Source organism: Bowdeniella nasicola (assembly GCF_001907295.1).
Taxonomy (GTDB): domain Bacteria; phylum Actinomycetota; class Actinomycetes; order Actinomycetales; family Actinomycetaceae; genus Bowdeniella; species Bowdeniella nasicola.
Genome location: NZ_MQVR01000010.1, coordinates 1 through 49,697 on the forward strand (window position 1 = coordinate 1; position 49,697 = coordinate 49,697).

The window sequence follows — 49,697 nt, forward strand, 5'->3', positions numbered from 1 at the left end:
AAGACCCTCGGCTGGAAGACCCCCGCCGAAGTCTTCGGCGAAGCACTACAATCCCTGAAACAGGCCGGTGTTGCAACCACCGGTTGAACCTGCCGCCGAACAGCGAGATGAGGTCGAAAAACTTTTCCGACACGAGCGCCTTCAGCGGGGCCGTGTAATAGGTGCGGCCGCCAGCGGCGAGCGAGGCGAGGTGGGTCGACAGGGCGATCATCGATTTGCCGGAGCCGGTCGGGGTCGCGGCGATAGTGTGCGCGCCGGAGAGGATCGCGAGCGCGGCCTCCTCCTGATGCTCATACAGGGGGCGTCCAGTCTCGGCCGCCCAGGAGGAAAACGCCTCGAACAGGGCATCGGTATCGTCCAGCTTCCCTTCGTCGTCGAGATCATCAAGGAGGACGTTCAGGGCAGGGCGTAGCGCGGACATGACTCCATCATCCCAAATCGACGTAGGCTTGCCCTATGAAGATCGCGCGCTATACCCACAATGACGAGATCACCTACGGTGTGCTCGACGGCGATGACCTCGTGGCCCTGCGGACCGACCCGCTGTTCGGCGGGTTTGAGACGACCGGGCGGCGCGTCCCGCTCGATGAGGTGCGCCTCCTCTCGCCGATCATCCCGCGTTCGAAGGTCGTCGGGATCGGGAAGAACTATGCGGATCATGCCGCCGAGATGAACTCGGAAGTACCCGCGGAGCCGATCATGTTCTTCGTCCCGAACACCGCGGTCATCGGCCCCGATGACCCGATCGTGCTGCCGCCGTGGGATGACGTCGTCCACCACGAAGCCGAACTCGCGGTCGTGATCTCGCGGCCGTGCAAGGACGTGCCGATCGAGCGCGCAAAGGAAGTCATCTTCGGTTATACCGTCGGCAATGACGTCTCGGCCCGCACCGCCCAGCGCGGCGATACGACGTGGGCGCGAGGCAAGGGTTTTGACACGTCGTGTCCGCTCGGACCGTTCCTCGTCATTCCGGAATCAGATGCGGAATTCGACCCGACGAACGCGGCCGTACGCTGCTATGTCGATGGCGAGTTGCGTCAGGACGGCAACACGAAGGACATGATCTTTTCGATCCCCGAGCTCATCAGCTATGTGACGTCCGTGTGTTCGCTGCTGCCCGGCGACGTCATTTTGACCGGCACCCCGGCCGGCGTTGGCCCGATCGAGCACGGCCAGCGCGTCGAATGCGAGATCGAGGGGATCGGCGAACTTACGAACCTCGTGATTCGCCGGTAATCGCCGCCGCGAGACGCCGCACGAGTTCCATGACGTTGTCGGGACTCATCGCGAGGTTCACGCGCAAGTGGCCCGGGCTGCCACAGTTCGCGCCATCGATCGCAGCGACTTTAGCCTGCTGTAGCGCGAACTCGCCCGGAGCCGTAATCCCATAGGGGCGCAGGTCGATCCAGGCGAGGAACGTGCCCTCGGTGGGGTAGTGGCCGGCGTTCGGCAGGGCCTTGGAAAGCTCGCGGGCGAACAGGTCGCGGTTGGCGCGCAGCACGTCGAGGACTTCCGCGAGCCAGTCATCGCTGTCGCGGTAGGCGACGACGGTGCATTTCACGCCGAGCGGGCTCGCGAGCTCCTCATAGTGCTCGGCCCAGGCCGCCAGCGCCGCCCGATCCGCCTCGCTCGTGACGATGCCCTGGGCACACTTCAGGCCCGGGATGTTAAAGCCCTTCGACGTCGAGGTCCCCGTGATCGTGTGGGACGCCGCGATCGGTGAGATCGACGCATAGGGGATGTGTCGGCGGTCCTCATCGAGAACGACCGGGCCGTGGACTTCGTCGGCGAAAACTCGCGCACCGGTCGCGATGACAATGCGCTCGATATCTTCCAGTTCCTTACGCGTCAGGACTCGACCGACGGGATTCCACGGGTTGCACACGATGAGCAGGCCGCCGCGCGGCTTCAGCGCCGCCTCGATGCCCGCCAGATCGAGGGAGTAGCGGCCGTCGGGACCAACGCGAGAGGGGACCTGGATGATCGCGCGTTTGAGCAGCGCCGGGTGGGACAAGAACGGCATATAGGTCGGCGTCGGAATGACGACGGGAAGGCCCGGCTGAAGCACGTGCTCGAGTACAGATTCGAGAACCGCCACCACATCGGGGTAGACGAAGACCGTCTCGGGTGGGACCTCCCAGCCGTAGCGGCGCCCTAACCACTCGGCGCTCGCGTCCTGCATCGCGGCTTTGTCCGCCGGGATGAGATAACCGAAGGCGCCGTCGGTGGCAGCGCGCTGAATCGTCGCGGCAATGGCGGGGGAGATCCCGAAATCCATCTCGGCGACCCAGGTGCCGATCGCGTCGGGATACGTGGACCATTTCAGGGAGCCACGCTCGCGCAGCCGGTCGGCGGAGAATTCGGAAAAGTCTGGGAAATACCGCGACGTCATGTGGACTACCGTACTGGTATGCGTACATGGGGAGAAGTGCTCGAGCGCACGACGTTGCCGGCGGCCGAACTCGCCGACCGTCTCCCTGGCTCCCGGCGCGCCGTCGTCACCGCGCCGCCGGGCTCGGGCAAGACGACGCTTGTACCGGTCATGGCCGCGCTCGAGACCACCAGACGCGTCCTCGTCGCCGAGCCGCGCCGCATTGCGGTACGCGCCGCTGCGCGCCACCTCGCGAGCCTCCTCGGCGAGAGTGTCGGGCAGCGGGTCGGCTACTCGATCCGCGGCGAATCGAAACGCTCCAGTGGCACCCAGATCGAGTTCGTCACGACGGGGCTGCTTATCCAGCGGATGATCCACGACCCCGACCTCGCCGGCGTCGGCGCTGTCATCCTCGATGAGGTGCACGAACGCAGCCTCGATACCGACCTCGCGCTTGCCTTCGCCCTCGACATCGCCGACCTGCGCGATGACCTCACCCTGTGGGCGATGTCCGCGACGACTGACGCGGCGGCGCTCGCGGCACTCATGGGAGAGGGGACCCCCGTCCACAGCGCCAGCGGGCGCATGTTCGAGGTCGACACGTCCTTCGTTGCGCCGCCGGCACGTGTGGCCGCCCTCGATGCGCGCGGCATGAGCCGCGACTTCCTGCGCTTCCTTGCCGCCCACACCGCCGAGATGATCAGTGGAGTCGAGGCCGGGACGCTCCTCGTCTTCGTGCCTTCCGTGCGCGACGTCGACGAGAGCGTCGCCGCGCTGCGAGGTCTCACCGATGCACCCGTCCTGCCGCTGCACGGCTCGCTGCCCGCCGACTCCCAGGACCGCGCGATCGGGCCGCACTCCGGCCCCCGTATCGTCGTGACGACGTCCGTCGCGGAAACCGGCCTTACCGTCGCCGATGTCGTTGGCGTCATCGACGCGGGCCTGTCCCGCCAGCCGCGCTACGATGCCGCCCGCGACGCCTCCGCCCTCGTGACCGTGCGCGCCTCAAAGGCCGCGATGACCCAGCGTGCCGGGCGCGCCGGGCGCACCCAGGCAGGCTTTGCCCACCGCCTCCTTGCGCCCCAGGAATGCGCGGCGCTCCGCGCTGCCGATCCGCCCGAATCCGCCACCGCAGACCTCACCGATGCGGCCCTGGCGCTCGCGGCTTGGGGCGACCCGGACGCGTCGAACTCGCGTTTCCTCGACCCGCTGCCGCCAGCCGCGCTCACCCCTGCCCGTGCTCGTCTCGTCGAACTCGGTGCGGCCGATGCCGACGGCAAACTCACGGCCGTGGGAGAGCGCCTCGCCGATCTCCCACTCGACCCGCGCACGGGCGCAGCGCTGCTTGCGCTCGCCCCGGCTATCGGCGTCGAGCGCGCGGCCCGGATCGCTGCCGCACTCGAATCTGGGCGGCGGGCACCGGGCTCCGATGCTCGGTTATTGCCCAACCCTGGCGCCGATAAGCGAACCATCGGCCGTCTCACCCGAGCGCTTCGCGCCAGCGCTACGTCCCGCCCGAACCGAAAGATCGACAACGACGCCGCGCTCGCGCTCATGATCGCGCGCGCTCACCCCGGCTTTATCGCGCGGGCCCGATCGGCGAACTCTCTGCGCTATCTCACGGCCAGCGGACTCGGGGCCGAGCTCCCGACGGACTCTCCGCTGATTGGCTCGCCGTGGCTCGCGATCGCCGAAGTCCAGCGCCTCGGCCAGACCTTTCTCGTACGCTCCGCGGCTCCGCTGCCGGAGGACCTCCTCGACTACGCGGGTGCCCACCTCATCTCCTCCTCGACGCAGCACGAGATCCACGGGACCACGGTCCGTGCCACCCGCAGCCGCCGGCTCGGCGTGATCGACCTGCACACTCAGCCGATCGCGGTAGACCCGGAGGCCGCCCGCCCCCTTGCGCGCGAGCTCATCGCCGAGCATGGGATCGGCATCGTCGACGCGCCGAGCCCGGCCGTCTCCTCACTGCTCGACCGGCTTGCGTTCCTCCATGCGCGCCGCGGCGAGCCATGGCCGGACTTCTCAGCCCAGGCGATCGCCACGAACCCGGACCTCCTCGCGATGTGCCTGGACCGCCTCGTGCACGGCAAGCGCGCACGCAGCGAGGACCTGCGTGCTGACATCATGGCGGCCCTGCCGTGGCCAGAGGCTGCGCGCCTCGATGAGCTCGTCCCCGAGCGTCTGGAGATCCCGTCCGGGCGGAGCGTCGCCCTGTCCTATACCGACGACTCGGTACGGATCGCGGCGAAGCTGCAAGAGTTTTTCGGCGCGGCCTCTTCCCCGACGGTGCTCGATCAGCCCGTCGTGATCGAGTTGCTCGCGCCCGGCGGCCAGACCCTCGCGACGACGGCTGACCTCGCCTCGTTTTGGGCGGGCCCCTACGCCCAGGTCCGAGCCGAGATGCGGGGCCGGTATCCGAAGCATCCGTGGCCCGAAGACCCGATCGCCGCAACCCCCACGCGGCTGACCAACCGAGCGCTGCGCGAGCGCGGCTAGACTGGAGACATCATGGAGACCACAGCTGTAACACCCGCAAGTAGCGCGCCCGTTCGCGTGCGATTTTGTCCCTCTCCGACCGGCACGCCGCATGTCGGCATGGTGCGCACCGCCCTGTTCAACTGGGCCTACGCCCGCCACACGGGCGGCACCTTCGTCTTCCGCATCGAAGACACCGACGCCAAGCGCGATTCGGAAGAGTCCTTCGACCAGATCATCGACTCCCTGCACTGGCTCGGACTGACCTGGGACGAGGGTGTTGGCGTCGGTGGCCCACACGAGCCCTACCGCCAGAGCCAGCGCATGGACATCTACCGCGACGTCGTGGCCAAGCTCCTGAAGGCCGGCTACGCCTACGAGTGCTACTCCACCCCCGAAGAGGTCGAGGAGCGCCACAAGGCGGCGGGCCGCAACCCGAAGCTCGGCTACGACAACTACGACCGCGACCTGACCGATGAGCAGATCGCCGAGTTCAAGGCCGCCGGCCGCGAGCCCGTCATCCGGATCAAGATGCCCGACGAGGACATCACCTTCACCGACCTCGTCCGCGGCGACGTGACCTTCAAGGTCGGCTCCATCCCGGACTATGTCATCGTGCGCGCCAACGGCGAACCCCTCTACACGCTCGTCAACCCCGTCGACGACGCGCTCATGGAGATCACGCACGTCCTGCGCGGGGAGGACCTCCTGTCCTCCACGCCCCGCCAGATCGCCCTGTACCGTGCCCTGATCGAGATCGGCGTCGCGAAGTACCTGCCCGAGTTCGGCCACCTGCCCTACGTCATGGGGGAGGGCAACAAGAAGCTGTCCAAGCGCGACCCGGAGTCCAACCTCCTGCTGCACCGCGAAGCCGGCATGATCCCCGAGGGCCTCGTGAATTACCTGGCGCTGCTCGGCTGGTCGATCTCGCCCGACAACGACATCTTCTCCGCAGACGAGATGGTCACCGCGTTCGATATCCACGACGTGAACCCGAACCCGGCCCGCTTCGATGTGAAGAAGTGCACGGCCATCAACGCCGATCACATCCGTATGCTCGACGAGGACGATTTCGCGCGCCGTTGCGTGCCCTACCTGAAGGCCGCGGGCCTTGTCGAGGCCGAGTCCTACGACGAGCTCACCGAGCGCGAGCGCGAGATCCTCACCGCGGCCGCGCCGCTGGTGCAGACGCGCGTCCAGCTCCTCGGCGAAGTCCCGGCCATGATGGGCTTCCTCTTCGTGGACGGTAAGGACCTCACCTACGACGAGAAGGCCGTCGCTAAGCTCCGTGACGACGCCAGCGATGTCCTTACCGCCGGTATCGCGGCGATCGAATCCGGCGAGTTCACGCTCGAAGGCCTCGAGTCCGCGCTGCGCGAAGCGATCGTCGAGGGGATGGAGATTAAGCCCCGGTTCGCGTTCGGCCCGCTGCGGGTCGCCGTCACCGGCCGCCAGGTCTCCCCGCCGCTGTTTGAGTCGATGGAAATCCTCGGCAAGGACGAGACCCTTGCGCGCCTCGCTGCGCTCAAGGACAAGCTCGCCCAGTAGCCGTGAGGTCTCTCACCCCCTGATGATTTGGGGAACGAGACGCGCTCGGGTAAATTAATCCTTCGGTTGGCTTTCGGTGACACTTCGCCGTAATCCGAAAGCCAATCACCCTTGGGGTATGGTGTAATCGGCAGCACGACTGATTCTGGTTCAGTTAGTCTAGGTTCGAGTCCTGGTACCCCAGCGACAACACTCAATTGTCCTTGCCCCCATCGTCTAGTGGCCTAGGACGCCGCCCTCTCACGGCGGTAACGCGGGTTCGAATCCCGCTGGGGGTACCAATAACTGAAGACTTAGGCCCCCATCGTCTAGTGGCCTAGGACGCCGCCCTCTCACGGCGGTAACGCGGGTTCGAATCCCGCTGGGGGTACAGGAGAAAAAACCCGCCATCACGGCGGGTTTTTTCGTTGCCTATCCGAGCGGCGTGAACTCCTCTAGGGAGAACACTGACTCGAGCGGGACGTCAAAGAACTTCGCGATCCGCAGCGCTAGCACGAGCGAGGGCGAATACTCGCCGCGTTCCAGGTAGCCCACCGTTTGGTAGTGGACACCGAGCGCCTCCGCGAGCTCCCGGCGCGAGACTTCCCGATCCGCGCGCAGCACCGCGATGCGGTTGTGGACCTGTTCTTCGCTCACGAGATCCCCACCTGCGAACGGATCTTTGCCTGCATCCCCGACAGCGTGGAGATCGTTTCGTTTCGGAAGGAGCGACGGATCACGATGACGGCGAGACCAAACCCGATCACGAGCCAGGCGAGCAGAATTCCTGTGGCCAAGACCGGCATGTACTCGCCAATGGGCTCGAATGCCGCCTCGCCTCCCAGCAGGGTGGCCCGTGCGAGATGTCCCGCCCAGTAAAAGGGGAGCACCTGGTGGATGAGCTGGACCCAGCGCGGCAGGACTTCCAGTGGGAAGAATGTTCCCGACGTGATCATCACCGCCACGAACACGAGCGTGCCGAGGAGGTTGGTGTAGGTCCCACGGATGAGTGATCCCAACACGAAGCCGAGCGGGGCGCAGGCAAGGATGACCAGCAGGGCAATGGCAAGGCCCAGCAGGAGGCGGGAGGTCGGAATATCAAAGTCGAAGAGGAAGATCCGAGCGGCGATAAAGATGAGGATCTGCGTGCCGAGCATGACGACCGTCGTGGTGAGGGTCTTGCCGACGGACCAGATGAGGGGGCCGTTGGGGAGGATACGCACCCGAAGCAGCGTGCCGGCCATGCGTTCGGCATACATCTCGCTCATGACAGACATGGCGATGAGAGCGCCGATGACCGCGATGATGCTCGCGATCATGTACGTACCTCCCGTCGCGGGACTCACGGCTTCATCGCCCAGTTGACGCGCCGCGAGGACGAATACGGCGGGCACGAAGATGAATCCGAGCAGCCCGGTTCCTACGAGATGGGGACGTAGATCGGCCTTGACCTGCGAGCCAATGGCGTGTGCTAGATCGGTGATACTCATGCGGCGTCGTCATCCTTTCCAATGATCGACAGGTAGGCATCTTCGAGGGTCGGCCGCGTGATCGTCAGATGGGAAATCTCGCTCAACGGGAGCGTGGCGACGAAGGCTTCGACCTCGTTGGTCGCGTGCACGTGTTGCTTGCCTTCGGCGCGCCAGGTCACCTGGACCGGAGCCACGAGTTCTTCGCGGAGCTGCCAGGGGGCTCCGTCGGCGATGATGCGACCATTGTTCATGATGAAGATCCGGCTCGCGAGCTTTTCTGCCTCGCTGAGGTCGTGCGTCGTGAGAAACACTGTGACGCCCTCATCGATCACCGAATCGAGGAGGTCGTGGATCTGTGCCTTGCCGGCCGGGTCCAGGCCGGTTGTAGGTTCGTCGAGAATCAGTAGCGGGGGATAGGCGAGCAGGGCCGCGGCGAGGTCGACGCGGCGACGCTGACCGCCCGAAAGCGTGCGCAGGACGGCGGTTGCCTTGTCTGCGACGCCGACGGCTTCGAGGGTCTCGGTGATATCGCGCACCCGGCGGCCGGCTGAGCGGTGCGCGGCGGCGATCCACGTCAGATGCTCGACGACCCGCCACTTGGGGTGGTCCGCCCAGTGTTGCTGGACGAGACCGATGCGCGTGAGGAAGGCGGAGTTGCCGCTGCTGGGGGTTTCGCCAAAGACTTCCAGCCGGCCACTGGACGGGGACAGTGTCCCGACGAGGTTTTCTACCAGTGTGGTCTTTCCGACGCCGTTGGGGCCGAGAAGGGCGACGACCTCTCCCGGTTCGATCGTGAGCGACACATCGTGCAGCACATGGTTCTTTCCATAGGAGAAGTTCACCTCCCGGGCTTCGATCATGAGTGGTGTGGTCACATGTACTCCTACGTCGAACATTGGCAATCGAATGTAGTACTTATACTACATTATGTTTTGGTGGCGCTATATATCTTTGGTGCAGGGCACAATGGCAATATGAGAATTGCCCTCGTCTCCGACTGCTATCCACCGCGTCTTGGCGGGATCGAGACCCAGGTGCGCTCCCTTGCATGGGCGCTGGCGGCAGCCGGGCACGACGTCACGGTCATCACCGCGACGCCCGATGGCTCCGAGCGGGGCGAACACACCGAGGTGTCCGAGGGCGTGACGGTCCTGCGCCTGACCACGCGAATGCCCGGCGATCTGCCCGTCAACCCGTGGGTTTCAGGCCGCCTACGGGAACTTCTTCCGATCTTCGATGCCGTGCACATCCATACCGGGATCGTCTCGCCGTTCGCGCGCATGGCGACGACCGCGTGCCTCGCGACCGACACGCGAGCGGTGATCACGTGGCACTGCCACCTCATCGACGCGACGCCGTGGTACCGCTTCGTCAATCCGCTTCAGGCGTGGCAGGAGCGCGGCATGATCCTCACCGCGGTCTCGAGCCCGGCTGCCGACGCGATCGAGGCAGCCGCGCGCGGACGCGTCACCGTCGACGTCTTGCCCAACCTGATCGAGCGGGAGCCATGGGGTAGCATCCGGCGAATCGCTCGGCCGGGCGAGGCCGCTGGCGTGCTGCGTGTCGTCACCGCGACGCGGCTCGCGGGCCGCAAACGTGTCCTACCACTCGCGAAGCTCGTGGCCGATGCTCGGAGGGGCGCGCCCGTGCGGCTCGATGTCTACGGCGATGGGCCGCAGCGCGCAGAACTCGCGCGTCTCATCCGTCATGGCGCACCGGTGCGCATATTGGGACGCGTCGGCCCGCAGGAACTGGCTGGGGCCTATCGCGACGCGGACCTCTTTATCTCGCCGGTCATCAAAGAAGCATTCGGGATCGCCGCGCTCGAAGCGCGCGCTGCGGGTCTTCCCGTGATCTATCGCCGCGGGTCAGGCATCGCAGAATTCATCACCCATGGCCGCGACGGCCTGGAAGTGACGAGCGACGAAGAGATGAGCGCTGCCCTCGTGTCGTTGCACCGGGATCGCGAGCGGCTGCGCGCACTGCGCGACTACTGCCTTACGCATCCGATCGCGCACACGTGGGACGCGGGGCTGGCGCAGTTTGTCCGCGCCTATGAGCGGCTAGGGGAGCGTACTTAGGCTTCCGTGCGCTGCATGACCTGCGACAGCCGGTTAGCGGCCGCGACGACGGCCTGCGCATGCAGGCGGGCCGGCTGACGGCCCATGCGTTCGATCGGGCCCGAGACCGAGACGGCGGCAATCACGCGGCCAGACGGTCCGCGCACAGGCGCCGACACGGACGCTACGCCGGGTTCGCGCTCGCCAACGGACTGCGAAAAGCCACGGCGACGCACCGCCGAGAGCACCGTCGCGGTAAAAGAAGCGCCGTGCAGGCCGCGATGCAGCCGGTCGGGCTCTTCCCACGCGAGCAGGATCTGCGCCGCGGAACCGGCGAGCATGGACAACGTGGCGCCGACCGGGATGGAGTCACGCAGACCCATGGGGCGCTCGGCGGCGGCGACACAGATGCGGTGGTCGCCCTGGCGGCGGTAGAGCTGCGCGGATTCACCCGTGTGGTCACGCAAGACCTTCAGGATCGGAGAGGCGGCCGCGAGCAGTCGGTCCTCGCCGGCCGAGGATGCGAGCTCACCAAGGCGCGGGCCGAGAACGAAGCGGCCCTGCATGTCGCGGGCGACGAAGCGGTGAAACTCTAAGGCGACCGCAAGCCGATGCGCCGTCGGGCGGGCTAGCTTGGTCGCGGCAACAAGCTGCGCCAGTGTTGCGGGGCCGGACTCTAAGGCCCCCAATACGAGCGCGGCTTTGTCGAGAACACCAACACCACTCGAGTTGTCCATAGCCCAATACTCTCATCTCAGAGCTTGAGACGCAACTGCGTTTGGGTTCGGTTCCAGGGAGATTTACCACCATGCTAGGCACATTGGCGGAGAAAGTGTGGCGGGATCATGTGGTGCGTCGCGGTGAAGCAGGCGCGCCCGATTTGCTCTACATCGATCTCCACCTCCTCCACGAGGTGACATCGCCGCAGGCGTTTGACGGGCTCCGTCTCGCCGGGCGGCCGGTTCGGCGACCGGATTTAACGATTGCGACCGAAGATCACAACACGCCTACGGAAGATATCTTCGCGCCCATCGCGGACCCCATCTCGCGTCTGCAGATCGAGACGCTGCGGAACAACTGTGAGGAATTTGGCGTCCGGCTTCACCCGCTCGGGGACGCTGAACAGGGCATTGTGCACGTCGTCGGCCCGCAGCTCGGGCTCACCCAGCCGGGCATGACCGTCGTCTGCGGCGACTCCCACACCTCCACCCATGGCGCGTTCGGGGCGCTCGCCTTTGGCATCGGAACCTCCGAGGTCGAACACGTGCTCGCGACCCAGACCCTGCCGCTCGCCCCGTTTAAGACGATGGCGATCACGATCGATGGTGAACTGCCCGAGGGGACGACTGCCAAGGACATCATTCTCGCGATCATCGCGAAGATCGGGACCGGCGGCGGGCAGGGGTACGTGCTCGAGTACCGCGGCAGCGCCATCGAAAAGCTCTCGATGGAAGCGCGGATGACGATCTGCAATATGTCGATCGAGGCCGGCGCCCGTGCCGGCATGATCGCGCCCGATGAGACGACGTTCGCCTACCTCAAGGGCCGCCCGCACGCGCCACAGGGCGCCGACTGGGATGCCGCCGTCGAATATTGGAAGACCCTGCGCACCGACGAGGGCGCCATCTTCGATGCCGAGGTGACGCTCGAAGCCGCCGACCTCGAGCCCTTCGTGACCTGGGGGACGAACCCCGGGCAGGGTGCCCCGTTGTCTGCCTCGGTGCCCGACCCCGTCGAGGCCGGCGGCGACGCGGAGCGCGAAGCGATCGAGCAGGCCCTTGCCTATATGGACCTGAAACCCGGCACCAAGCTGCGCGACATCCCCGTCGATGCCGTCTTCATCGGCTCGTGTACCAACGGCCGGATCGAAGATCTGCGCGCCGCCGCCGACATCATGCGCGGCCGCAAGGCCCACCCGAACGTGCGCGTCCTCGTGGTCCCAGGCTCGGCCCGAGTACGACTGCAGGCCGAGCAGGAAGGCCTCGATCAGGTCTTTACCGACTTCGGTGCCGAGTTCCGGTTCGCGGGCTGCTCTATGTGCCTTGGCATGAACCCAGACCAGCTGTCGCCAGGGGAGCGCTGCGCCTCGACCTCGAACCGCAATTTTGAAGGACGGCAAGGCAAAGGCGGACGCACCCACCTTGTCTCGCCGCTCGTCGCGGCCGCCACGGCCGTGCGCGGCACCCTGTCCTCGCCCGCCGATTTGAGGGAGTAGCCATGGAAAAGTTCACGAGCCATACCGGCATCGGCGTCCCGCTGCGGCGCTCCAACGTCGACACCGACCAGATCATCCCCGCCGTCTACTTAAAGCGCGTGAAGAAAACCGGTTTCGAAGACGCGCTGTTCGCGGCGTGGCGCAACGAGCCGGACTTCGTTTTGAACAACGATGCCTATCACGCCGGCTCGGTCCTCGTTGCCGGCCCCGACTTCGGTACCGGTTCCTCGCGCGAGCACGCCGTGTGGGCGCTGTGTGACTACGGCTTCGCCGTCGTCCTGTCACCGAAGTTCGCCGACATCTTCCGCGGCAACGCCGGCAAGCAGGGACTCGTTGCGGGAATTATCACCGACGAGGATTACCAGACCCTCCTCAAGCTCTTAGAGACCGAGCCCGGCACCGAGGTGACCGTCGATCTGGTGGCCCGAACCGTCACGTGCGGGAGCTTCGTTTGCCCGTTTACTATCGACGATTACACCCGCTGGCGGCTGCTGGAAGGGCTCGACGATATCGCGCTGACGCTACGTCACGAGAGCGAAATCACGGCGTTTGAACACCAGCGTTCGTCCTTCAAACCTCACACCCTGCTGGAGGCGAAGACACCTCCTGTTCACCAGGCATAATAGGGTCGGTCCGCCGTAAGGTGGATGAAGAAGGCAGCTTATCTACTGGGCCCTATACTGCCGGGCAGTGAGGACGAAATGAAATCGGTGCTTCGGGTCACCGGCGGCCGACCGCTCGTTGGTGAAATTACCGTTCGAGGAGCCAAAAACTTCGTATCCAAAGCGATGGTGGCATCGCTGCTCGGAACGAGTACGTCGGTCTTGCGGAACGTTCCCCAGATCAACGACGTCGAAATCGTCTCCGGTCTGCTGTCCCTGCACGGGGTCTCCGTCGAGTCGGACCCGGTCGCGGGCACCCTCACGATGGATCCGTCCAACGTCGATTTGGCGCGACTCGCCGACATCGACGCCCACGCCGGCTCCTCGCGTATCCCGATCCTGCTGTGTGGCCCGCTGCTGCACCGCCTCGGGGAGGCCTTCATCCCGGACCTCGGCGGCTGCCGGATCGGTGACCGGCCTATCAACTACCACCTCGACATTCTGCGCGAGTTTGGCGCCCACGTCGAAAAGCACTCCGAGACGGGCATCCACATCACGGCGCCCAACGGCCTGGAGGGCACCAAATACGAACTGCGCTACCCGTCCGTCGGCGCGACCGAACAGCTGCTGCTGACGGCCGTGCGCGCCGAGGGCAAGACGGAACTGCGCAACGCAGCGATCGAGCCCGAGATCATGGACCTCATCGCCGTGCTGCAAAAGATGGGCGCGCTCATCTCGGTCGACACCGACCGCGTCATCCGCATCGAGGGCGTCTCCGAACTCTCTGGCTTCAACCACACTGCGCTGTCCGACCGCATCGAATCGGCCTCGTGGGGCGCGGCGGCCCTCGCCACCGGCGGTGAGGTCACGGTCAAGGGCGCGACCCAGCCCGAGATGATGACGTTCCTCAACATCTTCCGCAAGGTCGGCGGCGACTTCGAGATCTCCGACGACGGCATCCGCTTCATGCATCCGGGCGGCAAGCTCAACTCGATCGTGCTCGAGACCGACGTGCACCCCGGCTTCATGACCGACTGGCAGCAGCCGCTCGTCGTCGCCCTCACGCAGGCCTATGGCCTGTCGATCGTGCACGAGACGGTCTACGAAAACCGGTTCGGCTTCACCGACGCGCTACGCAAGATGGGTGCGCACATTCAGGTCTATCGCGAGTGTCTCGGCGGCACGCCCTGCCGCTTCGGTCAGCGCAACTTTAACCACTCGGCCGTCATCTCGGGCCCGACGCCGCTGAAGGCCGCGGACATCACCGTGCCCGACCTGCGCGGCGGTTTCTCCCACCTCATTGCGGCCCTCGCCGCGGAGGGCACGTCGAACGTGTCCGGCATCAAGCTCATTAACCGAGGTTACGAAGACTTCCTTGGCAAGCTCGCCGCGCTCGGCGCGGATGTGGAGATGGTCTAAGCATGAAGATGTCCTTCGGACGCACCTACCCGCCCATGTACCGGTTTATCGAGGGCATCGCACGGCCCCTCATGGCGCTGTACACCGAACCGCGGTGGTCTGGCGAGGACAACCTGCCCCGCGAGGGCGGGTTTATCGCCGTCTCCAACCACGTCACCAACATGGACGCGCTGACCTTCGCGCACTTCCTCGTCGCCCAGCAGATCCCGGTGAAGTTCCTCGCGAAGTCGGAACTGTTCCGCATCCCCGTCGTCGGACGGATGATCGGCGCTGCGCACCAGATCGAGGTCAAGCGCGGCACCCGCGACGTGTCGTCCGCCCTCGACCAGGCACGACGCGCCCTGCGCGCCGGCGAATGCGTCGGCATCTTCCCCGAGGGCACCCTGACGCGCGACCCTGACATGTGGCCCATGAAGGCCAAGACCGGCACCGCGCGCCTCGCGCTGGAGACCGGTGTGCCCGTCATCCCCGTCGCCCAGTGGGGCACCCAGGAACTGCTCGAACGCTACGGCGCAAAGCCGAAGCTCGGGATCAACCACCCCGTCTACGTCTCCGCGCTGCCCGCAGTCGACCTCGATGACCTGCGCGGCCAGCCGATGACCGGCGAAATCGCCCGCGAGGCGATGCGCCGCATCATGGCCGATCTGACCGCCGGCGTCGCCGAGCTCCGCGGCGAAGAGCCGCCCGAGCACATCTGGGATATGGCCATCGACGGCGACCCGCGCCCGAAGAAGTAACCCGAACGAACCACACCATGCAACTCTCTTCCGATTTCACTCCTACGCCGCGCATCGCAATTTTGGGGACCGGCGCCTGGGGTACCGCGTTCGCTCAGGTCCTTGCCGACGCCGGCCATCCGTCGGTGATGTGGGGCCGATCCGAGGCCACGGTCGCGGATATCAACACGAACCACCACAACTCCTCGCGCCTGCCCGGCTTCCCGCTATCGGAATCGATCAGCGCGACGACCGACATCACCGAGGCGGTCTCGGGCGCCGACGTCGTCGTGGTCGCCGTGCCCGCGCAGTCGGCGCGCTCGGTGCTGGAGCAGATCGAGTCTTGGCCTAAGGAAGTCACGCTCGTCTCCCTCATGAAGGGCGTCGAGCTTTCCAGCGACCTACGGATGAGCGAGGTCCTCGTCGATGCGACGGGCGTCGACAGCTCCCAGATCGTCGTCGTCTCGGGGCCGAACCTCGCGAAGGAGATCGCGGCGAAACAGCCGACCGCGACCGTCATGGCCTGCGAGGACGCGGAACGCGCCAAGCGCGTCGCGGCCCTCACGATCACCGACTATTTCCGTCCCTACCTCAACACCGACGTCATCGGCGTCGAGCTCGCGGGCGCGGTGAAGAACGTCATCGCAATCGCCGTCGGGATGGCCGTCGGCGCCGGATTCGGCGACAACACGAAGGCCACGCTCATCACGCGCGGCCTTGCCGAGATCACGCGGCTCGCGCTCAAGCTCGGCGCGGATCCGAAGACGATGGCGGGCCTAGCCGGGATGGGGGATCTCGTCGCGACGTGTGCGTCCCCGCTGTCGCGCAATCACACGTTCGGTGCGCACCTCGCGCGCGGGATGAGCCTCGAGGAGGCCATCACCGCGGCGGGCGGCACCGTCGAGGGCGTCAAGACGAGCCGGTCCGTGCAGCACCTCGCCCGGTCTGTCGGAGTCGAGATGCCGCTGACCGACGCCGTCGTCGACGCCTGTTTCGATGGGGTGGACCTGCAGGCGATGATGAAGTCGCTGCTGTCGCGCCCCCATAAGGACGAGCGGCGTTAGCCCTTCTTCACCAGCCACATGACGTTGGCGGCATCGCAACGGTTGCCCGCGGCGGACTTCACTTCATCGCCCGAGTACCCGATGCCTTCGAGGTCGACGACCTGGCCGAAGCGGTAGCTGTTGGAGCCGATGGTGACGGTGTCCTTGCCGTCGTAGCTGGAGCCCGTGGGGGCGAGGATCGGCAGCGGACGGCCGCCGCCCGGCACCGGGACGAAGGAGATACAGCCGCCCTGGCCGACGACGATCTTGCCGTGCAGGCCCTTGGAGTCCTGCGGGCCGGCCTCGCTCGTGAGCAAGATCTTGCCGTGGATCTCTTCAGCCTTGACCTCGCTTGAGCCGCCCTGCTGCGAGGCTTCGCTCGTCGTTGACTCGGTTGACGGTTCCGCGCTGGTCGCCTCCGGACTCTCGCTTTCGCTCGCGCTGGCCGTGGCAGACGGTGCGGCGCTGCTCGGCGCGGGGGAGTCGGTGTTGACGGAAGCGGAACAGGCAGAAAGGGCTAGCAGGCTTATGCCGACGGCCGCAATAATCGAACGACGCATGATGATCCTTCAGCTACGACACAATTCTCTTGCCATCCAGCCTAACGCCGTGGCCGAGGCCTCCAAAGCGCCAGCCGGGCGCTAGTCTGGATGAGATGGAATCCACCGGACGCACACCCCGAATCGCGCTGCTCATCGGCGGGATGAGCGGGGAACACTCGATCTCCTGCCTCACGGCCGCGGGAGTACTACGCAATATCGACACCGATCGCTTCGACGTGCTCGTCCTCGGCATTACTCGAGGTGGCACCTGGGTCCTCGTCCCACCCGACCCCGAAGCTCTGGACGGCGGCACCGCCAAGGTCCCGACGGATGCGCCAGCGGTGACGCTCGTGCGCACCACGGATGGCGAGGTGCGCCTGATCGGGATCGAGGACGGCACCGACCATGGCGTCATCGATGTCGTCTTCCCGCTGCTGCACGGCCCCTTCGGTGAGGACGGCACCGTGCAGGGACAGTTCGAGATGCTCGGCGTGCGCTACGTCGGCTCCGGCGTTTTCGCCTCGGCGGCCGGCATGGACAAGCACTTCACGAAGGTCATCCTCGAACAGGCCGGCCTGCCCGTCGGCCCGTACGTGCCCGTAACAAACGATGAATGGCGAACCGAACGCGCAGCCGTCCTTACCCGGTGTGAGGCACTCGCGCTGCCGCTGTTCGTCAAACCTGCCCGCGCTGGATCCTCGCTCGGCATCACCAAGGTCGAGGATTTCGCGGACCTGCCCGCCGCCATCGAAACGGCCCACGAGCACGACCCGAAGGTCATCATCGAGGCGGGCGTGACCGCCCGCGAGATCGAGGTCGCGGTCCTCGGCGGCCGCGATGGCACGCCGCGCGTCGCCCCGGTCGGGGAAGTCGTCATGGACCTCGCCGACGGCGAGTTCTACGACTGGGAGACCAAGTACTTCTCCCACAACGCCGTCACGATGAAAGCGCCGGCGGTCCTGCCCGAGGGCGTCGCGGAGCGCATCGCGGATGCCGCAGCCCGCACGTTCCAAGTGCTCGAATGCGAAGGCCTTGCACGCGTCGATTTCTTCTACACCGAGGATGGCGAGATCCTCATCAACGAGATCAACACGATGCCGGGCATGACGCCCTACTCGATGTACCCGTTCATGTGGCAGCAGACGGGATTGAGCTACCGGGACCTCGTGACCGAACTGATTGAACTCGCGCTGAGCCGCAAGATCGGGCTGCGCTAGCTTCCGGAGCGGTCGCCCACGACGTCGGTCGAACCGACGCAGTGCTTTGTCGCTTCGACGACCTTGAGAGCGCTTGCCATCGCTAACAGGACGGCCGTGGGCTGTTCGAGCCCCGTCTCCGCGGGGACGATTACCTCGACGGCAGGGGAGCGGCCGTAGCTCAAAAACGTCCAGGCCGAATCGGGCGCGTGCGGCGGGATGAGTTCGGAGCCGGCCTCCGGGTTGATCCAGTCGATCGCGTCCTTCTCGCCGTCCTTTGACGTCGACGCGCTCACCGAGAGGCAGCGATCGGTCGTCGGGGGCGGGGGCGCGATACCGCAGCGGATCGTGATGGGAGCCTCGCTCGTGCCATAGGCCATGGTGCCCTGAGCGTCGGTCGGGATCTGCTTCATCCCCTGGATCTCGCGCGGCATCTTTTGCAGCACGCGGGCGCAGATCGGATCGGGTGCCTGCGCGCCGGGCGTCAAGTGCACTGGGGTCGCACAGGCCGACAGCGCAAGGACGCCAGCACACGTGACAGCGATGCCGCCACTGCGGCGGCGAAACAACAAGGAGGGCACATACTCACTGTACGGTTCAATCGTGACGAACTTAAACCGAACCATTGGCCAGCTGGCAGAAGACGAGCTTCTCGCACGGATCATCCCGCAGCTGCCCGCAGGCAGAACGGTGATCGACAACGGCGACGACGCCGCAGTGCTGCCCGCCGATGACGGCAGCGTCGTCGCCTGCACCGACGTCATGGTGGAGGACCGGCACTTCCGCACCGCCTGGTCGACGGGCGGTGATATCGGCTGGCGCGTCGCGATGCAAAACCTGTCAGATATTTCTGCGATGGGCGCGGCCGGCACGCAACTCCTGATCGGCCTCGTGATGCCGCCGTCGACCACGCTGGCCTGGGTTGAGGACTTCGCGCGCGGTCTGCGCCAGGCGTGCGAGGCCGGAGCCTTTGCGTGGGGATCTCCGGTCGGCGTCGCGGGCGGGGACCTGTCTGGCGGCGAAAAGATCATGGTGAGCGTGACGGCGCTCGGCTCGCTGTGCGGGCGGAAGCCGCTTACCCGCGCTGGCGCTCGTCCCGGAGATACCGTCGCGGTTGCTGGCACACTCGGGTTTTCGGCGGCGGGCCTCGCGCTCGCGACGGCGGGAAAGATTCCCGCCCGGCTCGCCGATGACTGGCAGGACCTGTCGGAAAGTGGCGCGAGCGCCGACCAGTGGGCGCAATACGCCTGGCATATCTATCGGCGGCCCCAGCCCCCACTCACCGCTGGCGTCAGCGCCGCTGACGTGGGCGCGAGCGCGGCGATGGACATCTCCGATGGCCTGGTCCGTGATCTCGGACGGCTCGCGCGCGCTAGCGGTGTGAGCATCGAGCTCACGCCCCCTTGCGACCTGCCGGGACTAGTGAGCATCGCGGAGAGTCTTGCTCCCAGCGAGGGCAAGGCGCTGGCGAACTCCTGGTGGCATTCCGGGGGAGAAGACCACGCCCTGCTTGCCACGTTCCATTCCGGGACCGAGCTACCAGACGGCTTCACGGCGATCGGACGTGTGCTTCAGGACTGCGAGGGCGGAGCACTTACCGGCATCGATCCGGAGGCGGCCCGCGGCTGGGACCACTTCGGCCAGGGATAGCGGCAGCCGGGCAAGAAAAAAGAGGACGGGGTTGCCGTCCTCTTTTTTGCGTTTGCGCTTACTTGGTGTTGCGCGCGACCTTGCCAGCCTTGAGGCAGGAAGTGCACACGTTCAGGCGCTTCGGAGCTCCATCGACGAGGGCGCGCACGCGCTGAATGTTCGGATTCCAACGGCGCGAGGTGCGCACGTGCGAGTGCGACACGCTCTTGCCGAAGCTGGGGCCCTTGCCGCAGACGTCGCAGGTGGCAGCCACGGTTCTTCTCCTCGGATTAACGATTTCCCGCCGGTGCGGGAGGTCTATCAGGCGCTCGCGTCGGCATCAACCGACATAGAGCAACCGGTCAAGAATACACAGGTTTGTCGCTAAAACCCAAACCCTTGCGCCCGTGCCGTAGGCCACAGAGGTGATTGTGTCAGACATCGGCGGTAACCTGCGATACACATGGACACCACACCCACCACCCTCAACGCCCACCGCGCCCGCGCCTGGCTCACCGAAGCCCTGCGCGCGCTCGCTGCCGTACGCACCCGCGTCGATACGCTCAACGTCTTTCCGGTGCCGGATTCCGATACCGGAACCAACGTGGTGCTCACTGTCACAGCCGGCGCTCGCCAGGCTCAACTCATCGGGGACGACGCCGACCTACCCGCCCTGACCGCCGCCGTCGCCCACGGCGCCCTGTGGGGAGCCCGCGGGAACTCCGGCATCATCATCTCCCAGGCGTTCCAGGCCCTCGCGCGCACCTTCGAGGGCGTCACCGAAGCGAGCGCGACGGACCTCATTCGCGCCCTAGACGCAGTCGCGATCGCTGTGCGCGACGCCGTCGCCAAACCCGTCGAAGGTACGATCATCACGGTCGCCCGCGAGGTCGCCGAAGCCGTAGTCAAGCTCCCCATGACCGCGACGCTCGCCGACGTCGCCAAGTGCGCGCAGGCCGCGGGAATCGCCTCGCTTGCGACGACGGGCGAGCGGCTCGGAGCCGAGATCGGTACGCCCGTCTCGATTGACGCCGGCGCCGCCTCATACGTCGTCCTGCTCGACGCGTTCGCTCAGGCTCTCGGCGTCACCGACCGGGCCCCGATCCCGTGGGAACTCAGCGACTCCCACCCCAGCGGCGATGGCTCCTGCCTGCCGGACGAGGGCGAATTCGAGGTCATGTACGTGACCGTGACCGACCGGCGCGGCGCAGCCCACCTGCGCAGCCGACTAAGCGATATCGGGCACTCTGTCGCGGTCGTGGCCGGGCAAGAAGACCACTGGCACGTCCACGTCCACACCGATCATCCGCAACTCGCACTGCCAGCCACGGCCGCCCATCAGGTCTTGGTGCGCCACCTCCAAGCGCCCATCGACCCGCACGGCATCGTCGCGACGACGAACGCCGTCGGATTGCTCGAGGAACTGGCCCGCTGCGGAGCGGTGACGGCGCTCGCCCCCTCCCGCTCGGCGCTGGTGCGCGCGATCATCGACTGCGGCAGCACCGACGTCACCGTACTGCCCGCGAGCAACGCGCTCGCAGACCTCGCACGCGAAGTCGCGAACGATCCGCAACTGCGCGCCGAGGGCATCGACGTGCATGTCGCACCGACGCACAACGACCCGCAGGTCTATGCGGTTTGTACCGAGTGGGGGATATCTCGCCTCGTCGACTCCGATGAGGACCCGGCCTCGATTGCGCAGGCGTGCGTCGCCGACACCGAGGTGCGAGGGCTTCGGTTCAACCTCGCAGACCGTGGCGCGTCGATCTCCTCGTGCCTGCAAACGCTGCCGCTAACCGCCGACGACGTCGTCACGGTCTTCGTCGGGGACAGTGTCCACGCGACGAATATGCTGCGCTCCGTCCTGCCGGTTCTGCAGGCGCAAAACATCGAAGTCCAGTCGCTCGCCGCCGGCCAGCGTTCCCCCGACCTGTGGATCATGCGCCATGGCTAACGACGCGGCACTGCGGCCCTTCTTCTACCAGAACCTCGCACGTCACCTCGGGGCGACGAGCGCGAAGAAACTGGCGCGGCTGGGATTGCACAGCGTCACCGACCTGCTGTGGTACGTGCCCTTCCGGCTCTCCGACCCCGGCGATCTCGTGCCCATCAGTCGCCTGCGGCCCGATATGCCCGCCGTCGTCGAACTCGAGATCACGTCCACGACTTCCAAGACGACCCGTACCGGCACGGTCGTGGTCGAGGTCGCGGGAACGGACGGCCACGACACCATGACGCTCGTGCACTTCACGCGCCGGCGCAACCTCATCGCGTACTACAAGAAGCGGTTCACGCCCGGCACGCGCGGGTTCTTCGCCGGGACGGCCAAGGACTCCTATGGCACGATCCAATTCTCCCACCCGGACGCCTACCTCTATGAGCATCCCTCCCAGCGCGCGGCAGCGCTGCGGGAAGCGACCGAGCTGCAGCCCGTCTATCACGCGTCCTCCGCCGTCGGGTCGTCCGCCATCGCCACCGCGGTCGGCGCGATCCTCGATACCGCCCGCGATGGCGACATCCCCGAGATCATCCCCGACGCGATCCGGGCCGAGCACGACATGCCCTCGCTGGCGCAGACGTTCCGCAACGTCCACCAACCCGCCGACGCCGACACCTACGCGAAGGCACTCGGGCACCTGAAGTTCACCGAGGCCTTCCTCCTCCAGCTCCTGCTCGCGCAGCGTCGCCAGGCCGCCAAGGAGTTGCGGGCCACGGCCTGGCCGATCAGCGAAGACGGCCTCGTCCGTCGCTTCGATGCGGCGCTGCCCTTCGACCTGACCGAGGGACAACGCACGGTGGGGGACCAGATCGCCTCCGACCTTTCGAACCCCACCCCCATGATGCGACTGCTGCAGGGCGATGTGGGCGCGGGCAAAACCGTCGTCGCGCTGCGCGCCATGCTGCAGGTCGTCGACGGCGGCGGCCAGGCCGTGCTCCTCGCCCCGACGGAAGTCCTCGCCTATCAGCACTACCGGACGCTGACCGCACTCGTCGCCGACCTCGGAGTGCACGTCACCCTCGTGACCGGATCCCAAAAATCCGCCGAACGCCGCCGCACGCGCGCCGAGGTCGCAAGCGGCGAAGCCAGTATCATCGTCGGCACGCACGCACTGTTTTCCAATGACGTCATCTTCACCGACGTCGGCCTCGTCGTCGTCGACGAACAGCACCGCTTCGGCGTCGAACAGCGTGATCAACTCCGGCACGGCCCCACGGGACCCGCCCACATCCTGCACATGACCGCGACCCCAATCCCGCGCACCATCGCGCTCACGGTCTTCGGAGACCTCGAGGTCTCCACCTTGCGCGAAGTCCCAGCGGGCCGGGCAGCCGTCGAAACCTTCCGCGTCGCGAACGACAACGAACGCTGGATGGCACGCATGTGGGCCCGCGCCGCCGAGGAAGTCGCAGCGGGCGGGCGAGTCTTCGTCGTCTGTCCTCGCATCGGCACCGACGACGACGCGAGCGACGGCGCCGACCTCATCGAGGCCGAGGACGACAAACCGCGCGTGCTCGCCGGCGTCGCCGCCACGGCAGCTGCCCTAGCCGACAATCCCGCCCTCGCCGGAATCAGCATCGGCCAGCTCCACGGACGCATGAGCGCTGCGGATAAGGATGCCGCCATGGCAGCCTTCGCCGCGGGCGAGGCACCAATCCTCGTCACCACGACCGTCATCGAGGTCGGAGTCGACGTTCCCGATGCGACCGTCATGATCATCCTCGACGCGGACCGCTTCGGCCTCGCCCAACTCCACCAGCTCCGCGGGCGGATTGGTCGCGGCACGAAGCCCGGCCTGTGCTTTGTCGTCTCCCAACAGCCGACGCTGCCCTCGGCGGACCGGCTCGCCGAGTTCTGCGCGACAACCGACGGTTTCCACCTCGCCGAGGTCGATCTTGCGAACCGTCGCGAAGGCGATGTCCTCGGCCGCTACCAGACCGGCGGTCGCAGCGGCCTGCGAGTCCTGTCGGCCGTTTCCGATCGCCCCATCATCGAACATGCACGGACCGCCGCCCGGCAAACGGTCGCGGCCAATCCGGAGCTTGCGAACGAACCAGGCCTGCGCGCGGCCCTCCTGGAATTGGCCGCAGAAGGGGAGTACCTGGAGCGCACATGACACGCATCATCGCAGGCGAACTCGCCGGCCGGCAGCTCGCCGTCCCCGCCAAGGGCACCCGACCCACCTCCGACCGCGTCCGGGAAGCCATCTTCTCCACTCTCGACGCCACCGGCCTGCTGCCCCACGCCCGCGTCCTCGACCTGTGTGCGGGCTCCGGCGCTCTCGGCTTCGAAGCCCTCTCGCGCGGCGCGCGCCACGCGGATCTCGTCGAAAACCACTCCAAGAGCGCGGCCACCATCACCGCGAATGCGCGCACACTGGCACTGACTGAGCAGGCACGCGTCCATGTCACCGGTGCGACGAGCTTCCTGGAGTGCGCCACGATCGCCTATGACGTGATCTTCATCGATCCGCCCTACGACATCGCCGGCGAGCTCACGGCACGGTGTTTGCACCTCATCAATGAGCTTGACCTCCTTACTCCCGACGGCCTAGTCGTCGCCGAATCGGCGACGCGGAGCGAGAAAACCGACGTCGAGGGTTGGCAGGTGTGGAAAGAGAAAGCCTATGGAGAAACCAGGGTGGCCTACCTGGAGCGAGCCGATAGGCTAGAGGAATGACGACATCCATTGCAGTGCTGCCCGGCTCCTATGACCCGATGACCCTCGGTCACGTCGACGTGATCAAGCGCGCCCGATCAATGTTTGATCGCGTCATCGTGGCCGTGGCATACAACGCGTCCAAGAACTCCCTGTTCGACCTCGACACCCGGGTCGAGCTCGCCCGTGCCTCGACCCAGGAGATTGAAAACGTCGAGGTGAAGCCCGTTCCCGGCCTGCTCGCCGACTTCTGTCGCGAAGAAGGCGCCACCGCGATCGTCAAGGGCCTGCGCGGCTCGGCCGATTTCGATGCAGAACTCGCGATGAGCCTGATGAACCGCGAACTGTGCGATATCGAAACCGTCTTCATCATGGGCGCCCCCGGGCTGAACCACATCGCCTCGTCGATCGTCAAGGATGTCGCCCGCCACGGCGGAGATGTCTCGGAGTTCGTCGATCCTGCCGTCGCGCGAGCCCTGAGTGGTGCCTTTAGCCGGAGGGGCTAGTGAACGAGGAAGCGACGTCCGAACACCGGGGTAGTTCCCTCACGGAAATCCTCGACACGCTCGCTGACATGGTCCGCAACGCGCGTGCCATGCCCATGAGTGCTTCCGTCCTCGTCTCGCGCGCCGAAATGCTCGAGATGATCGACACCGCCCGCGAGCTGATTCCCACCGAGATCGCCCGCGCCGACGCGACGCTGCGCGGCGCCGACGTGACCATCGCATCCGCACGCGAGCAGGCCGAGAGGATCCGCGCGCAGGCGAGGCGCGAAGCCGAACAACTCCTCGGCAACGAAGAAGTCGTCACCACCGCCACCCGGCACGCCAAACACGTCGAAGTCGAAGCCGAAGCCCGGGCCGCCAAACTCACGCGCGATGCCCAAGACTATTGCGACCGCACTCTCGCGCAGCTCGAGGTCAACCTCAACCGTGCGCTGCGGGAAGTCGCGGGCGGGCGCAAGGTCCTCGGCGAAGCCATAGCCGCCTATGATGAGACGGCCGCCGGAAAGAAGGACTCCTCAGATGATGCATAACCGAGGTGCGATCGATGCCAACAGCCCGTGGGTGGTCGACCTCGCCGAGCTGCCCCGCTCACCCGGAACGCAACGCGACCTCGATCGCGAGATCCGGCTCGCCGAACGCTGGGGGAGCGACGTCACGTGGATCGACGAAGGCGAGCCCATCACGATCGATGGCACGCTCGACTCCGTCCTCGATGGCGTCTTCGTCTCCGCCGGAGTGAAAACGACCGTCGCGGGGGAATGCGTGCGGTGCCTGACCCCGCTGTCCCGCGAGGTCGACACCCGCATCGACGAGCTCTTCCTCTACCCCGAGGCCGTAACGCGGGCCAAGGAGGAGGGCGATGAGGAAGCTGAAGAGCTCTACCGCATCACCGATAACTACCTCGACCTCGAACAGGTCGTCCGCGACGCGATCCTTGGCGAACTGCCGTTCAGCCCGCTATGCCGCGAGGACTGCGAAGGACTGTGCGCCGAATGCGGCATCGTCTTGCGGGACGCCGACGAAGACCACCACCACGAGACCATCGATCCTCGCTGGCAGGCCCTCGGCGCGCTCATGAGCCCGCAGGACGGCGATGAGGTGGACGGCGCCGAATGAGCCCGACTCCTCCGGCCATCCTGGATCACCTCGGGGTCACGATCCCCGACGAGTTGCTGGTCCTTGCGCTCACTCACCGCTCCTTCGCCCACGAAGCGGGCGGCATGCCGGACAACGAGCGCCTAGAGTTTCTCGGCGATGCGGTCCTCGACATCATCGTGACGGACTACCTGTACCACAAGTACCCCGATCATTCGGAAGCGGAACTCTCGATGCTGCGCGCCGGCGTCATTTCCCAAGAATCGCTCGCACAGGTCGCGCGCGAGATCAATCTCGGCGGCTTCCTACTGCTTGGCAAGGGCGAACTGAAGACGGGCGGCAACGACCGCGACTCGATCCTGTCCGACACGGTCGAAGCCCTCATCGGCGCCACCTACCTCACGCACGGGCTCGAGGTCACGCGCGCGATGGTGATGCGCCTAATTCAGTTCCAGCTGCAGCAGGTAGTCTCCGGCCGCCAGGGCGTCGATTGGCGCACGCAGTTGATGCTGCGGGCGGCCGAGCTAGGGCTCGACGAGCCCACCTACACAGTCGAATCCTCCGGCCCCGACCACGACCGCCGCTACCACGCGACCGTCACCGTCGGCCACGTCTTTGGGCAGGCAGCGGCCACGAGCAAGCGGGTGGCGCTGCGCGACGCGAGCGCGGAGGCCATGGCCAAGCTGGGCGATGCCTGAACTACCCGAAGTCGAAACGGTTCGCGCGGGCCTCGCGGACCACGTGCTCGACCAGGTCATCACTGAAGTCGAGTTCCGGCACCCGCGGGCGACGCGCCGCAGCCCCGGCGGGGAGGCTGCCCTAGCCGATGCCACCACCGGCGCCCGCATTACCGCGATCGCGCGCCGTGGAAAGTACCTGTGGTGCGAATTCGGCAACTCGGATGCCACACTGCTGATCCACCTCGGCATGAGCGGCCAGATCCTCATCGATCCGCGCCCCGGAATGCCGCGCCACCATCTTCGCGCACGCTTCGCGATCGGCAGCCACGAAGTTTGGTTCGTCGACCAGCGTACCTTCGGCCACCTCATGATCTCCGAAAGTCACGAAACCCCCGACGGCCAACCCGCGGGCTGGGGGAGCAACCAGCCACGAATCCCCACCGCCATCTGGCATATCGCGCGCGATCCACTCGATTCTTACGCCGACCTGCCCGCCATCGCCCGCGCGATCCGTGGACGGACCACCTCGATCAAACGGGCGCTGCTAGACCAGACCGTCGTGTCGGGCATCGGCAATATTTACGCCGACGAATCGCTCTTTCACGCCCGCATCCATCCGCGCCGGGCGACGGCCACGATGAGCCAGAAACAGGCGCTCAAAGTCCTGCACGAAGCCCGAGAGGTCATGACGCAAGCTCTTGCGGCCGGCGGCACCTCCTTCGACGTGCTATATGTCGATGTGGCCGGGCGTTCGGGCTATTTCGAACGCGAGCTCACCGTCTACGGTCGGGCTGGCCTCCCGTGCGTCCGCTGCGCTCGTCCGATCGTGCGGGAGTCGTTTGCGAACCGGTCATCGCACCGGTGCCCATCGTGTCAACGCACACCCGCGCCAGCACACCTGGCAAAGTGCTAGGGTCATGTCCGTGACCACTTCTCCTGCCCCCCGAGATATTCGTGTGATGATCGTCGACGATCACGAGATCGTGCGCCGCGGAATTGCGGAAATCGTCGACCGAGCCGACGGCCTGATGGTTGTCGCCGAGGCCGGAACCGTGGCGGAAGCCGTCCGTCGCGCGACGCTCGTGCGGCCCGAGGTCGTGCTCGTCGATTTGCAGCTGCCCGATGGTACCGGCATCGACATCATTAACGCGCTGCGGCAGGAAGTGCCCGACGCCAAGGCCGTCATCCTCACCTCCTTCGACGATGATGATGCGGTCTCGCAGGCGCTGGATGCGGGCGCGAAGGCCTACCTGCTGAAGACAGTGCGAGGCGTCGAGATCTCCGATGTCGTCAAGGCTGTCGCCGACGGCCGGGTACTGCTCGATGAGCGTACGGTCACGCGTCGTCGGGCCGATCACGAGGATCCCACCGCGAATCTCACGCCGTCGGAGCGTAAGGTGCTGGAGCTCATCGGTGATGGCCTGTCCAATCGCGAGATCGGCGAACGGCTTGGAGTCGCGGAAAAGACCGTGAAGAACCACATCACCGCGCTGCTTGCCAAGATGGGTTTGCAGCGCCGCACCCAGGTTGCCGCCTGGGTCGCTGGCCAGCGCGCCGCCGGCTGGCGCCAGTAGCTAGGTGAGCGGGACCTGCCAGCTCAGCAGGGTCCCGCGCCCGATCTCCGGTCGTCCCAGCGAGAAACTGCCGCCGTGACGACGTGCCCGCGCGGCAAGATTATCGAGCCCGGAACGGCGCGTGGAGCGCGGATTGAGCCCTGCCCCGTCGTCCTCGACCTGGATTTCGATCCGGCCCGTCGGACCCCGTCCGATCACGCCGACGCGCACCTGCACCGAATGCGCCCGCGCGTGCCGCGCCGCATTCGATAGGCCTTCACGAACGACCGCGACGACGTCATCGGCGATATCGGGATCGATACGCGCATCGAGCTGATCTGTCAGTGTCCCATCATCGGAGTCATCGACATCCTGACCATCGACGGAAATCACGAGCGAGGGCGCATACCCGAGCGACGTGCGCCCGAGGGATGCCTCGCGCCGGAGGCGCTCGACGATGATCAGGGCCTCATCGGGTTCGCGCAGCCGGTGCACGATCGAGCGGATCTGGCGCACGGATTCGTCGACGGACGACAGTGAGTATTCGAGCACCTCGGCGAGGTCTTCGCGGCCGAGCGCGCGCACCTGTTCGCGTGCGGACTCGAGCTGCATGCCGGTCGCGAACAGCTGCTGAATGGCCAGGTCGTGCAGGTCGCGGCCGATGCGCGCGCGTTCGTCACCGAGGTTTGCGAGGTCTTCGGCGTGGCGGGCCGCGGCGAGTTCGAGGGCGAGCGCCGCCTGCTGTGCCACGGCCTCAGCCATGAGCAGATCCGTGCCTTCGAAGGGCGGGCGGCCGGGTTTGCGCAGCAGGATCATGACGCCCATCCGGGCGCCGCGTACGATCATCGGGGCGTACAGCGCCGAACCGAAATGCCGCAGCGCGGGAACCTTGAGCGAGGAGACACGCTCCAGGGAGTCGACGATGAGGCCCGTGCCGTCAGCAAGCGCCGTCAGGGCGCGCCCATCGGAGGGGAAGACGGTGCCGAGCAGGTCGCGGGAGCGGTAGCCATCCGAGATCTCGCAGGCCCACGACGTGCCGAGGCTCGGTAGCACGATGCAGCTCGTGTCGGCGCCCGCGACCTCGCGCACGCGGTGCGCGATCATCTCGAGGGCTTCTTCCTCCTCGGTGCCCTCCAGCAGGGTCGTCGTGATCTCCTGGGAGACCTGGATCCAGCGCTCCCGGGCCCGTGCCATGCCGTACAGGCGCGAGTTCTCGACGGCGACCGCGGCGGCCGCGGCGAGCGACTGGATCGTGCGCACGTCCAGGCGCGTGAAGCCGCCGTCTTTTTCCGCGAGGTAGAGCCGCCCGAAGACCTGGTTGCGGATCGTCACGGGAACGCCGAGGAAGGAGCGCATCGGCGGATGCCCTTCGGGAAAGCCCCCGAAGTCCTCGTGCGTCGTCAGGTCCTCAAGGACGAGCGCGCCGTCGGCCGGGATCGCGCCGAGCACGCCGGTGCCGCGCGGCGGGTGGCCGAGCTTTGTGACGTCGTCGGGCGCCATCCCGTGGTGGACGAACTGGACGGTCGAACCATCGGAGGCGAGGACGCCCAGCGCGGCGTAGCGCGCGTCGGTCAACTCGGCTGCGAGATCGACGAAGCGCTGCAGCAGTTCGGGCGTCTCCAGCGTCGCCGTGAGATCGAGCGCTGCTCCGTATAGCGCGTCGGGCGCGTAGTCCTCACTCATACGATCTCCTTTTCCTGCTCTAGCAGCCAACGATAGTGTGCGTTGCGCGTGATCAGCTCATCGTGGGTGCCCCGGTCGATAATCTGGGCGGGGCCCTCGCTGCCGAGCATGATGACCTCATCGGCCGCGCTAAGCGGCGTGAGGCGGTGCGTGACAAGGACGACGCTACGCCCCTCGGACTTCATCGTGGCAAACAGGTCCGCGATGAGGGCGTCGGCGGTCGGCCCGTCCAGGTGTTCGGCGGTCTCATCCATGACGAGGATCGGCGCGTGGGACCCGAGGGCACGCGCCAGCAGGATGCGGCGCCGCTCGCCGCCCGAGACGGTGTGTCCATCGGAGCCGAGCACGGTGTGCAACCCCTCGGGCAGCGCCGCGAGCCAGTCGCCCAGGCCCGCGCGCTGCAACAGCGCCGTGGCGCCTTCGTCGGTGAGCGAGCCGTTGCCGACGCGCAGGTTTTCCAGCAGGCTCGTGTGGAAGATATGCGCGTCCTCTTCGGTCACGGCAACCATGCGCGCCAGGTCGGTGCGCGTCGCCTCCGTGCCGTCCAGCAGGATCTTCCCGGAGCGGGCGGGGATAAAGCCCGCGAGGGTCGCGAGCAGTGTCGTCTTCCCGATGCCCGACGGCCCGACGATGGCGACGCTGCCGCGCGGCGGCACGGTGAGCGAGATATCGGAAATCACGGTCTCGGCGTCGGGCCAGCCGGCGCTGACGTCCCGCAATTCGAGGCTGGCTGAAGCACTCCGGCCACCGGACGAGGCGGCCGGAGCCGGGGCGGGATCGAGGTCTTTGGACAGCGGCTCGGTGACGGGAGCGCCGTGCGCCGCATCGAGGAGCGAAAGGATCCGGGAGGCCGCAGCCGAGGAGCGCACGAGCTGCACCGCGGCCGGGCCGAGCAGGGCGGTCGCCTCAAATGCGGCAAGCGGGGTGAGGACGACGACGGCGAGCTCGACCTCGTTCAACTGGCCCGCGTGCAGCGCATTGATGCCGACGACCACCGCGCCGATGACCGCGGCCAGCAGCGCGAGCGTGTCGAAGCCCTGACCCAGCGCGGCGGGCAGTGCCGCCCGGTCGGAGGCGGCCGACAACTCCCGTTCGTGCCGCGAGATGCGGTCGTGCAGCTCGGGAAGGCGTCCGGCAACCTGCAGCTCGGAGGCATGCTCGAGCGAGGTCAGTGCGTCGGCGGCGAGCTCGATCTCGGACTGTCGGCGCGACAGTTCGGAGATCTTCGCGCCGCGCATCGTGAAATAGGGGCCGAGGATCCCGGCCGCGAGCTGACACAGCGCCACGATGAGCGCGATGAGCGGGGAGAAGAACGCGAGGAAGACGACGACGCCGATTCCGACGCTCGCTGCGACAGCTGCGGGCAGGAAGGACAGGACGACGACGTTAGCGAGTTCTTCGACATCGCTTGAGGTCCTTGCAAGCAGGTCGCCGCGGCGCAGGTTCTTCAGCGAGGCGACGTTTCCGCGCGAGACGATTCGATAGGTCTGGACGCGAATCTCGGCCATGCCATCGAGAGCGACGCGATGGGAGGCGAGGCGCTCGAGGTAGCGCAGCACTGGACGCGACACGCCGAAAGTCCGTACCGCGACGGCCGCAACCGTGAGCGTCAAGACGGGCGGCATCTGGGAGGCGCGCGCAATGAGCCACGCGGCAACCGCAGACAGGGCGACCGCCGAGCCGAGGCCGAGCGTGCCGTACAGGACCGCAAGGGCGAAGGCGGGCTTGGAGATCTTCAACAGCCGCACGGCGCGGCGCAGATCGTTAGTCACGGGCGCTCACCTCCAACCGTGTCGAGGTGACCGGCAGGACCGCATCGGCCACCTCAATGAGGCGGGAGCGGTGCGCGACGACGAGGACCGTGCAGCCGCGCGCCTTCAGCGCCGCGAGTGCCGCGAGGACGGCGTCCTCGGCCGCGGAGTCGAGGTGTGCGCTCGGCTCGTCGAGAATCATCACGGGCGTGGGGGACACCAGCGCTCGGGTGAGCGCGAGACGCTGCGCCTGGCCGACCGACAGACCGTAGCCGCCGTGCCCGATGAACGTATCCCAGCCGTCGGGAAGCGACGCGACGATGGCGCCGAGCCCGGTGAGTTCGGCCGCGGCCTCCAGCCGAGCCGAGGGTAGATCGGCGCCGCCGGTCAGCAGGGGCGCGTCAGAGGCTTCCGCATCGTCGAACTGCTGAAGGACCGTCGCAGGCAGGATCGCGGGGCGCTGCGGCACCCACGTGCACCAGCGGTGCCAGCTCTCGCGCGAGAGGTCGGCTACCCGATGGCTCTCCTCGCCAAGCTGGACACTCACGAACCCGTCGTCGGGATCGACAAGACCGAGTGCCGCCATGACAGCGGTAGTCTTGCCGGCCCCCGACGGGCCGACGAGCGCGGTGATCTCGCCCGGCTTCGCAACCCCCGATAGCGCAGCGGGGGCGGCGACATCGCGCCCGGGTGCGTGGACGGTGAGGTCGTGGAACTGAAGCGTGGGGGAGGGCCGCCCATTCGGGTGGGGAAGCTCGCCGCTACCGTCGCTAAGCGTCGGTGAATTCAGGATGTCGAAGGCCGCATCGGCAGCCGCAATCCCGTCGGCTGAGGCATGGAAGTGCGCGCCCACCTGGCGCAGCGGGTGGAAACACTCGGGCGCGAGCATGATGACGACGAGGCCCGGCAGCAGCACCATGAGGCCGGTGACGAGGCGCATGCCGACGCCGACCGCGACGAGCGCGACGGAGAGCGTGGCGAGGAATTCGAGGACCGCGCCGGATAAGAATGCGACCTTCAGGGTCTGCATCGTCACCTTGGTATAGCTGCGGGCGAGGACCTTGACGCGGGCGATCGGACCGAGTTCCCGACCGAACCCGCGCAGGGTGGGCAGCCCGGCGAGCAGGTCAATGACCTCGGCGTTCAGCAGCCGCATCTTTGCCAGTCGGGTCGTCGAATACGACTGGGTCATCCAGCCGACGAGCGCCATAAACAGCGGAATGAGCGGGATCGTGAACAGGATCGTCAGGCCCGCGACCCAGTCGTAGATAATGACGACGAGGAGCGTCGCCGGGGTCACGGTGGCCGCGAGGATGAGCTGCGGGACATACCGCACAAAATAGGGGCGCAGGTCCTCCAGGCCCTGGGTCAGCAGAGTGACGGTTTCGGCGCCGCTATCGGTGCTGGCGCGCGGGCCGCGCGCGATCGAATGGTGCAACACCTTGGCCCGCAGTTCGGCGACGACCCGGTCGGCGGCGCGGTGCGCGTACCGCTCGTGCAGGGTCGTGATGGCGACGCGGGCGAGTGCGACACCGATGAGCGCCCAGATGATCGGTAGCCGGGAGGTGAAGCTCACGTGGTCGGTGATGACGGGAGCGATCGCATAGGCGATGAGTAGCACTTGGGCGACGATGAGCGCCGCTTTGAGGAACCCGGTCACCGCGGTCCACGCGATATACGTTCGTGTAGCCTTCACGTGAGCGAGCAGCCGCGGGTCAAGAGGTTTCACAAGATGTCATTATCCCAAAGTCGAGTGCGGTAACAGACAACGCGGCGACCGAAAGGGAGGCATCGGTCGCCGCGTTGTGGGCTAGGGGCTACTGAGAAAGGAAGCTCATCGGCAGCCCAGCGTTCTGCTCGGGGATGTGATCCACGGTCAGGCGCTTGCGGAAGGTCCAGTAGGACCAGGCGGTGTAGGCCAGGACGACCGGCACCAGGGTGAGGGCCACGATCGTCATGACCGGCAGGGTCTTCTCCGAGCTCGACGCATCCCAGATCGTCAGCGAGTACGCGGGGTCAATCGAGGACTTCATGACGTAGGGGAACATCGTGGAGAAGATGAGGACGACGGCGAACACGGCCGCGACCGCATTCCCGATGAACGCCCAGCCTTCACGCTCCGCGTGGGTCGCCAGCACGACGCCGACGAGCGCGAGCGCCGCGACGACGAGTCCGACCCAGCCGAGCCAATGGCCGCCGTACAGCAGCTGCGCGAGGACCGCGAAGATGCCGGCGACAACGAGCGAGACGATCGACGCCTTCTTCGACATTGCAATGGCGCGCTGCTGCAGGCTGCCATCGGTCTTCAGGGCCAGGAAGATCGCACCGTGCGTCAGGAACAGGCCGCAGGTGACGAGGCCACCGAGGATCGTAAAGGGTGTGAGCAGCGAGAAGAAGCCAGCGAAACCGCCGGGCATGACGTGCACCGCGTTCGCGAGCGTACCGTCGGTGATCTGCTCGGGCGGGACGACCTCCCAGGTACCACGTTGCAGCACCTCGATCTTCATACCCTGCACCAGGTTGGCGAAGGCCACGCCCCACAGGAACGTGGCAACCCAGGCGGAGATCGTGTGGAACCAGTCCCACCGCTCCGTCCAGACCGGATCCGAGATCTTGCCGCGCCACTCGATGGCGACGATGCGCAGGATCAGGACGACGAGGATGACGAACAGGGCGAGGTAGAATCCCGAGAACATCGTGGCGTACCACTCGGGGAAGGCGGCGAAGGTCGCGCCGCCCGCGGTGAGCAGCCAGACTTCGTTTCCATCCCAGTGGGGGCCGATGGTGTTGAGCATCAGTCGGCGTTCGCGGGCGTTTTCCGGCAGCCAGCGAAGCAGCATACCGACACCGAAGTCGAAGCCTTCCAAGACGAGGTATCCGGCCCACAGGACCGCGATGAGGATGAACCAGAGGACTTGAAGAAATTCGTGACTCATGATCGTTCTCCTTTCGGGTCTAGTAGACGAAGGTCATCTGCGAGTCGGACTTATCCGCGTCAGGATCGTGATCCGGGGTATCTCCGGAGCCGATTCCTTCCTTGGTGTAGCGCGCCATGAGCTTGTACCAGACAACGCCGAGGGCCGCGTACAGCAGCGTGAAAAAGACCATCGAGATCAACACGTGCGACGTCGTGACCGAGGGGGAGACACCCGCCTGGGTCAGCATGTACACGTTGTCGACCGGGTTCGCCGGGTTCGGTGCGACGACCCAGGGCTGGCGGCCCATTTCCGTAAAGATCCAGCCGAGGTTGGATGCGAGGAACGGCATGGGGATCGCGAGCAGGCCGAGGGTAGCAAACCACTTCTTGTCGGTCACTCGTCCGCCGCGCAGGAGGTAGAGCGCCGCGAGTGCGAGGGCCGCGGAGAAGATCGCGAGGCCGATCATGAGGCGGAAGGACCAGTAGGTGACGAACAGGTTCGGGGTGTAGTCCTGATCCGGTCCGAACTGGTCGGCGTAGCGTTCCTGCATCTCGGCCTGGACATCCTTGACGCCGGGGAACTCGCCGTTGAAGTCATTGGACGCCATGAACGAGGCGAGACCGGGGATCGACAGCAGGTGCGTCGAGTTCTCGCAGTCGTTCGACCAGTCACCCACGGTCAGCAGCGATAGGGCGGCACCCTTTTCGGTGTGGCAAATCGCTTCGGCCGCGGCCATCTTCATGGGCTGCTGCTCCGACATGAGCTGACCCTGGTAGTGGCCGGTTACCGAGACGCCGATGCCCGAGATGATGATCGTAATCATGCCGAAGATCGCGGCAGGACGCCACACCTCGCGGGCGTGGGCCTCATCGCCCCGTCGGACGGCGCGCACGATCCACCACGCGGCGATGCCGGCGATGAAGGTACCGGCAGTCAGGAACGAGGCCGTCACGGTGTGCGTGAAGGCCGCAACCGCCGTGTTGTTCGTGATAACAGCGAGGAAGTCGTCAAGCTCCGCGCGGCCGGTGGCCTCGTTGAACTTGGCGCCCACCGGGTGCTGCATGAAGGAGTTGGCGACGAGGATCCAGTAGGCCGAGAGGTTCACGCCGATCGCGGCGAGCCAAATGGACAGCAGATGGATCTTCTTGCTCAGGCGGTTCCAGCCGAAGATCCACAATCCGAGGAAGGTGGATTCTAGGAAGAACGCGGCGAGGGCTTCAATGGCGAGGGGAGCTCCGAAGATATCGCCAACCATGCGGGAGTATTCGGACCAGTTCATGCCGAACTGGAACTCCTGGACGATGCCGGTGGCAACGCCGAGCGCAAAGTTGATGATGAGGAGCTTGCCAAAGAACTTGGTCAAGCGCAGCCAGTGGTCCTTTCTGGTGCGGTACCACATGGTCTGCATGAGAGCGACGAGGGGAGTAAGTCCGATCGTCAGTGGAACTAAAATAAAGTGGTAAACGGTCGTTATTCCGAATTGCCACCGTGCGAGGTCGAGTGCTTCCACCGAGCTTGCCTTTCGGTCGCATGAATGCTGATGGTGCTTTCACATTAGTTGGGACTTAGGTCACCCCTGAGGGACTATGGTCCCAGCTTCTCGACACCGCTGTCGGCTACATATCGACGCAGTGTCGGAATTCGGCAGAAAACCGGACATTTCGGATAACGTGCACCCCGCCACGATCTTTGCCTTTCCGTGTCATTCGGGCGTGTCGCGCATGCCACCGCGCTGGTGAAAGGTGCGTGTGAGATACTCTTCGAAGAGACCCGGGTGTAGCGCACCTGCGCCGGGGTTAAAGATGTCCGCCTGATGCGCCGTTTATTCGTCGCTGCAGACGGCGGATGGACCGTGAGAATTCCCGGTCGATAGCAAGACTTTTGGTGCACCGGCGACGGTGTACCCGCCATACCCGGCGCGTGGAGCGCGGCGCTGCCGGCGAGGAGAAGCGTGGATACAACGCCTAACGCGGCTGATTTGCCCCTATTTTCATCTGCCCCGCAAGCAACCTCGCGGCGCCGCAAGGCCCCCGCGGAGCGCAGCGAGGATAAAAAACTCGATGTCCTGCAAGAACTCGGTCTGAAGTCCGAGGACGACAAGGCTGACGAGAAGACCCCTGAGGCGAGCGAGCCGAAGTCGGCCGCAGAAGAGACCGGGGGAGCGATGCTGCTCTTCCAGCCTCCCGAGATCACCCGTCCGGCTCCCCGCAAGTCCGAACCCATCGACAATATCGATGACGAGGACGATGCCGATGATGAGGACACCTCGGAGGTTGAGGAGGACTCTGGCCGGGAATCGTCATCCAAGAGCCGTCGTCGCCGCGGTGGACGTGGCGGTCGGGGCCGGAAGAACACCGACGATAAGGACTCGGGGAACGATAAGTCGGACAAGTCCGATAAGAATGAGCCCGCCGAATCCGATGATCATGACGAGGATGAGTCCTCCGATGACCAGGCCGACGGCTCCTCGCGCCGCACGCGCCGCCGTCGCCGCCGGGACGCCGGGGAGCGCGCCCGCGCCGAGGTCACCCCGCTGAAGGGCTCGACCCGCCTGGAAGCTAAGCGCCAGCGCCGTAAGGAAGGCCGCGAGGCCGGGCGTCGCCGCCAGGTCATTACGGAAGCCGAATTCCTCGCCCGCCGCGAAAGCGTCGACCGGATCATGGTCGTGCGCGAAAAGGACGGCCTGAACCAGATCGCCGTCCTCGAAGACGACATCCTCGTCGAGCATTATGTCGCGCGCCGCACCCAGACCTCGATGGTCGGCAACGTCTACCTTGGCCGCGTCCAAAACGTCCTGTCCTCGATGGAGGCCGCGTTCGTCGACCTCGGCAAGGGCCGCAACGCCGTGCTGTACGCCGGCGAAGTGAACTGGGATGCCGTGAACCTCGACGGTCAGCCGCGCCGCATCGAGCAGGCGCTTTCCTCCGGCGATTCCGTCCTCGTCCAGGTGACGAAGGACCCGATCGGCCAAAAGGGCGCCCGCCTGACCTCCCAGGTCACCCTCGCCGGCCGCTACCTTGTCCTCGTGCCCTCGGGCGCGATGACCGGCATCTCGCGCAAGCTGCCCGAATCCGAGCGCACGCGCCTGAAGCGCCTGCTCAAGGACATCGTTCCCGACGGCTCGGGCGTCATCGTGCGCACCGCGGCCGAAGGCGCGACCGAAGAACAGCTACGCGCCGACGTCGAGCGACTGACCTCCATCTGGAAGGACATCGACAAGAAGGCGAAGAAGGCGAAGTCCGCGCCCGTCCTACTCAAGGGCGAACCGGAACTTGCCGTGCGCGTCGTGCGCGACGTCTTTAATGAGGACTTCGCCAAGCTCGTGATCTCCGGTGAGGAAGCCTTCTCGACAGTCACGAAGTACGTCAAGGACATGTCGCCCGATCTCGCCGATCGCATCGAGAAGTGGGACGGCGAGGACGACGTCTTTGCGCACTTCAGGATTGACGAGCAGCTGTCCAAGGGGATGGACAACAAGGTGTGGCTGCCCTCGGGCGGCTCCCTCGTGATCGACCGGACCGAAGCCATGACCGTCATCGACGTCAACACGGGCCGGTTCACCGGCAAGGGCGGCACGCTCGAAGAGACCGTCACGAAGAACAACATCGAGGCGGCCGAAGAGATCGTGCGCCAGCTGCGGCTGCGCGATATCGGCGGCATCATCGTCATCGACTTCATCGACATGGTCCTCGAGTCCAACCGCGACCTCGTGCTGCGCCGCCTCATCGAGTGCCTCGGCCGGGATCGCACGCGCCACCAGGTCGCAGAGGTCACGAGCCTCGGACTCGTCCAGATGACCCGTAAGCGCGTCGGCCAGGGCCTCGTGGAGGCCTTCTCCGAGCCGTGTGAGCACTGCTCCGGTCGTGGCTTCATCGTGCACGACGAGCCGGTCGAAAAGGACGGCGGCGATGAGCAGCGCTCGTCGCGGTCGCGCCGCAAGAAGCAGTTGAGCGCGAGCCAGCCGAAGAAGGAGCAGGCGCCCGCCGAGCTCCCCGATGACGACGAGGCCGCCGCACAGGCGCGCGAAGCCGTCAAGGCGACGCTCGCGACCATCGCAGCCGCTGCCGCTGGCAGCCACGCGAAGGAAGAAGAGCACAAGCCGGAAAAGCCGGCTAAGCAGGCTAAGAAGGTCGCCGAGCCCGAGCCCAGCAAGTCGGCGGAGCCCGCCGCGCCCCGCGGGTCGCGCAAGCGCCGCCGCGCGACGTCGAGCTCGACGGCATCCGAATCCGTCAGTGAACCAGTGACGATCGAGGCGGCTCCGACGATTGCTGTGGGCAGCGCGACGGTCGTCGCGAGTGGTACCGCATCCAAGCCGAAGCGGCGCTCGCGGCGGGCCACGAGCTCCACGACCGCGCCGGACGTGCCGAACCCCACAGAGAATTAGGCGTAGCTGGGCGCACCGGAGGTTGCCGCGGCTAGCCGTCGTGACGTAATCTAGATCCTCGGTGCGCCAGTCGGCGCTTCGTACGTAGAACAGTTTTGCGTAGCCTTGCCCCCGAAAACTTTTGGGTTGATGGGCTACGCCCGAATCGACAGAGATGAGAAGCAACGTGGTGTATGCGATCGTCAAGGCCGGCGGCCGTCAGGAGAAGGTGTCCGTTGGTGACGTTGTCGTCGTCGACCGGATGGCCGGCGAGATCGGCGACTCCGTTGAACTCACGCCCCTCATGCTCGTGGACGGCGATAAGGTCACCACGGGCGCGAAAGACCTTGCCAAGGTCAGCGTCAAGGCCGAAATCGTCCGCGAGGACAAGGGCCCGAAGATTTCCATCGTGAAGTACAAGAACAAGACCGGTTACCGCAAGCGCATGGGCCATCGTCAGAAGCTCACCCGCCTGAAGATCACCGGTATCGACAACGGCTAACGCCACGAAAAGAGGACAACATGGCAACGAAGAAGGGTGCGAGCTCCACTCGTAACGGCCGCGACTCAAACGCCCAGCGCCTCGGCGTGAAGCGGTTCGGCGGTCAGATCGTCAAGGCTGGCGAGATCCTCGTCCGTCAGCGCGGCACCAAGTTCCACGCGGGCGAAAACGTCGGCCGCGGCGGCGACGACACGCTGTTCGCCCTTGAGGCCGGCGCGGTCCGCTTCGCGGATCGCAAGGGTCGCAAGGTCGTGGATGTCGTCCTGCAGGACGCCTAAGACACCTCGCAATTCAGCGAACGCTAACGGGCGGGCAGCTTGGCTGTTCGCCCGTTAACGTATCTTGTGACAGACCCCAAGGAGGGCCCACCATGGCGACGTTTATCGATCGCGTCACCCTACACGCCAAGGCAGGAGACGGCGGCAATGGCTGCACCTCGGTGCGACGCGAAAAGTTCAAACCGCTCGGCGGGCCCGACGGCGCCAACGGCGGCGACGGCGGCAATATCATCCTCGTCGTCGACCCGAATACGACGACCCTCGCCGACTACCACCGGCTGCCGCACCGCAAGGCGACGTCCGGCACCCAGGGCAAGGGCGATCTGCGCGTCGGCGCGAACGGCCAGGACCTCATCCTGCTCGTGCCTGACGGCACCGTCGTAAAAACCCCCGACGGCGAGGTCATCGCCGACCTCGTGGGCGAAGGCACCGAGTTCATCGCAGCCGCGGGCGGCAAGGGCGGGCTCGGCAATGCCGCGCTCGCGTCCCCACAGCGCAAGGCCCCCGGCTTCGCCCTGCTCGGCGAACCCGGCGAAGAGCGCGATCTCGTGCTCGAACTCAAATCGATCGCCGACGTGGCCCTCGTGGGCTTCCCATCGGCCGGTAAATCCTCCCTCATCGCCGCGATGAGCGCGGCCCGCCCGAAGATCGCGGACTACCCGTTCACGACGCTCGTGCCGAACCTCGGCGTCGTCGTCGCGGGGCAGTACCGCTACACGATCGCCGACGTGCCCGGCCTCATTCCGGGCGCCGCCCAGGGCAAGGGCCTCGGTCTCGAATTCCTGCGCCATATCGAGCGCTGCGCGGTCATCGGGCACATGCTCGACTGCGCGACGCTCGAGCCGAACCGGGACCCGATCTCCGACCTCGACGCCCTCGAGGCCGAACTCGCGCAGTACGCGGCCGACCTCGATATCGAAGGCGGCAGCGTCCCGCTCATGGAGCGCGAACGCCTCGTGGTCCTGAACAAGATCGACGTGCCCGAGGCGCGCGAACTCGCAGAGTTCGTCACGGCCGAGATCGAGGAGCGTGGCCTGCGCGTCCTCGCCATCTCGACCGCATCCCACGAGGGCCTGACCGAGCTCGGCTACGTCCTCGGCGAGGCCGTCACACGCGCCCGCGAGGCCGCGGCCGACGTCGAACCCGAACGCATCGTCGTGCGCCCGCAAGGCTCCGGCCGTCGCAAGGAGCAGGCACCGTTCACGATTACGCGCCACGAGCGCGGCGGCGCCCCGGTCTTCCAGATCCGCGGTTCCAAGCCCGAGCGCTGGGTCGTGCAGACGGACTTCGCCAACGACGAGGCCGTCGGCTATCTCGCCGACCGCCTCACGACCCTCGGTGTCGAAGACGGCCTGTTCGCCGCGGGCGCGACGCCCGGCGATGAGGTCGTCATCGGCTCGATGGACGGCGGCGTGATCTTCGACTGGGAACCGACGATGACGACCGGACCCGAGCTCCTCGGCGCGCGCGGCACCGACCTGCGCCTGGAGGAGAACCTGCGTCGTACGACGAAGGAACGTCGTCGCGAGTACAAGGACCGGATGGACGCGAAGGCCGAGGCCCGCGAACAGCTGCAATCCGAACGCGACTCCGGCATCTGGACCGACGCCACCGCCGACGAGGACTAGCTCGCGAGCTCGATCCAGGTCGACTGCAGGTCGCCGAGCTTCACGCGCAGGCGCTCGCCCGCGGGCCCGCGCACGTCAGTCTCGACGTGATCGTGACTGGAGTTGAAGACGAACAGCCGATTCACGTTCGGGTAGTAGGCGACCTCGAGGCGCGCATCTCCTGAGAGCCAGACTTCGGTCATATCGTCCTGGCTGCCCGTTGCGGCGAAGACGATCGCGCGATGCAGCAGCCGGGCGTTATCCGTGCTGTAGGGCAGCCCTGCGAGGTAGACCGCGTGGCCGGCCCCGTAGGAGTTCACCGCGATATCGACGCTGCCTTCGTGCAGGCGCAGGATCGAGGCCGTCGTCGCGAACACGTCGCCGGGACGCTCTCCGGCCCACAACTCGCCGGGCAGGTCGGCCGTGATCTCGTGGTCGGCGAGCTCGGGGTAGAAGTTCGTCGAGAGCGACCAGCCGGTCTCCCGGTCGATGCCCAGGACATCGGCGAGCTGCAGGATCGCGCCCGCGCCACGCTGGTCGAAGCCCTCGCGCGCGGCGGGGGTGTAGGCGGACGGTTCGCCGACGCCGATGAAGCCGCCGCCAGCGGCGACGAAACGCCTAACCGAGGTCACGAGCTGCTCATCGGCCCAGGCGGGCCCGCCGGAAAACGCGGTGCCCGCACTGCCGGCGTTGATGAGCACGGCGATGTCCTCGGGGACGCCGTCGCGCACGTCGTCGAAGGACAGGAACTCGACGTCGAAGGGGAGTCCTGCGAGCGACTCGACGACGCCGAGGTAGGTGTAGATCTGCTTGTACCATTTCGCGTGCGCGACCATGTGCGTCTGCCACGTGCGCAGCGCGCCCCACGCGTTGAGGATTCCGACGCGGTGCCGAGAGTTCGCGGGGCGCTCGCCGCCCGAGGCGCTGTGCAGCGAGCGGAACTCGGCGATGATCTCCTCGATGCGGTCGATGAACTCGGGGAATTGCGTCGCGAGCGACAGGTAGCCGCCATATCCCATGCGGCTGAGCGGGAAGCGCACGATCGCGCGCCGCGCGGTGCGCCAGGACTCGTTCGCCTCGCCGAGCGGATCGCCGTCAGGATTGAAGACGTCGGGGAAGAAGTAGGGCAGGAAGCGGCCCTCGGTGTAGCGCACGCCGGGGATATCGCTGATCATGCGGCAGGTCGCGGCGCTGCCGACGGAGCCTACGACGGCGTCCATCCCGACGGCGGGGAAGTGCTCGCCGTAGGGCTCGCAGCCCATCCAGTTATCGCCGAGGAACATCATCGCTTCCTTGCCGGCGTCGTGCACGGCGTCGACGAGCGCCTTCATGTGCGCGGTAACGAAGTGGTGCTGGAAGTCGATCCAGTCGCGGTAGGCGCGCGTCGGGACGCGGAAGGGGCAGTTGTAATAGCCCGCGTCGACGAAGTCCTCACCGGTCAGGCCGTAGCCGTATTCGGCCTCGAACGCCTCCAGCGCCTCGGGGGAGACAGAGGCGGAATAGCCGAACCAGTCGACGAACTTTTCTACGCCCTCGGTGTTGAACACGAGCGTGAAGTGGTGGAAGAACGTCGTAAACCGCACGACATCGACCTCGGGATGCTCCTTGCACCACTGCGCAATCGCCCGCTTCATGTAGTCCCACACGACTGGCTTGCGGACCTCATAGGGCCGCACCTTCTGGCGGCTCGGATCCAGGTGCCAATCGTTGGTCAGGTAGTTGTACATCTGCGTCGAGTCCCACACCTGCTCGGCAAGGAACGCCACCGTGTACACGTGGAACGGGGTGGGCGAGACGATTCGGACCTCGGCGTCGTGCCCTTCGCCGGTGAGCTCCCAGCCGCGAGCGTCGACCTCGTCGCCGGTCGTCCGGTCGATGACCTGGAGGTAGCGCGTCGCTGCCTCGCTCGTATCCGGTCGGAGCTGATCCAGGAAATAGCCCTCAATCAGCCGAATTGTGAGCGGTTCCTCACCGAGGGCCGTCGCGGGCGCCGTCATGAGGAACATGTGCGTGAGCGTGTCGGGGTGCGCGAGCGCGAACTCCTGATCCCCGCGCGCGGGGAAGTACGTCGAATACACCTTCTCGACGAGCTCGGCCGCGATCTCGGGCAGCTCGGTCCCGTCGGAGTTTCGCACGGCATCAGGCTGCAAACGCGCGACGAGGGCGCGGATTTCGTCGTCCATGTCCTCCTCGATCGGGAGGGTCAACCGGCCACCGTCCGTGGTCGGAGCCAGGGCAGCGGTGTACACGTGGTCAGGATCGGCGTGGGTCATGCAAGCATCCTCGCGAGAGAGTATTTCAATCGTTTTCGATCATAAGCGATCACCTGTTGAGCTGTGACACCATCGACGCATGAGCGCTGTGTTATCCGGCCTGGGCGTCATCTGGGCCGTCATCGCGCTGGGGTGGATCCTCGGCGCCACGGGCATTGTCGGCCCCGAAGCAAAAGATCCCCTCAATCGCCTCGTCTACACCCTGGGGCTCCCCGCGCTCGTCTTTCTCACCCTCGCCCGCGCCAATATCGCGGAGCTGCTTGGCACACCGCTCGCGGTCGCCGGGATCTCCGCCAGCCTCGCCGCACTCATCTTCTGGCTCCTCGGTCGCTTCGTCCTGCGGCTGTCCCCGGCATGCACCCTCATCGGGACGATGGGTTCGAGCCTTGCCAACGCCGCCTACCTGGGAGTGCCGCTCGCGCAGTACATCCTCGGCTCCGCAGCCCACGTCGCTCCGGTCATCTTGTTCCAGATGGGGATCCTCACGCCCGCGCTATTCATCGCCGCCGACGTGCTCGCCGTCGGGCACCGACCGAGCGTGCGCTCGGTCGGTGCGATGATCGGCAAGAACCCGCTGCTCTGGTCCGCCATCGTCGGCGGTGCCGTCTCCGTCACCGGCATCACGCTCCCGCAGCTCGTCATCGCCCCGATCGAAATCCTCGGCGGCGCCGCCGTCCCGTGCATCCTCATCGCCTTCGGCCTGTCGTTCGTGGGGGAGCACCCGGCCGCATTCCGCCTGGCGGCGCTCGCGATCTCGGTCGCGACCAGCGTCAAACTTATCGTTCAGCCCGTCCTTGGCTACCTGTGCGCGCGATTTCTCTTCGGGGCCTCGGGCCTCGACCTGTTCGCGATGACGCTCATGTCCGGATTGCCGACGGCCCAAAACGCCTACCTCGTGGCGTTCCGCGTCGGGCAGGGCGACTACCTCGCACGCGGCACCGTCCTTGCGACGACCGTCCTCATCATCCCGAGCTTCGTGCTGATCGCCGCGATCGTGGGGGTGGGCACATGATCGCCGTCGTGCAGGGCCTCGCGGTCATTTGGATCGTCATCGGCATCGGATATCTCGCCGGCCGCACGAATCTGTTTGGCGACGATGCCGAAAAGGTTTTCACCCAGCTCGTCTACTACGTGTGCGTTCCCTCGCTCATCTTCCTCGCACTTATCGAAGCCGATCTACGAGCCGTTATCGGAGTGCCCTTCGCGGTCGCGGCCCTCTCAGCGGCCGCGACCGCGACGCTGGTCGCGCTCGTCGCGCGCTGGTGGCTCGCCTTACGCGGCGGCGACCTCATGCTCACCGCGATGTCGTCCTCGCTCGCCAACGCCGGCTATCTCGGCCTGCCGCTCGCGCACTACATCCTCGGGTCCTCACTGCACGTCATCCCGGTCCTACTGTTTCAGGTCGGCTTTTTCACGCCCCTGTTCTTCGTCCTATCGGACCTTGCGGCAAGCGGCGCGCGGATCTCCCCGGGTCGTGTGCTGCGCACCATCGCCCGTAATCCCATCGTCTATGCGGCCGCCTTCGGCATCCTCATCTCGGCGACCGGCGTGAGCTTACCCACCCAGGTCCTCGGCCCGATCCGACTCGTCGCGGGCGCGGCCGTGCCCGGCATCCTGCTGTCCTTCGGGATCTCGCTCGTCCCGCGCGAGACGTGGCAGCTTTCGGGCGCAATCACCCCCATTGCACTCGCCACGATCGCGAAGCTCGTCGGCCAGCCGCTCGCTGCCTTTGTGATTGCGCGTTTCGCGTTCTCACTTTCCGGTTTTGAGCTGTTCGCGGTCGTCGTCATGGCGGGTCTGCCGACCGCTCAAAACGCGTATATCGCGGCGAGCCGTTCGGGCGCGGGGGAGCGGATCGCGAAGGGCGCTGTCCTCCTCACGACACTCCTCGCGATCCCGAGCCTCATCGCGATCGGTGCCTTGCTCACCTAAGGCTGTGTCGGTGCCAGCGGGCATGATAGACGCAGACGCTATCGACTCGAGGAGCATGCGTGCGCAGCCCGATCCACATCGTCGCGCCGAACCCAACGTTCGACACGACCTACCGCCTGCCGCGAATCGAGCTCGGGGAGGCCAATCGCGTCACCGACGTTACGCGGATCTCGGGAGGCAAGGGCCTCAACACGGCCCGCGTCCTGGCCGATCTTGGCATCGAGGCGTCCGTCGGCGGGTTCGTCGGTGGACCGCGCGCCCAAGAGTTCCTCGCTGGCGTCGGCAACGTCGAGGCCTACTTCACCCTGATCGATGCGCCACTACGCTCGACGGTCTCGGTCATCGACCAAACGGGTTCGACATCCTTCAATGAGGCCGGCCCACACGTGAGCGCCGCCGACGTCGAATCCCTCATCGAGGCAACGCTCGATCTCCTCGAGAGCTTCGGCACCCGCGCGGTGCTCTCACTCAACGGCTCAAATCCTCCTGGCACCCCAATCGAGGCGTACTCGTTCTTGATCGCGCGTGCACGCGAGGCCGGCCATATCGTCGAGGTCGACACGTCAGGGGACTACCTACTGGCCGCAGCAGCCGCAGGCGCTCACGTCCTGAAACCCAACGAGCACGAACTGCTCGCGGCGACCGGGGGCGGACACCATCGGCGAGGGCATCTCGACGTTGTGGGGGCTCGGGGCCGGCCTCATCCTCCTCTCGCTGGGCGGTGCCGTGCTGCAATGGCACACGCCAGACCGCCGCCGTGTCCACGCCCAACTGCCCTATGAGCTGACGGGAAAGACCGTCGGCGCCGGGGACGCCCTCGTCGCCGCAGCGCTAGCCATTCTTGCCGAGCGACTCCCGGGCGTCCCCGGACACGAGCAGATCAAGGTGGAAACTCTCGCCGAGACCCTGCTGACGCCAGCCGACCTCCCGGCGCTCGTCGCCACGGCCGCGGCATCGGTAAAAGAACCCGTGGCAGGCCGACTGTCGCCCGCTATCCGCGATCAGCTCCTCGCGGACGCCACGTGCGTCGAGCTGTAGCGCTGGCGGGCCGTGGCACCATCTGGCATGATCGCGTCAATTCATGCCACACTAGAGGGCAGACGCGTTGGAAAAACTCCTGGAGATAAACGATGACCAGTTCCCTTGTCAAGCTCTCTGCTGAGAATCCGGACCTCACCCCGGCTCACCTCCCGATGCATCCCATGATGTACGGCGTCATCGCGTTCTCGATCCTGATGGTGCTGCTGCTGACTGCCTATGCGTTCCGGAGTGTGTGGACGCGCCACTAGCGGTCATGAACGCCGACATCACTTCACCCTCAACGACCGCGCAGCCGAAGCCTCGGCTGCGCATCGGCGTGATGGGCGGTACTTTTGATCCCATCCATCACGGCCACCTCGTCGCCGCGAGCGAAGTCCAAGACACCTTCGACCTGGACGAAGTCATCTTCGTTCCGACCGGGGCGCAGCCCTTCAAACTCGACCGCGACGTCACCGCGCCCGAACACCGCTACCTCATGACGGTGATCGCGACGGCCTCCAACCCGCGATTCACGGTCTCTCGGGTCGATATCGACCGCGAGGGCACGACCTACACGATCGACACGTTGCGGGACCTTAGGAAGCTCTATCCTGACGCCGAGTTGTTCTTCATCACCGGCGCCGACGCACTATCCCAGATCCTGTCGTGGAAGGACGTCGACGAACTGTTCGGTCTCGCGCACTTCGTCGGAGTGACGCGGCCCGGACACGAGCTCGATGATTCGGGCCTGCCCGAAGCGGGCGTCTCGTTTCTCGAGGTGCCCGCGATGGCGATCTCCTCGACGGACTGCCGCCGCCGCACCGCCGCCGGCATGCCCGTGTGGTACCTCGTGCCCGACGGCGTCGTGCAATACATCGGGAAGTACGGGCTGTACACGCGCCGACCTGCCAGGCGGGCGGATTACCATGAGTGACCAGACCCCTTTGACACGACGCGAACTACGCCGCCAGTGGGAGACCGAGCAGGCCAACAAACCGCTGACCCGGCGTGAGATCCGACAGCGGGAAGCCGAAGAAGAAGCCCGCCGGAAGGCGATCGCGACCGGCGAGCTGACGCTGACCGAAGCCTTCACCCTTGATGGCGATATCGACGGCGAACTGACCCCGCCCCGCCCGCCGCGTGCGGAGGGTGAAGCGGAGCCGACGCGCCGCTCGCTGCGCGATGCCCTCGCCGATCGTCTCGATGAAGACGAGCAAGCGGGCCGGGTCGTGCGCGGACCCAAACACCGCACGATTGCCCCGCCCTCGACGGCGCAGGGCGTGCGGATCGTGGACCACGCCACTGGCGAGATCAAAACGCTGCGTCCCGAACAGTACGAACCGGCAACCTCGACCTCCTCGCTCGGCATCGAGTTGCCGCCGCCGGAGCCAAAATCGGAGCCTGTCGAAGAGGCTGTCGAAGAACCCGCCGACGAGCCGGTAAGCGACGACGAGCCTGCTCCTGAAGAGCCCGAGCGCGTGTCGATGTTTGCCGCGGCGAAGCCCGAGGAGCAGGCAGCCGAAGCTGACGAAGAAGACGAGAAACAGCTGACCCTGAGCCGTCGAGACCTGCGCGCGGCCAAGGGAGCGCCCGAACATGCCGGCTTTCCGCTGGATGATGCCGAGTCGACCAGCTCACCGGAGCCGAGCCGCCGCTGGATCCAGATCGTGCTCGTTATCATCGCCGTGATCGTCTTGGCTGTGATCGTTTACTTCGCCGTGCAGCAGGTGCAGCCGACCGCCGCCGCGAACCCCCTGACCGACCAGGTTATTTCCGCCCTCAACCCACCAGGAGAGTAGTGCCCGCTCCACAAGAATCCCGCGATCTAGCCGTCATCGCCGCGACTGCTGCGGCCAGCAAACAGGCGAGCACGCTCGTCGCCCTGGACGTCTCTGAGCGTCTCGCCCTCACCGACGTCTTCGTGATCGCTACGGGATCGAACGAACGCCAAGTCCAAGCGATCGTCGACGAAGTCCAGCTGAAGATGAAGGAAGCCGGCGCCCCTGTGCAGCGCATGGAGGGCTACCAGAACGCGCGGTGGGTGCTCGCCGACTTCGGTGCGATCGTCGTGCACGTCCAGCACGCGGAAGAGCGCGATTTCTACGCTCTCGAACGCCTCTGGCATGACTGCCCCATCGTCCCCCTGCCGGACGAGGCTCGTGGGATTGTGGAGGAGAACGAGGCGTGAGCGTTGACCGCGTCATTTTTCTTCGGCACGGTCAAACGGATTACAACCGCCTCGGGCGCGTCCAAGGTCATGTCGACATCGAACTGAACGACGACGGCCTCGCTCAGGCCAAAGCGGCCGGAGCCGCCCTAGCGAGCTACCTCGTAGGCCGCCCTGCCACGATCGTCTCTTCCGACCTGTCGCGCGCGTTCGTGACCGCCCAGTGCTGCGCCGGCGAACTCGGAGTAGAGGTCGCGACGGACGAACGCATGCGTGAACGAGCCTTCGGCCAGTTCGAGGGCCTCGGCGGCGACGAACTGCGTGAACGCTATCCGGAGGCCTATGCTCACTGGCGCGCCGGTGGCACGCCCGCAGGTCTTGGGATCGAGGAAAAAACCCTCGTCGGCCAGCGCATGTCCGAAGCCGTGCGCGAATACATCGAAGCGGGGGAGAGCGGCCACACCCTCGTCGTGGTCTCTCACGGTTCGGCGATCACCCAAACGCTTCGCGCCATCCTCGGTATCGCGGACCTCGAGCAGCCGGTTTTGCGGGGCCTCGACAACTGCCATTGGGCCGAAATTGAAGCTGGAGCTACGGGCTGGCGGCTGCGCGCACACAACGTGTCAGCCGGGTGAGATAGGACACGGCTAGCGGATTTGTATCCGTTGCGGGCGGTCGGTAGAGTAGAACTCGCTCAACGGGGCTATGGCGCAGTTGGTAGCGCGCTTCCATGGCATGGAAGAGGTCAGGGGTTCGAATCCCCTTAGCTCCACGTAAGATGAGAAAATCGAAACTTGCCCCGCCTGATGGCGGGGCAGTTTTGTTTCTGCGGTGACGTGGACCGGGGCATCGATGCTGGTGTGGGCGAGGACGCTGGCTGTGGTCTGCTCGGGAGTGTAGGTGGCGTTTTCTTCGTCGTCGATGGTGATGCGGGTGAACAGGGCGCGGTTGAGGATGCGCCGTTCGGCTGGTTCGCACTTGTTGTAGAGGTCGTCGAGGTCGACCAGGAGTTCGGTGAGCTGGTCCAAGCCTGTTGGGTCTGCTGTCGGTTTGCTTGAGTCCAAGACTGTCTCGATCTGAAGATCGATACTGAAAGGATGATGAGCATGCCATCGAAGTACAGTGAGGAGTTCAAGCGAGATGCTGTCGCGCTCGTGGAGTCCGGCCTCACGCAGAAAACCGTGTGTAAAGATCTCGGTATCTCGAAGTCAGCTCTCGCCTCGTGGATTCAAGATGCGAGGTTCACGTCGTATGGGATGACCCCGTCAAAAGACCCTGAGTTGAGTCCCTCATAGTGGTGTAGCGGGGTGGTCGTGCTGGACAGCAGGGCGGTCACCGCGTGATCCTGGGGGTGTCAAATAGTTTGTGTAAGCCGTGTCGGAAGGAACGGTGATTATCATGACTATGTTCGATAAATCTTTGCCGGGTAGGCCTTCGGG

Annotated in this window: 48 protein-coding genes, 4 tRNA genes and 2 pseudogenes; 39 read left to right on the forward strand and 15 right to left on the reverse strand. The window is 66.1% G+C overall.

All coding sequences use genetic code 11. From position 1 onward, the window contains the following. Window positions 1-94 precede the first annotated feature (94 nt). Window positions 95-421: pseudogene (locus tag BSZ39_RS02815) on the reverse strand (DEAD/DEAH box helicase); the annotation flags it as partial. A 35-nt stretch (window positions 422-456) separates the two neighbouring features. On the opposite strand from BSZ39_RS02815, the gene BSZ39_RS02820 reads away from it, so the two are divergent. Continuing rightward, window positions 457-1,236, forward strand: a complete 780-nt coding sequence (locus BSZ39_RS02820) for a fumarylacetoacetate hydrolase family protein (protein ID WP_073715878.1) — start codon at window positions 457-459, stop codon at window positions 1,234-1,236. Here BSZ39_RS02820 and BSZ39_RS02825 read toward each other — a convergent pair. Continuing rightward, window positions 1,211-2,392 carry a MalY/PatB family protein gene (locus tag BSZ39_RS02825; protein WP_073715879.1) on the reverse strand — a complete coding sequence of 394 codons (1,182 nt, stop codon included), beginning with the start codon at window positions 2,390-2,392 and terminating at the stop codon, window positions 1,211-1,213. The two genes, BSZ39_RS02820 and BSZ39_RS02825, sit on opposite strands and share 26 nt — an antisense overlap. Window positions 2,393-2,410: 18 nt before the next feature. On the opposite strand from BSZ39_RS02825, the gene hrpB reads away from it, so the two are divergent. From hrpB to BSZ39_RS02850, 5 genes are all read left to right on the forward strand, one after another. Next, complete coding sequence (hrpB, locus tag BSZ39_RS02830) at window positions 2,411-4,873, forward strand: ATP-dependent helicase HrpB (RefSeq protein WP_073715880.1); 2,463 nt, start codon at window positions 2,411-2,413, stop codon at window positions 4,871-4,873. 12 nt (window positions 4,874-4,885) lie between these two features. After that, the gene (gltX, locus tag BSZ39_RS02835; RefSeq protein ID WP_073715881.1) at window positions 4,886-6,400 is read left to right on the forward strand and encodes a glutamate--tRNA ligase; all 1,515 of its coding nucleotides are present in this window, start codon (window positions 4,886-4,888) and stop codon (window positions 6,398-6,400) included. A 112-nt stretch (window positions 6,401-6,512) separates the two neighbouring features. Continuing rightward, window positions 6,513-6,584, forward strand: a tRNA-Gln gene (locus BSZ39_RS02840). A 21-nt stretch (window positions 6,585-6,605) separates the two neighbouring features. After that, window positions 6,606-6,681: transfer RNA gene (locus BSZ39_RS02845), tRNA-Glu, on the forward strand. A gap of 16 nt (window positions 6,682-6,697) precedes the next feature. Then, a tRNA-Glu gene (locus tag BSZ39_RS02850) sits at window positions 6,698-6,770 on the forward strand. A gap of 41 nt (window positions 6,771-6,811) precedes the next feature. On the opposite strand, the gene BSZ39_RS02855 is transcribed toward BSZ39_RS02850, so the two are convergent. The 3 genes from BSZ39_RS02855 to BSZ39_RS02865 are packed head-to-tail and all read right to left on the reverse strand — an operon-like array spanning window position 6,812 to window position 8,726. Beyond that, a complete protein-coding gene (locus BSZ39_RS02855; RefSeq protein WP_073715882.1) occupies window positions 6,812-7,036 on the reverse strand; it encodes a helix-turn-helix transcriptional regulator in 225 nt (74 codons plus the stop codon). Beyond that, complete coding sequence (locus BSZ39_RS02860) at window positions 7,033-7,869, reverse strand: ABC transporter permease (RefSeq protein WP_073715883.1); 837 nt, start codon at window positions 7,867-7,869, stop codon at window positions 7,033-7,035. Before BSZ39_RS02860 ends, BSZ39_RS02855 begins: the two co-directional genes overlap by 4 nt. After that, window positions 7,866-8,726, reverse strand: coding sequence for an ABC transporter ATP-binding protein (locus tag BSZ39_RS02865; RefSeq protein WP_342741796.1), 861 nt, complete (start codon window positions 8,724-8,726; stop codon window positions 7,866-7,868). The genes BSZ39_RS02860 and BSZ39_RS02865 overlap by 4 nt, the downstream gene beginning before the upstream one ends. Window positions 8,727-8,825: 99 nt before the next feature. On the opposite strand from BSZ39_RS02865, the gene BSZ39_RS13375 reads away from it, so the two are divergent. Then, complete coding sequence (locus BSZ39_RS13375) at window positions 8,826-9,932, forward strand: glycosyltransferase family 4 protein (RefSeq protein ID WP_073715885.1); 1,107 nt, start codon at window positions 8,826-8,828, stop codon at window positions 9,930-9,932. Here the strand turns inward: BSZ39_RS13375 and BSZ39_RS02875 are convergent. Next, on the reverse strand, window positions 9,929-10,648 hold the full coding sequence (locus BSZ39_RS02875) for an IclR family transcriptional regulator (RefSeq protein ID WP_073715886.1): 720 nt from the start codon (window positions 10,646-10,648) through the stop codon (window positions 9,929-9,931). The genes BSZ39_RS13375 and BSZ39_RS02875 overlap by 4 nt on opposite strands. A 71-nt stretch (window positions 10,649-10,719) precedes the next feature. On the opposite strand from BSZ39_RS02875, the gene leuC reads away from it, so the two are divergent. From leuC to BSZ39_RS02900, 5 genes are all read left to right on the forward strand, one after another. Next, window positions 10,720-12,126 carry a 3-isopropylmalate dehydratase large subunit gene (leuC, locus tag BSZ39_RS02880; protein WP_073715887.1) on the forward strand — a complete coding sequence of 469 codons (1,407 nt, stop codon included), beginning with the start codon at window positions 10,720-10,722 and terminating at the stop codon, window positions 12,124-12,126. A 2-nt stretch (window positions 12,127-12,128) separates the two neighbouring features. Beyond that, window positions 12,129-12,749, forward strand: coding sequence for a 3-isopropylmalate dehydratase small subunit (leuD, locus tag BSZ39_RS02885; RefSeq protein ID WP_073715888.1), 621 nt, complete (start codon window positions 12,129-12,131; stop codon window positions 12,747-12,749). A 78-nt stretch (window positions 12,750-12,827) separates the two neighbouring features. Further along, window positions 12,828-14,147 carry a UDP-N-acetylglucosamine 1-carboxyvinyltransferase gene (gene murA, locus BSZ39_RS02890; protein WP_073715889.1) on the forward strand — a complete coding sequence of 440 codons (1,320 nt, stop codon included), beginning with the start codon at window positions 12,828-12,830 and terminating at the stop codon, window positions 14,145-14,147. A gap of 2 nt (window positions 14,148-14,149) precedes the next feature. After that, on the forward strand, window positions 14,150-14,884 hold the full coding sequence (locus BSZ39_RS02895; RefSeq protein WP_143180343.1) for a lysophospholipid acyltransferase family protein: 735 nt from the start codon (window positions 14,150-14,152) through the stop codon (window positions 14,882-14,884). Window positions 14,885-14,901: 17 nt separating this feature from the next. Further along, the gene (locus BSZ39_RS02900; RefSeq protein ID WP_073715890.1) at window positions 14,902-15,927 is read left to right on the forward strand and encodes an NAD(P)H-dependent glycerol-3-phosphate dehydrogenase; all 1,026 of its coding nucleotides are present in this window, start codon (window positions 14,902-14,904) and stop codon (window positions 15,925-15,927) included. On the opposite strand, the gene BSZ39_RS02905 is transcribed toward BSZ39_RS02900, so the two are convergent. Then, window positions 15,924-16,466, reverse strand: a complete 543-nt coding sequence (locus BSZ39_RS02905) for a hypothetical protein (protein ID WP_073715891.1) — start codon at window positions 16,464-16,466, stop codon at window positions 15,924-15,926. The genes BSZ39_RS02900 and BSZ39_RS02905 overlap by 4 nt on opposite strands. 95 nt (window positions 16,467-16,561) lie before the next feature. Here BSZ39_RS02905 and BSZ39_RS02910 point away from each other — a divergent pair, with 95 nt between their 5' ends. After that, complete coding sequence (locus BSZ39_RS02910; protein WP_073715892.1) at window positions 16,562-17,665, forward strand: D-alanine--D-alanine ligase family protein; 1,104 nt, start codon at window positions 16,562-16,564, stop codon at window positions 17,663-17,665. On the opposite strand, the gene BSZ39_RS02915 is transcribed toward BSZ39_RS02910, so the two are convergent. Continuing rightward, window positions 17,662-18,225: a DUF3515 family protein gene (locus BSZ39_RS02915; RefSeq protein ID WP_158025076.1), complete on the reverse strand. Its 564-nt coding sequence runs from the start codon at window positions 18,223-18,225 to the stop codon at window positions 17,662-17,664. The two genes, BSZ39_RS02910 and BSZ39_RS02915, sit on opposite strands and share 4 nt — an antisense overlap. Window positions 18,226-18,247: 22 nt before the next feature. On the opposite strand from BSZ39_RS02915, the gene thiL reads away from it, so the two are divergent. Further along, window positions 18,248-19,294 carry a thiamine-phosphate kinase gene (gene thiL / locus BSZ39_RS02920; protein WP_073715894.1) on the forward strand — a complete coding sequence of 349 codons (1,047 nt, stop codon included), beginning with the start codon at window positions 18,248-18,250 and terminating at the stop codon, window positions 19,292-19,294. A gap of 58 nt (window positions 19,295-19,352) precedes the next feature. Here thiL and rpmB read toward each other — a convergent pair whose 3' ends face one another. After that, the gene (gene rpmB / locus BSZ39_RS02925; RefSeq protein ID WP_073715895.1) at window positions 19,353-19,547 is read right to left on the reverse strand and encodes a 50S ribosomal protein L28; all 195 of its coding nucleotides are present in this window, start codon (window positions 19,545-19,547) and stop codon (window positions 19,353-19,355) included. A 189-nt stretch (window positions 19,548-19,736) separates the two neighbouring features. On the opposite strand from rpmB, the gene BSZ39_RS02930 reads away from it, so the two are divergent. From BSZ39_RS02930 to BSZ39_RS02970, 9 genes are read left to right on the forward strand one after another with little or no spacing between them, the layout of a single operon-like run. After that, window positions 19,737-21,227, forward strand: coding sequence for a DAK2 domain-containing protein (locus BSZ39_RS02930; RefSeq protein ID WP_073715896.1), 1,491 nt, complete (start codon window positions 19,737-19,739; stop codon window positions 21,225-21,227). Then, entirely contained in the window at window positions 21,220-23,388 is a 2,169-nt protein-coding gene (locus BSZ39_RS02935) for an ATP-dependent DNA helicase RecG (protein WP_073715897.1), read from the forward strand. The genes BSZ39_RS02930 and BSZ39_RS02935 overlap by 8 nt, the downstream gene beginning before the upstream one ends. Then, entirely contained in the window at window positions 23,385-23,951 is a 567-nt protein-coding gene (gene rsmD, locus BSZ39_RS02940) for a 16S rRNA (guanine(966)-N(2))-methyltransferase RsmD (RefSeq protein WP_073715898.1), read from the forward strand. Before BSZ39_RS02935 ends, rsmD begins: the two co-directional genes overlap by 4 nt. Next, window positions 23,948-24,436, forward strand: a complete 489-nt coding sequence (coaD, locus tag BSZ39_RS02945; protein ID WP_073715899.1) for a pantetheine-phosphate adenylyltransferase — start codon at window positions 23,948-23,950, stop codon at window positions 24,434-24,436. The genes rsmD and coaD overlap by 4 nt, the downstream gene beginning before the upstream one ends. After that, window positions 24,436-24,966, forward strand: coding sequence for a hypothetical protein (locus BSZ39_RS02950; protein WP_073715900.1), 531 nt, complete (start codon window positions 24,436-24,438; stop codon window positions 24,964-24,966). Before coaD ends, BSZ39_RS02950 begins: the two co-directional genes overlap by 1 nt. After that, window positions 24,956-25,552: a YceD family protein gene (locus BSZ39_RS02955; RefSeq protein ID WP_158025077.1), complete on the forward strand. Its 597-nt coding sequence runs from the start codon at window positions 24,956-24,958 to the stop codon at window positions 25,550-25,552. Before BSZ39_RS02950 ends, BSZ39_RS02955 begins: the two co-directional genes overlap by 11 nt. Continuing rightward, window positions 25,549-26,229: a ribonuclease III gene (gene rnc / locus BSZ39_RS02960; RefSeq protein WP_073715901.1), complete on the forward strand. Its 681-nt coding sequence runs from the start codon at window positions 25,549-25,551 to the stop codon at window positions 26,227-26,229. Before BSZ39_RS02955 ends, rnc begins: the two co-directional genes overlap by 4 nt. Next, window positions 26,222-27,124, forward strand: coding sequence for a bifunctional DNA-formamidopyrimidine glycosylase/DNA-(apurinic or apyrimidinic site) lyase (gene mutM / locus BSZ39_RS02965; RefSeq protein ID WP_073715902.1), 903 nt, complete (start codon window positions 26,222-26,224; stop codon window positions 27,122-27,124). Before rnc ends, mutM begins: the two co-directional genes overlap by 8 nt. 46 nt (window positions 27,125-27,170) lie before the next feature. Beyond that, window positions 27,171-27,785, forward strand: a complete 615-nt coding sequence (locus tag BSZ39_RS02970) for a response regulator (RefSeq protein ID WP_425425666.1) — start codon at window positions 27,171-27,173, stop codon at window positions 27,783-27,785. Here BSZ39_RS02970 and BSZ39_RS02975 read toward each other — a convergent pair whose 3' ends face one another. The 5 genes from BSZ39_RS02975 to BSZ39_RS02995 form a co-directional block, all read right to left on the reverse strand. Next, on the reverse strand, window positions 27,786-29,447 hold the full coding sequence (locus BSZ39_RS02975) for a GAF domain-containing sensor histidine kinase (protein WP_073715904.1): 1,662 nt from the start codon (window positions 29,445-29,447) through the stop codon (window positions 27,786-27,788). Beyond that, window positions 29,444-31,219, reverse strand: coding sequence for a thiol reductant ABC exporter subunit CydC (gene cydC, locus BSZ39_RS02980; RefSeq protein ID WP_073715905.1), 1,776 nt, complete (start codon window positions 31,217-31,219; stop codon window positions 29,444-29,446). The genes BSZ39_RS02975 and cydC overlap by 4 nt, the downstream gene beginning before the upstream one ends. After that, the gene (gene cydD, locus BSZ39_RS02985) at window positions 31,212-32,894 is read right to left on the reverse strand and encodes a thiol reductant ABC exporter subunit CydD (protein ID WP_245792405.1); all 1,683 of its coding nucleotides are present in this window, start codon (window positions 32,892-32,894) and stop codon (window positions 31,212-31,214) included. Before cydD ends, cydC begins: the two co-directional genes overlap by 8 nt. 121 nt (window positions 32,895-33,015) lie before the next feature. Beyond that, window positions 33,016-34,134, reverse strand: coding sequence for a cytochrome d ubiquinol oxidase subunit II (cydB, locus tag BSZ39_RS02990; RefSeq protein ID WP_073715907.1), 1,119 nt, complete (start codon window positions 34,132-34,134; stop codon window positions 33,016-33,018). Between the two features lie 19 nt (window positions 34,135-34,153). Continuing rightward, window positions 34,154-35,626: a cytochrome ubiquinol oxidase subunit I gene (locus tag BSZ39_RS02995; protein WP_073715908.1), complete on the reverse strand. Its 1,473-nt coding sequence runs from the start codon at window positions 35,624-35,626 to the stop codon at window positions 34,154-34,156. A 441-nt stretch (window positions 35,627-36,067) separates the two neighbouring features. Here BSZ39_RS02995 and BSZ39_RS03000 point away from each other — a divergent pair, with 441 nt between their 5' ends. From BSZ39_RS03000 to obgE, 4 genes are all read left to right on the forward strand, one after another. Further along, window positions 36,068-38,500, forward strand: a complete 2,433-nt coding sequence (locus tag BSZ39_RS03000; RefSeq protein ID WP_245792406.1) for an Rne/Rng family ribonuclease — start codon at window positions 36,068-36,070, stop codon at window positions 38,498-38,500. Window positions 38,501-38,654: 154 nt separating this feature from the next. Then, complete coding sequence (rplU, locus tag BSZ39_RS03005) at window positions 38,655-38,981, forward strand: 50S ribosomal protein L21 (protein WP_073715910.1); 327 nt, start codon at window positions 38,655-38,657, stop codon at window positions 38,979-38,981. Between the two features lie 20 nt (window positions 38,982-39,001). Continuing rightward, window positions 39,002-39,259: a 50S ribosomal protein L27 gene (gene rpmA, locus BSZ39_RS03010; RefSeq protein ID WP_073715911.1), complete on the forward strand. Its 258-nt coding sequence runs from the start codon at window positions 39,002-39,004 to the stop codon at window positions 39,257-39,259. Between the two features lie 92 nt (window positions 39,260-39,351). Beyond that, window positions 39,352-40,887, forward strand: coding sequence for a GTPase ObgE (gene obgE, locus BSZ39_RS03015; RefSeq protein ID WP_073715912.1), 1,536 nt, complete (start codon window positions 39,352-39,354; stop codon window positions 40,885-40,887). Here obgE and gnpA read toward each other — a convergent pair. Beyond that, window positions 40,884-43,139 carry a 1,3-beta-galactosyl-N-acetylhexosamine phosphorylase gene (gene gnpA / locus BSZ39_RS03020; protein WP_073715913.1) on the reverse strand — a complete coding sequence of 752 codons (2,256 nt, stop codon included), beginning with the start codon at window positions 43,137-43,139 and terminating at the stop codon, window positions 40,884-40,886. The genes obgE and gnpA overlap by 4 nt on opposite strands. Before the next feature lie 79 nt (window positions 43,140-43,218). Here gnpA and BSZ39_RS03025 point away from each other — a divergent pair, with 79 nt between their 5' ends. The 12 genes and pseudogenes from BSZ39_RS03025 to BSZ39_RS03075 form a co-directional block, all read left to right on the forward strand. Then, a complete protein-coding gene (locus BSZ39_RS03025) occupies window positions 43,219-44,151 on the forward strand; it encodes an AEC family transporter (RefSeq protein WP_073715914.1) in 933 nt (310 codons plus the stop codon). Next, on the forward strand, window positions 44,148-45,071 hold the full coding sequence (locus BSZ39_RS03030) for an AEC family transporter (protein ID WP_073715915.1): 924 nt from the start codon (window positions 44,148-44,150) through the stop codon (window positions 45,069-45,071). The genes BSZ39_RS03025 and BSZ39_RS03030 overlap by 4 nt, the downstream gene beginning before the upstream one ends. A 59-nt stretch (window positions 45,072-45,130) precedes the next feature. Beyond that, complete coding sequence (locus tag BSZ39_RS03035) at window positions 45,131-45,853, forward strand: PfkB family carbohydrate kinase (protein ID WP_073715916.1); 723 nt, start codon at window positions 45,131-45,133, stop codon at window positions 45,851-45,853. Beyond that, window positions 45,798-46,109, forward strand: coding sequence for a hypothetical protein (locus BSZ39_RS03040; protein WP_073715917.1), 312 nt, complete (start codon window positions 45,798-45,800; stop codon window positions 46,107-46,109). The genes BSZ39_RS03035 and BSZ39_RS03040 overlap by 56 nt, the downstream gene beginning before the upstream one ends. A gap of 92 nt (window positions 46,110-46,201) precedes the next feature. After that, entirely contained in the window at window positions 46,202-46,360 is a 159-nt protein-coding gene (locus tag BSZ39_RS14025; RefSeq protein ID WP_169829081.1) for a hypothetical protein, read from the forward strand. A gap of 5 nt (window positions 46,361-46,365) precedes the next feature. Continuing rightward, window positions 46,366-47,025 carry a nicotinate-nucleotide adenylyltransferase gene (gene nadD, locus BSZ39_RS03045; protein ID WP_073715918.1) on the forward strand — a complete coding sequence of 220 codons (660 nt, stop codon included), beginning with the start codon at window positions 46,366-46,368 and terminating at the stop codon, window positions 47,023-47,025. Beyond that, window positions 47,018-47,890 (forward strand): hypothetical protein, encoded by an 873-nt coding sequence (locus BSZ39_RS03050; RefSeq protein ID WP_143180344.1) that lies wholly within the window; start codon window positions 47,018-47,020, stop codon window positions 47,888-47,890. The genes nadD and BSZ39_RS03050 overlap by 8 nt, the downstream gene beginning before the upstream one ends. After that, on the forward strand, window positions 47,890-48,279 hold the full coding sequence (rsfS, locus tag BSZ39_RS03055; RefSeq protein ID WP_073715920.1) for a ribosome silencing factor: 390 nt from the start codon (window positions 47,890-47,892) through the stop codon (window positions 48,277-48,279). Before BSZ39_RS03050 ends, rsfS begins: the two co-directional genes overlap by 1 nt. Next, window positions 48,276-48,893 carry a histidine phosphatase family protein gene (locus tag BSZ39_RS03060; protein ID WP_073715921.1) on the forward strand — a complete coding sequence of 206 codons (618 nt, stop codon included), beginning with the start codon at window positions 48,276-48,278 and terminating at the stop codon, window positions 48,891-48,893. The genes rsfS and BSZ39_RS03060 overlap by 4 nt, the downstream gene beginning before the upstream one ends. A 64-nt stretch (window positions 48,894-48,957) precedes the next feature. Continuing rightward, window positions 48,958-49,030: transfer RNA gene (locus BSZ39_RS03065), tRNA-Ala, on the forward strand. A gap of 22 nt (window positions 49,031-49,052) precedes the next feature. After that, window positions 49,053-49,316 (forward strand): hypothetical protein, encoded by a 264-nt coding sequence (locus BSZ39_RS03070; RefSeq protein WP_158025078.1) that lies wholly within the window; start codon window positions 49,053-49,055, stop codon window positions 49,314-49,316. 48 nt (window positions 49,317-49,364) lie between these two features. Beyond that, window positions 49,365-49,538: pseudogene (locus BSZ39_RS03075) on the forward strand (transposase); the annotation flags it as partial. Between the last annotated feature and the right edge of the window lie 159 nt (window positions 49,539-49,697).

Excerpts from the sequence above, each read along its gene's own strand:
- BSZ39_RS02820 (WP_073715878.1), top strand. The coding sequence starts at position 457 with ATGAAGATCGCGCGCTATACCCACAATGACGAGATCACCTACGGTGTG.
- BSZ39_RS02825 (WP_073715879.1), bottom strand. The coding sequence starts at position 2,392 with ATGACGTCGCGGTATTTCCCAGACTTTTCCGAATTCTCCGCCGACCGG.
- hrpB (WP_073715880.1), top strand. The coding sequence starts at position 2,411 with ATGCGTACATGGGGAGAAGTGCTCGAGCGCACGACGTTGCCGGCGGCC.
- gltX (WP_073715881.1), top strand. The coding sequence starts at position 4,886 with ATGGAGACCACAGCTGTAACACCCGCAAGTAGCGCGCCCGTTCGCGTG.
- BSZ39_RS02860 (WP_073715883.1), bottom strand. The coding sequence starts at position 7,869 with ATGAGTATCACCGATCTAGCACACGCCATTGGCTCGCAGGTCAAGGCC.
- BSZ39_RS13375 (WP_073715885.1), top strand. The coding sequence starts at position 8,826 with ATGAGAATTGCCCTCGTCTCCGACTGCTATCCACCGCGTCTTGGCGGG.
- BSZ39_RS02875 (WP_073715886.1), bottom strand. The coding sequence starts at position 10,648 with ATGGACAACTCGAGTGGTGTTGGTGTTCTCGACAAAGCCGCGCTCGTA.
- leuC (WP_073715887.1), top strand. The coding sequence starts at position 10,720 with ATGCTAGGCACATTGGCGGAGAAAGTGTGGCGGGATCATGTGGTGCGT.
- leuD (WP_073715888.1), top strand. The coding sequence starts at position 12,129 with ATGGAAAAGTTCACGAGCCATACCGGCATCGGCGTCCCGCTGCGGCGC.
- murA (WP_073715889.1), top strand. The coding sequence starts at position 12,828 with ATGAAATCGGTGCTTCGGGTCACCGGCGGCCGACCGCTCGTTGGTGAA.
- BSZ39_RS02895 (WP_143180343.1), top strand. The coding sequence starts at position 14,150 with ATGAAGATGTCCTTCGGACGCACCTACCCGCCCATGTACCGGTTTATC.
- BSZ39_RS02900 (WP_073715890.1), top strand. The coding sequence starts at position 14,902 with ATGCAACTCTCTTCCGATTTCACTCCTACGCCGCGCATCGCAATTTTG.
- BSZ39_RS02905 (WP_073715891.1), bottom strand. The coding sequence starts at position 16,466 with ATGCGTCGTTCGATTATTGCGGCCGTCGGCATAAGCCTGCTAGCCCTT.
- BSZ39_RS02910 (WP_073715892.1), top strand. The coding sequence starts at position 16,562 with ATGGAATCCACCGGACGCACACCCCGAATCGCGCTGCTCATCGGCGGG.
- BSZ39_RS02930 (WP_073715896.1), top strand. The coding sequence starts at position 19,737 with ATGGACACCACACCCACCACCCTCAACGCCCACCGCGCCCGCGCCTGG.
- BSZ39_RS02935 (WP_073715897.1), top strand. The coding sequence starts at position 21,220 with ATGGCTAACGACGCGGCACTGCGGCCCTTCTTCTACCAGAACCTCGCA.
- rsmD (WP_073715898.1), top strand. The coding sequence starts at position 23,385 with ATGACACGCATCATCGCAGGCGAACTCGCCGGCCGGCAGCTCGCCGTC.
- coaD (WP_073715899.1), top strand. The coding sequence starts at position 23,948 with ATGACGACATCCATTGCAGTGCTGCCCGGCTCCTATGACCCGATGACC.
- BSZ39_RS02955 (WP_158025077.1), top strand. The coding sequence starts at position 24,956 with ATGATGCATAACCGAGGTGCGATCGATGCCAACAGCCCGTGGGTGGTC.
- rnc (WP_073715901.1), top strand. The coding sequence starts at position 25,549 with ATGAGCCCGACTCCTCCGGCCATCCTGGATCACCTCGGGGTCACGATC.
- mutM (WP_073715902.1), top strand. The coding sequence starts at position 26,222 with ATGCCTGAACTACCCGAAGTCGAAACGGTTCGCGCGGGCCTCGCGGAC.
- BSZ39_RS02970 (WP_425425666.1), top strand. The coding sequence starts at position 27,171 with ATGATCGTCGACGATCACGAGATCGTGCGCCGCGGAATTGCGGAAATC.
- BSZ39_RS02975 (WP_073715904.1), bottom strand. The coding sequence starts at position 29,447 with ATGAGTGAGGACTACGCGCCCGACGCGCTATACGGAGCAGCGCTCGAT.
- cydB (WP_073715907.1), bottom strand. The coding sequence starts at position 34,134 with ATGAGTCACGAATTTCTTCAAGTCCTCTGGTTCATCCTCATCGCGGTC.
- rplU (WP_073715910.1), top strand. The coding sequence starts at position 38,655 with ATGAGAAGCAACGTGGTGTATGCGATCGTCAAGGCCGGCGGCCGTCAG.
- rpmA (WP_073715911.1), top strand. The coding sequence starts at position 39,002 with ATGGCAACGAAGAAGGGTGCGAGCTCCACTCGTAACGGCCGCGACTCA.
- obgE (WP_073715912.1), top strand. The coding sequence starts at position 39,352 with ATGGCGACGTTTATCGATCGCGTCACCCTACACGCCAAGGCAGGAGAC.
- gnpA (WP_073715913.1), bottom strand. The coding sequence starts at position 43,139 with ATGACCCACGCCGATCCTGACCACGTGTACACCGCTGCCCTGGCTCCG.
- BSZ39_RS03025 (WP_073715914.1), top strand. The coding sequence starts at position 43,219 with ATGAGCGCTGTGTTATCCGGCCTGGGCGTCATCTGGGCCGTCATCGCG.
- BSZ39_RS03030 (WP_073715915.1), top strand. The coding sequence starts at position 44,148 with ATGATCGCCGTCGTGCAGGGCCTCGCGGTCATTTGGATCGTCATCGGC.
- BSZ39_RS14025 (WP_169829081.1), top strand. The coding sequence starts at position 46,202 with ATGACCAGTTCCCTTGTCAAGCTCTCTGCTGAGAATCCGGACCTCACC.
- nadD (WP_073715918.1), top strand. The coding sequence starts at position 46,366 with ATGAACGCCGACATCACTTCACCCTCAACGACCGCGCAGCCGAAGCCT.
- BSZ39_RS03050 (WP_143180344.1), top strand. The coding sequence starts at position 47,018 with ATGAGTGACCAGACCCCTTTGACACGACGCGAACTACGCCGCCAGTGG.